Origin of the sequence: Streptomyces sp. NPDC021562 (assembly GCF_040640875.1) — a bacterium.
Lineage (GTDB): Bacteria > Actinomycetota > Actinomycetes > Streptomycetales > Streptomycetaceae > Streptomyces.
Map to the genome: position 1 here is coordinate 1 of NZ_JBFACN010000012.1, position 54,446 is coordinate 54,446.

At 68.8% G+C, this 54,446-nt stretch carries 60 protein-coding genes and 1 tRNA gene (1 of these 61 running past the window's edge); 8 read left to right on the forward strand and 53 right to left on the reverse strand.

Going from position 1 to position 54,446, the window contains the following annotated elements; genetic code table 11:
• Positions 1-239: 239 nt before the first annotated feature.
• The 28 genes from rpsK to rpsJ all read right to left on the reverse strand — a co-directional run bounded on the left by rpsK (position 240) and on the right by rpsJ (position 14,793).
• On the reverse strand, positions 240-644 hold the full coding sequence (gene rpsK / locus AB0G52_RS19635; protein ID WP_003956432.1) for a 30S ribosomal protein S11: 405 nt from the start codon (positions 642-644) through the stop codon (positions 240-242).
• A 70-nt stretch (positions 645-714) separates the two neighbouring features.
• Positions 715-1,095: a 30S ribosomal protein S13 gene (rpsM, locus tag AB0G52_RS19640; RefSeq protein WP_031167100.1), complete on the reverse strand. Its 381-nt coding sequence runs from the start codon at positions 1,093-1,095 to the stop codon at positions 715-717.
• A 188-nt stretch (positions 1,096-1,283) separates the two neighbouring features.
• Complete coding sequence (gene rpmJ, locus AB0G52_RS19645) at positions 1,284-1,397, reverse strand: 50S ribosomal protein L36 (protein WP_003998809.1); 114 nt, start codon at positions 1,395-1,397, stop codon at positions 1,284-1,286.
• Between the two features lie 58 nt (positions 1,398-1,455).
• Positions 1,456-1,677, reverse strand: a complete 222-nt coding sequence (gene infA, locus AB0G52_RS19650; RefSeq protein ID WP_003948620.1) for a translation initiation factor IF-1 — start codon at positions 1,675-1,677, stop codon at positions 1,456-1,458.
• 236 nt (positions 1,678-1,913) lie between these two features.
• On the reverse strand, positions 1,914-2,750 hold the full coding sequence (gene map / locus AB0G52_RS19655; RefSeq protein ID WP_132890192.1) for a type I methionyl aminopeptidase: 837 nt from the start codon (positions 2,748-2,750) through the stop codon (positions 1,914-1,916).
• A gap of 105 nt (positions 2,751-2,855) precedes the next feature.
• Positions 2,856-3,524 carry an adenylate kinase gene (locus AB0G52_RS19660; protein ID WP_132890193.1) on the reverse strand — a complete coding sequence of 223 codons (669 nt, stop codon included), beginning with the start codon at positions 3,522-3,524 and terminating at the stop codon, positions 2,856-2,858.
• Entirely contained in the window at positions 3,524-4,837 is a 1,314-nt protein-coding gene (secY, locus tag AB0G52_RS19665; RefSeq protein ID WP_132890194.1) for a preprotein translocase subunit SecY, read from the reverse strand. The genes AB0G52_RS19660 and secY overlap by 1 nt, the downstream gene beginning before the upstream one ends.
• Positions 4,838-5,025: 188 nt before the next feature.
• The gene (gene rplO / locus AB0G52_RS19670; RefSeq protein WP_132890195.1) at positions 5,026-5,481 is read right to left on the reverse strand and encodes a 50S ribosomal protein L15; all 456 of its coding nucleotides are present in this window, start codon (positions 5,479-5,481) and stop codon (positions 5,026-5,028) included.
• A gap of 2 nt (positions 5,482-5,483) precedes the next feature.
• On the reverse strand, positions 5,484-5,666 hold the full coding sequence (rpmD, locus tag AB0G52_RS19675) for a 50S ribosomal protein L30 (protein WP_003974250.1): 183 nt from the start codon (positions 5,664-5,666) through the stop codon (positions 5,484-5,486).
• A gap of 2 nt (positions 5,667-5,668) precedes the next feature.
• A complete protein-coding gene (rpsE, locus tag AB0G52_RS19680) occupies positions 5,669-6,274 on the reverse strand; it encodes a 30S ribosomal protein S5 (protein ID WP_030860989.1) in 606 nt (201 codons plus the stop codon).
• Positions 6,275-6,310: 36 nt separating this feature from the next.
• Entirely contained in the window at positions 6,311-6,694 is a 384-nt protein-coding gene (gene rplR, locus AB0G52_RS19685) for a 50S ribosomal protein L18 (protein ID WP_020941679.1), read from the reverse strand.
• A 3-nt stretch (positions 6,695-6,697) separates the two neighbouring features.
• Positions 6,698-7,237, reverse strand: a complete 540-nt coding sequence (rplF, locus tag AB0G52_RS19690) for a 50S ribosomal protein L6 (protein WP_046732374.1) — start codon at positions 7,235-7,237, stop codon at positions 6,698-6,700.
• A gap of 24 nt (positions 7,238-7,261) precedes the next feature.
• Positions 7,262-7,660, reverse strand: coding sequence for a 30S ribosomal protein S8 (gene rpsH, locus AB0G52_RS19695; RefSeq protein WP_030420829.1), 399 nt, complete (start codon positions 7,658-7,660; stop codon positions 7,262-7,264).
• A gap of 210 nt (positions 7,661-7,870) precedes the next feature.
• Positions 7,871-8,056: a type Z 30S ribosomal protein S14 gene (locus AB0G52_RS19700; protein ID WP_003948630.1), complete on the reverse strand. Its 186-nt coding sequence runs from the start codon at positions 8,054-8,056 to the stop codon at positions 7,871-7,873.
• Between the two features lie 5 nt (positions 8,057-8,061).
• Positions 8,062-8,619 carry a 50S ribosomal protein L5 gene (gene rplE / locus AB0G52_RS19705; RefSeq protein WP_132890196.1) on the reverse strand — a complete coding sequence of 186 codons (558 nt, stop codon included), beginning with the start codon at positions 8,617-8,619 and terminating at the stop codon, positions 8,062-8,064.
• Positions 8,619-8,942 (reverse strand): 50S ribosomal protein L24, encoded by a 324-nt coding sequence (rplX, locus tag AB0G52_RS19710; protein WP_003992365.1) that lies wholly within the window; start codon positions 8,940-8,942, stop codon positions 8,619-8,621. The genes rplE and rplX overlap by 1 nt, the downstream gene beginning before the upstream one ends.
• Positions 8,943-8,944: 2 nt before the next feature.
• Positions 8,945-9,313: a 50S ribosomal protein L14 gene (gene rplN, locus AB0G52_RS19715; RefSeq protein WP_003992364.1), complete on the reverse strand. Its 369-nt coding sequence runs from the start codon at positions 9,311-9,313 to the stop codon at positions 8,945-8,947.
• Positions 9,314-9,415: 102 nt separating this feature from the next.
• Positions 9,416-9,703, reverse strand: coding sequence for a 30S ribosomal protein S17 (rpsQ, locus tag AB0G52_RS19720; RefSeq protein ID WP_132890197.1), 288 nt, complete (start codon positions 9,701-9,703; stop codon positions 9,416-9,418).
• Positions 9,703-9,927 carry a 50S ribosomal protein L29 gene (gene rpmC, locus AB0G52_RS19725; RefSeq protein ID WP_030174543.1) on the reverse strand — a complete coding sequence of 75 codons (225 nt, stop codon included), beginning with the start codon at positions 9,925-9,927 and terminating at the stop codon, positions 9,703-9,705. The genes rpsQ and rpmC overlap by 1 nt, the downstream gene beginning before the upstream one ends.
• The gene (gene rplP / locus AB0G52_RS19730; protein ID WP_007494765.1) at positions 9,927-10,346 is read right to left on the reverse strand and encodes a 50S ribosomal protein L16; all 420 of its coding nucleotides are present in this window, start codon (positions 10,344-10,346) and stop codon (positions 9,927-9,929) included. The genes rpmC and rplP overlap by 1 nt, the downstream gene beginning before the upstream one ends.
• 5 nt (positions 10,347-10,351) lie before the next feature.
• Positions 10,352-11,179, reverse strand: coding sequence for a 30S ribosomal protein S3 (rpsC, locus tag AB0G52_RS19735; RefSeq protein WP_046732371.1), 828 nt, complete (start codon positions 11,177-11,179; stop codon positions 10,352-10,354).
• Entirely contained in the window at positions 11,179-11,526 is a 348-nt protein-coding gene (rplV, locus tag AB0G52_RS19740; RefSeq protein ID WP_003974262.1) for a 50S ribosomal protein L22, read from the reverse strand. Before rplV ends, rpsC begins: the two co-directional genes overlap by 1 nt.
• Before the next feature lie 44 nt (positions 11,527-11,570).
• Entirely contained in the window at positions 11,571-11,852 is a 282-nt protein-coding gene (gene rpsS / locus AB0G52_RS19745) for a 30S ribosomal protein S19 (protein WP_003948639.1), read from the reverse strand.
• A 12-nt stretch (positions 11,853-11,864) separates the two neighbouring features.
• Positions 11,865-12,701 (reverse strand): 50S ribosomal protein L2, encoded by an 837-nt coding sequence (gene rplB, locus AB0G52_RS19750; protein ID WP_041665436.1) that lies wholly within the window; start codon positions 12,699-12,701, stop codon positions 11,865-11,867.
• 38 nt (positions 12,702-12,739) lie between these two features.
• Positions 12,740-13,159: a 50S ribosomal protein L23 gene (gene rplW / locus AB0G52_RS19755; RefSeq protein ID WP_132890198.1), complete on the reverse strand. Its 420-nt coding sequence runs from the start codon at positions 13,157-13,159 to the stop codon at positions 12,740-12,742.
• Positions 13,159-13,815: a 50S ribosomal protein L4 gene (rplD, locus tag AB0G52_RS19760; protein WP_132890199.1), complete on the reverse strand. Its 657-nt coding sequence runs from the start codon at positions 13,813-13,815 to the stop codon at positions 13,159-13,161. Before rplD ends, rplW begins: the two co-directional genes overlap by 1 nt.
• Positions 13,816-13,823: 8 nt before the next feature.
• Positions 13,824-14,468 (reverse strand): 50S ribosomal protein L3, encoded by a 645-nt coding sequence (rplC, locus tag AB0G52_RS19765; protein ID WP_132890200.1) that lies wholly within the window; start codon positions 14,466-14,468, stop codon positions 13,824-13,826.
• Positions 14,469-14,484: 16 nt separating this feature from the next.
• Positions 14,485-14,793: a 30S ribosomal protein S10 gene (rpsJ, locus tag AB0G52_RS19770; RefSeq protein ID WP_003948644.1), complete on the reverse strand. Its 309-nt coding sequence runs from the start codon at positions 14,791-14,793 to the stop codon at positions 14,485-14,487.
• Positions 14,794-15,331: 538 nt separating this feature from the next.
• Between rpsJ and AB0G52_RS19775 the strand changes: the two genes are divergently transcribed.
• On the forward strand, positions 15,332-16,984 hold the full coding sequence (locus AB0G52_RS19775; protein WP_361337545.1) for an RNA ligase family protein: 1,653 nt from the start codon (positions 15,332-15,334) through the stop codon (positions 16,982-16,984).
• Between the two features lie 3 nt (positions 16,985-16,987).
• Positions 16,988-19,837, forward strand: coding sequence for a poly(A) polymerase (locus tag AB0G52_RS19780; protein WP_361337547.1), 2,850 nt, complete (start codon positions 16,988-16,990; stop codon positions 19,835-19,837).
• 51 nt (positions 19,838-19,888) lie between these two features.
• Here AB0G52_RS19780 and AB0G52_RS19785 read toward each other — a convergent pair whose 3' ends face one another.
• The 5 genes from AB0G52_RS19785 to AB0G52_RS19805 form a co-directional block, all read right to left on the reverse strand.
• On the reverse strand, positions 19,889-20,479 hold the full coding sequence (locus AB0G52_RS19785; protein WP_361337549.1) for a hypothetical protein: 591 nt from the start codon (positions 20,477-20,479) through the stop codon (positions 19,889-19,891).
• 61 nt (positions 20,480-20,540) lie between these two features.
• Positions 20,541-21,155 (reverse strand): hypothetical protein, encoded by a 615-nt coding sequence (locus AB0G52_RS19790; protein WP_361337551.1) that lies wholly within the window; start codon positions 21,153-21,155, stop codon positions 20,541-20,543.
• A gap of 50 nt (positions 21,156-21,205) precedes the next feature.
• Positions 21,206-21,415, reverse strand: coding sequence for a hypothetical protein (locus AB0G52_RS19795; protein WP_361337553.1), 210 nt, complete (start codon positions 21,413-21,415; stop codon positions 21,206-21,208).
• Positions 21,416-21,732: 317 nt separating this feature from the next.
• On the reverse strand, positions 21,733-22,044 hold the full coding sequence (locus AB0G52_RS19800) for a hypothetical protein (RefSeq protein ID WP_361337555.1): 312 nt from the start codon (positions 22,042-22,044) through the stop codon (positions 21,733-21,735).
• Positions 22,045-22,103: 59 nt separating this feature from the next.
• Positions 22,104-22,751, reverse strand: a complete 648-nt coding sequence (locus AB0G52_RS19805) for a hypothetical protein (RefSeq protein WP_132890206.1) — start codon at positions 22,749-22,751, stop codon at positions 22,104-22,106.
• Positions 22,752-22,829: 78 nt separating this feature from the next.
• Between AB0G52_RS19805 and AB0G52_RS19810 the strand changes: the two genes are divergently transcribed.
• The gene (locus AB0G52_RS19810) at positions 22,830-23,177 is read left to right on the forward strand and encodes a hypothetical protein (protein ID WP_361337558.1); all 348 of its coding nucleotides are present in this window, start codon (positions 22,830-22,832) and stop codon (positions 23,175-23,177) included.
• A gap of 145 nt (positions 23,178-23,322) precedes the next feature.
• Here the strand turns inward: AB0G52_RS19810 and AB0G52_RS19815 are convergent, their stop codons facing one another.
• Positions 23,323-23,550 carry a DUF397 domain-containing protein gene (locus tag AB0G52_RS19815; RefSeq protein ID WP_361337560.1) on the reverse strand — a complete coding sequence of 76 codons (228 nt, stop codon included), beginning with the start codon at positions 23,548-23,550 and terminating at the stop codon, positions 23,323-23,325.
• A complete protein-coding gene (locus AB0G52_RS19820; protein ID WP_361337562.1) occupies positions 23,547-24,422 on the reverse strand; it encodes a helix-turn-helix transcriptional regulator in 876 nt (291 codons plus the stop codon). Before AB0G52_RS19820 ends, AB0G52_RS19815 begins: the two co-directional genes overlap by 4 nt.
• 480 nt (positions 24,423-24,902) lie before the next feature.
• Between AB0G52_RS19820 and AB0G52_RS19825 the strand changes: the two genes are divergently transcribed.
• Both AB0G52_RS19825 and AB0G52_RS19830 read left to right on the forward strand, forming a co-directional pair.
• A complete protein-coding gene (locus tag AB0G52_RS19825; RefSeq protein WP_361337564.1) occupies positions 24,903-25,778 on the forward strand; it encodes a helix-turn-helix domain-containing protein in 876 nt (291 codons plus the stop codon).
• On the forward strand, positions 25,775-26,170 hold the full coding sequence (locus AB0G52_RS19830; protein ID WP_361337566.1) for a hypothetical protein: 396 nt from the start codon (positions 25,775-25,777) through the stop codon (positions 26,168-26,170). Before AB0G52_RS19825 ends, AB0G52_RS19830 begins: the two co-directional genes overlap by 4 nt.
• Before the next feature lie 17 nt (positions 26,171-26,187).
• Here AB0G52_RS19830 and AB0G52_RS19835 read toward each other — a convergent pair whose 3' ends face one another.
• Positions 26,188-26,700: a GNAT family protein gene (locus AB0G52_RS19835; RefSeq protein WP_361337568.1), complete on the reverse strand. Its 513-nt coding sequence runs from the start codon at positions 26,698-26,700 to the stop codon at positions 26,188-26,190.
• 289 nt (positions 26,701-26,989) lie between these two features.
• Here AB0G52_RS19835 and AB0G52_RS19840 point away from each other — a divergent pair, with 289 nt between their 5' ends.
• Complete coding sequence (locus AB0G52_RS19840; protein WP_361337800.1) at positions 26,990-28,213, forward strand: S41 family peptidase; 1,224 nt, start codon at positions 26,990-26,992, stop codon at positions 28,211-28,213.
• A gap of 25 nt (positions 28,214-28,238) precedes the next feature.
• Here the strand turns inward: AB0G52_RS19840 and AB0G52_RS19845 are convergent, their stop codons facing one another.
• The 15 genes from AB0G52_RS19845 to AB0G52_RS19915 all read right to left on the reverse strand — a co-directional run bounded on the left by AB0G52_RS19845 (position 28,239) and on the right by AB0G52_RS19915 (position 50,211).
• Entirely contained in the window at positions 28,239-31,259 is a 3,021-nt protein-coding gene (locus AB0G52_RS19845; RefSeq protein WP_361337570.1) for a glycosyl hydrolase 115 family protein, read from the reverse strand.
• 202 nt (positions 31,260-31,461) lie between these two features.
• Positions 31,462-32,655 carry an elongation factor Tu gene (gene tuf / locus AB0G52_RS19850; protein ID WP_132890215.1) on the reverse strand — a complete coding sequence of 398 codons (1,194 nt, stop codon included), beginning with the start codon at positions 32,653-32,655 and terminating at the stop codon, positions 31,462-31,464.
• 169 nt (positions 32,656-32,824) lie between these two features.
• Positions 32,825-34,951, reverse strand: a complete 2,127-nt coding sequence (fusA, locus tag AB0G52_RS19855) for an elongation factor G (RefSeq protein ID WP_132890216.1) — start codon at positions 34,949-34,951, stop codon at positions 32,825-32,827.
• A 39-nt stretch (positions 34,952-34,990) separates the two neighbouring features.
• Positions 34,991-35,461: a 30S ribosomal protein S7 gene (gene rpsG, locus AB0G52_RS19860; RefSeq protein ID WP_003992340.1), complete on the reverse strand. Its 471-nt coding sequence runs from the start codon at positions 35,459-35,461 to the stop codon at positions 34,991-34,993.
• Between the two features lie 2 nt (positions 35,462-35,463).
• A complete protein-coding gene (gene rpsL, locus AB0G52_RS19865) occupies positions 35,464-35,835 on the reverse strand; it encodes a 30S ribosomal protein S12 (protein WP_003948652.1) in 372 nt (123 codons plus the stop codon).
• A gap of 1,003 nt (positions 35,836-36,838) precedes the next feature.
• Positions 36,839-40,738 (reverse strand): DNA-directed RNA polymerase subunit beta', encoded by a 3,900-nt coding sequence (locus AB0G52_RS19870; RefSeq protein WP_132890217.1) that lies wholly within the window; start codon positions 40,736-40,738, stop codon positions 36,839-36,841.
• A gap of 96 nt (positions 40,739-40,834) precedes the next feature.
• Positions 40,835-44,320: a DNA-directed RNA polymerase subunit beta gene (gene rpoB, locus AB0G52_RS19875; protein ID WP_132890218.1), complete on the reverse strand. Its 3,486-nt coding sequence runs from the start codon at positions 44,318-44,320 to the stop codon at positions 40,835-40,837.
• Positions 44,321-44,873: 553 nt separating this feature from the next.
• Positions 44,874-45,257, reverse strand: a complete 384-nt coding sequence (gene rplL, locus AB0G52_RS19880; protein WP_361337802.1) for a 50S ribosomal protein L7/L12 — start codon at positions 45,255-45,257, stop codon at positions 44,874-44,876.
• Between the two features lie 137 nt (positions 45,258-45,394).
• Positions 45,395-45,925 (reverse strand): 50S ribosomal protein L10, encoded by a 531-nt coding sequence (gene rplJ, locus AB0G52_RS19885; RefSeq protein ID WP_132890220.1) that lies wholly within the window; start codon positions 45,923-45,925, stop codon positions 45,395-45,397.
• Between the two features lie 315 nt (positions 45,926-46,240).
• Entirely contained in the window at positions 46,241-47,113 is an 873-nt protein-coding gene (locus AB0G52_RS19890) for a hypothetical protein (RefSeq protein ID WP_361337574.1), read from the reverse strand.
• 258 nt (positions 47,114-47,371) lie between these two features.
• Positions 47,372-48,097, reverse strand: coding sequence for a 50S ribosomal protein L1 (gene rplA, locus AB0G52_RS19895; RefSeq protein ID WP_132890222.1), 726 nt, complete (start codon positions 48,095-48,097; stop codon positions 47,372-47,374).
• Between the two features lie 82 nt (positions 48,098-48,179).
• Positions 48,180-48,614 (reverse strand): 50S ribosomal protein L11, encoded by a 435-nt coding sequence (gene rplK, locus AB0G52_RS19900; protein ID WP_132857189.1) that lies wholly within the window; start codon positions 48,612-48,614, stop codon positions 48,180-48,182.
• Between the two features lie 187 nt (positions 48,615-48,801).
• Positions 48,802-49,665, reverse strand: coding sequence for a transcription termination/antitermination protein NusG (nusG, locus tag AB0G52_RS19905; protein ID WP_361337577.1), 864 nt, complete (start codon positions 49,663-49,665; stop codon positions 48,802-48,804).
• A gap of 80 nt (positions 49,666-49,745) precedes the next feature.
• Positions 49,746-50,030 (reverse strand): preprotein translocase subunit SecE, encoded by a 285-nt coding sequence (gene secE, locus AB0G52_RS19910; protein WP_132890224.1) that lies wholly within the window; start codon positions 50,028-50,030, stop codon positions 49,746-49,748.
• Between the two features lie 108 nt (positions 50,031-50,138).
• Positions 50,139-50,211: transfer RNA gene (locus AB0G52_RS19915), tRNA-Trp, on the reverse strand.
• Between the two features lie 261 nt (positions 50,212-50,472).
• Here AB0G52_RS19915 and AB0G52_RS19920 point away from each other — a divergent pair.
• Together AB0G52_RS19920 and AB0G52_RS19925 are read left to right on the forward strand one after the other, a co-directional pair.
• A complete protein-coding gene (locus tag AB0G52_RS19920; RefSeq protein WP_361337579.1) occupies positions 50,473-51,699 on the forward strand; it encodes a pyridoxal phosphate-dependent aminotransferase in 1,227 nt (408 codons plus the stop codon).
• A gap of 129 nt (positions 51,700-51,828) precedes the next feature.
• On the forward strand, positions 51,829-52,869 hold the full coding sequence (locus AB0G52_RS19925) for an adenosine deaminase (protein WP_361337581.1): 1,041 nt from the start codon (positions 51,829-51,831) through the stop codon (positions 52,867-52,869).
• On the opposite strand, the gene AB0G52_RS19930 is transcribed toward AB0G52_RS19925, so the two are convergent.
• The gene (locus AB0G52_RS19930) at positions 52,866-53,921 is read right to left on the reverse strand and encodes a UDP-N-acetylmuramate dehydrogenase (protein WP_132890227.1); all 1,056 of its coding nucleotides are present in this window, start codon (positions 53,919-53,921) and stop codon (positions 52,866-52,868) included. The two genes, AB0G52_RS19925 and AB0G52_RS19930, sit on opposite strands and share 4 nt — an antisense overlap.
• A gap of 101 nt (positions 53,922-54,022) precedes the next feature.
• Positions 54,023-54,446 carry the end of an MFS transporter gene (locus AB0G52_RS19935; RefSeq protein WP_361337583.1) on the reverse strand. The gene runs 1,049 nt beyond the window's last position, so the window shows 424 of its 1,473 coding nt (coding positions 1,050-1,473); its start codon lies off the right edge, out of view; its stop codon occupies positions 54,023-54,025.

The window sequence follows — 54,446 nt, forward strand, 5'->3', positions numbered from 1 at the left end:
GTAGCCGAAGCCCGGCTCCAGCGGCTCGATCACGAACCGGGAGCGGAACTCGTCGACGACCTCTTCGGTCAACGAGGGACGCTGAGCGATCAGCATGTGTGGATCAGATCCTTCTTTCGTGGACGCCCGCTATTTGACGCCCGACGGAACCGCGCCCGTGAAGGACGCGGGTATTGCAAGGGTACGGGCGGTACACCCCTTACGGAGCCGTACCGCCCGGCCAACCCTGCGAAGCGACGTCAGACGCGGCGGCGCTTCGGCGGACGGCAGCCGTTGTGCGGGGTCGGGGTGACGTCCTGGATGGAGCCGACCTCGAGGCCCGTGGCCTGCAGGGAGCGGATCGCGGTCTCACGACCGGAACCCGGGCCCTTCACGAACACGTCGACCTTGCGCATGCCGTGCTCCTGGGCGCGGCGGGCAGCCGACTCGGCGGCCATCTGCGCGGCGAACGGCGTGGACTTCCGGGAGCCCTTGAAGCCGACGTGGCCGGCGGAGGCCCAGGAGATCACGTTGCCGGACGGGTCCGTGATGGAGACGATCGTGTTGTTGAACGTGCTCTTGATGTGCGCGTGGCCGTGAGCGACGTTCTTCTTTTCCTTGCGGCGCACCTTCTTGGCAGCGCCCTGACGACCCTTGGGGGGCATCTACAAACTCCTACGGGGAGGTGGTCGGTCCTACAGCGAAGACCGCTGATGAAGCGTTGTCCGCTGAGGACTACTTCTTGCCCGGCTTCTTCTTGCCGGCGATGGCGCGACGCGGACCCTTGCGGGTGCGGGCGTTGGTGCTGGTGCGCTGACCGCGGACGGGCAGGCCGCGACGGTGACGCAGACCCTGGTAGCAGCCGATCTCGACCTTGCGGCGGATGTCGGCCTGGATCTCGCGACGGAGGTCACCCTCGGTCTTGATGTTGTTGTCGACGTACTCACGAATCGCGACGAGCTGCTCTTCGGTGAGGTCCCGGACACGGGTGTTCGGGTCGATGCCGGTCTCGGCCAGCGTCTGCTGGGAGAGTGTCCGGCCGATGCCGAACACGTAGGTGAGGGCGACCTCCACGCGCTTTTCGCGCGGGATGTCAACACCGGAAACGCGTGCCATTCAATGGCTCCTGGTGATCTTCGGAGGTCTTCCGCAGAACCGGCTCCCAGCCGCCGTACCAGGTACGAACTGGGTCCCCGGCCTCCGAACCGGGGGTGTCAGGCACCTTCGGCGCCTGGGTCCTGCGTATGAACAAATTCAGCTTGCGTCGCGCGAATCTCTGCGGGTGCAGAGGGATCGGTCGTGCGTCAGCCCTGGCGCTGCTTGTGGCGCGGGTTCTCGCAGATGACCATGACCCGACCGTGACGGCGGATCACCCTGCACTTGTCGCAGATCTTCTTGACGCTCGGCTTGACCTTCATGGTGAGGTTCTCCGGGTCAGTGCCACCACCCCGCAAGGATCCGGGGTGCGGGCAAGATCTACTTGTAGCGGTAGACGATCCGGCCACGCGTCAGGTCGTACGGAGACAGCTCCACCACGACCCGGTCGTCAGGGAGGATGCGGATGTAGTGCATGCGCATCTTGCCGCTGATGTGTGCCAGGACCTGGTGGCCGTTCTGGAGCTCGACCTTGAACATGGCGTTCGGAAGAGACTCGACGACAGTGCCCTCGATCTCGATGGCACCTTGCTTCTTGGCCACGCTTCGCCCTTCGAATCGACTACCTTGATCGACTCCCGCACTGTCCCTTACGGGCGCATGCGGACATGCGGGTGCACGAGAGCCGACGAGTCAGTCTACGTCAGCGCACCCGGAAAGACGAATCGAGAAAGCCTGCCCCACCCGGCAGATCATTAAGCACGCGCAAGTGAAGCGCCCCATAGGGGCGCGGGGAACTGCGCGACAGGCCCCCACCGGGCCGCAGTGTGGCGAAATGCTCAGCCCAGCGGATCCGGCGCAGCCGTGATCCCGTGCTCGGCCAGCTTGGCCTTACCGCCGTCGGGAGCCGTCAGCACCAGCGGCCCCTCCTCGGTCAGCGCGACACTGTGCTCCCAGTGCGACGACCACGTACCGTCCGTGGTGATCACGGTCCAGTCGTCCGAGAGGACCTCCGTCCGCGGCGTCCCCAGCGACACCATCGGCTCGATGGCCAGGCAGAACCCGGGGACCAGCTTCGGCCCCTTGCCCCGCCGCCGGTCCACGTAGTTCAGCAGGTGCGGGTCCATGTGCATCTCGGTGCCGATGCCGTGACCGCCGTAGTCCTCGATGATCCCGTACTTGCCGCCGCCCGGCTTCGGCTGCCGGCGGATGTACGTCTCGATCGCCCGCGACACATCCACCAGGCGGTTGCCCTGCTTCATCGCCGCGATGCCGGCCCACATCGACTCCTCGGTCACCCGGGAGAGCTCGATCAGCTCGGGAGCGTGCCCGGAGCCCACGAACGCGGTGTACGCGGCGTCGCCGTGCCAGCCGTCGACGATCGCGCCGCAGTCGATGGAGATGATGTCGCCGTCCTTCAGGACGACGTCCTCGGAGGGGATGCCGTGGACGACCACGTCGTTGACGGACGTGCAGATGGTGGCGGGGAAGCCCCCGTACCCGAGGAAGTTCGACTTGGCGCCGTGCTCGGCGAGGACCTTGCGGGCCACCTCGTCCAGGTCCCGCGTGCTGGCGCCGGGGACGGCCGCCTCGCGGGTGGCCGCGTGGATGGCGGCCACGACCAGGCCCGCCGCCCGCATCTTGGCGATCTGCTCGGGGCTCTTGATCTGCACCATGGGTGGCCTGCGCTTCCCGTCACTCACGTCAACGTCAACCGGATATGTACACAACAGTACGGCCGCGGCACCCGTGGGGGCACCGCGGCCGGGACCGCCGGGGAACTACTTCTTCTCGTCGTCCTCGTCACGCTTGAGCGCGTGCAGCGCCCGCGTGGTGACCTCGTCGACCGGGCCCAGCGAGGAGATGGTGCGGACCAGCCCCTGCGCCTTGTAGTAGTCGATGATGGGCTCGGTCTGCGTGTGGTAGACCTCCAGCCGCGTGCGGACGGTGTCCTCGGAGTCGTCGTCGCGCTGGTAGAGCTCGCCGCCGCAGACGTCGCAGACGCCCTCGACCTTGGGCGGGGTGTAGGTGACGTGGAAGACGTGGGACGAGTCGTTGCGGCAGATGCGGCGGCCCGCGATCCGCTTGACGACCTCGTCCTCCGAGACCTCCAGGTCCAGGACCGCGTCGAGCTTGATGCCCTCGTTCTTCAGGAGCTCGTCGAGCGCCTCGGCCTGCGACACGTTGCGGGGGAAACCGTCCAGCAGGAAGCCCTTCACGGCGTCCGGCTGCTCCATGCGGTCCTTGGCCATCGCGATGGTGACCTCGTCGGGGACGAGGTTGCCGGCGTCCATGTAGGACTTCGCGAGTTTCCCGAGCTCCGTCTGCTGGCTGATGTTGGCGCGGAACAGGTCGCCCGTGGAGATGTGCGGGATGTTCAGCTCCTTGGCAAGGCGAACGGCTTGCGTTCCCTTACCGGCGCCAGGCGGCCCGACGAGGACGATTCGCATCAGCGGAGGAACCCTTCGTAATTGCGCTGCTGGAGCTGGCTCTCGATCTGCTTCACCGTCTCGAGACCCACACCCACGATGATCAGGATGCTGGTGCCACCGAACGGGAAGTTCTGGCTTGCCCCAAAGCCAACCAACGCCATCGTCGGTACGAGAGCGATCAGTCCCAGATACAGCGAACCCGGCCAGGTGATCCGGTTGAGCACGTACGACAGGTACTCAGCGGTCGGTCGGCCAGCCCGGATGCCCGGGATGAAGCCACCATACTTCTTCATGTTGTCGGCTACTTCCTCGGGGTTGAAGGAGATAGCGACGTAGAAGAACGCGAAGAAAACGATGAGCAAGAAGTACAGGGTGATGTAGATCGGGTGGTCACCCTTGGTCAGGTTCGTGGAGATCCACTGCTTCCAGCCCGAGTTCCCGCCGGCGAACTGCGCCACCAGGGCGGGGATGTACAGCAGCGACGAGGCGAAGATCACCGGGATCACACCGGCCTGGTTCACCTTGAGCGGGATGTACGTCGACGTACCGCCGTAGGAGCGACGGCCGATCATGCGCTTCGCGTACTGGACGGGGATCCGGCGCTGCGCCTGCTCCACGAAGACCACCAGGGCGACCATGACCAGGCCGACCGCGATCACGGTGCCGAACTCGATCCAGCCGCCGGCCAGGGTGCCCTGCTTCTTGATGGCCCACAGCGCGGACGGGAAGGTGGCGGCGATCGAGATGAACATCAGGATCGACATGCCGTTGCCGATGCCGCGGTCGGTGATCAGCTCACCGAGCCACATGACGACGGCCGTACCGGCGGTCATGCAGATGACCATCGTGATGGTGGTGAAGATCGCCTGGTCCGGGACGATGCTGGAGGCGACCGTGCAGCCGTTGAAGAGGGCGCCGCTGCGGGCGGTGGCGACGAGGCCGGTGCCCTGCAGGATGGCGAGGGCCACCGTCAGGTAGCGGGTGTACTGGGTGATCTTCGCCGTACCGGCCTGGCCCTCCTTCTTCAGGGCCTCCAGGCGCGGGATGACCACCGTCAGCAGCTGAAGGATGATGCTGGCCGTGATGTACGGCATGATGCCGAGCGCGAAGATCGTGATCTGGAGCAGCGCGCCGCCGCTGAACATGTTGACGAGACCGAACAGGCCCTGGTTGCCGGAGGCCTCGTTCACACACGTCTGGACGGCTTTGTAGTTGACGCCGGGGATCGGGATGTGGGTGCCGACCCGGTAGACCACGATGATGGCCAGCGTGAAGAGCAGCTTCTTGCGCAGGTCGGGCGTCCTGAACGCCCGGGCGAACGCGGTGAGCACGGTGCCTCCTGCGACCCCCGCGCAACTGCGTCAAGGGTGACGGTCTTGAGGTTCGACGAATGGGAAAAAGAACAGTGCTGGCCACCTTACCGGCCGTACTGCCCCCCTAGGAACGACCAACCGGGGATACCCCATTGTGAGGTATCCCCGGTCGGGAGTTGCTTACGTCATCGAGACGTCCGAAGGACTCAGACGAGCTCGGTGACGGTGCCGCCGGCGGCGGTGATCTTCTCCTTGGCGGAGCCGGAGACGGCGTCGACCGTCACCTGCAGCGCCACGGAGACCTCACCCTGGCCGAGGACCTTGACGAGCGCGTTCTTGCGAACGGCACCCTTGGCCACCAGACCCTCGACGGTGACCTCGCCACCCTCGGGGTACAGCGTGGCCAGCTTGTCGAGGTTCACGACCTGGTACTCGGTCTTGAACGGGTTCTTGAAGCCCTTCAGCTTCGGGAGACGCATGTGGAGGGGCATCTGGCCACCCTCGAAGCGCTCCGGAACCTGGTAACGGGCCTTCGTACCCTTGGTACCACGACCGGCCGTCTTACCCTTCGACGCCTCACCACGACCGACACGGGTCTTGGCGGTCTTGGCGCCCGGGGCGGGACGGAGGTTGTGGATCTTGAGCGGGTTCTGCTCCGCCATGATCAGTCGACCTCCTCGACCGTCACGAGGTGGCGGACGGTGTGCACCATGCCGCGGAACTCGGGGCGGTCCTCCTTGACGACCTGCGTGTTGATGCCCTTGAGACCAAGGGAACGCAGGGTGTCACGGTGGTTCTGCTTGCTGCCGATGTAGGACTTGACCTGCGTGATCTTGAGCTGTGCCATGATCACACACCCGCCCCGGCACGCGCACGCAGCAGGGCCGCGGGGGCGACGTCCTCGAGGGGCAGACCACGGCGGGCCGCGATCTCCTCGGGACGCTGCAGACCCTTCAGGGCCGCCACGGTCGCGTGCACGATGTTGATCGCGTTGTCGGAGCCGAGCGACTTCGACAGCACGTCGTGGATACCGGCGCACTCGAGCACGGCGCGCACCGGACCACCGGCGATAACACCGGTACCGGGGGACGCGGGCTTGAGCAGGACGACGCCGGCAGCCTTCTCACCCTGGATCGGGTGCGGGATGGTGCCCTGGATACGGGGGACCTTGAAGAAGTGCTTCTTGGCCTCCTCAACGCCCTTGGCGATGGCGGCCGGCACCTCCTTGGCCTTGCCGTAACCGACACCCACGGTGCCGTCACCGTCGCCCACCACGACCAGCGCGGTGAAGCTGAAGCGACGACCACCCTTCACAACCTTGGCGACGCGGTTGATCGCGACAACGCGCTCAACGTACGCGGTCTTCTCGGCGGCAGCAGCGCCGCCGTCACGGCCCTTCCGGTCCCGCCGCTCGCCGCCACCGGCACCGCCACCGCGGCGCTGGGGTCCAGCCATTGGATTACCTCTCTCTTTCCGCTAGCTACAAGCGGCTCAGAACTTGAGCCCGGCCTCGCGGGCGGCGTCCGCCAGGGCGGCGATGCGCCCGGCGTACTGGTTACCACCACGGTCGAACACCACGGCCTCGACACCGGCGGCCTTGGCACGCTCGGCGACCAGGGCGCCGACCTGCTTGGCCTGCGCGGACTTGTCGCCCTCGCCACCGCGGACCGACGCGTCCAGGGTGGACGCGGAAGCCAGGGTGTGGCCCTTCAGGTCGTCGATCACCTGCGCCACGATGTGGCGGTTGGAGCGGGTCACGACCAGACGGGGACGCTCCGCCGTACCGGAGATGTTCTTGCGGATCCGGATGTGACGGCGCTTGATCGCGGCGCGCTTGTAGGCGTCGCCCTTGAGGATCTTCTGCCCGTATGCCATGGCTTACTTACCCGCCTTTCCGACCTTGCGGCGGATGACTTCGCCCTCGTACTTGACGCCCTTGGCCTTGTACGGGTCGGGCTTGCGCAGCTTGCGGATGTTGGCCGCGACCTCGCCGACCTTCTGCTTGTCGATGCCCTCGACCGAGAAACGGGTCGGAGCCTCGACCTTGAAGGTGATGCCCTCGGGGGCCTCGACCAGGATCGGGTGGCTGTAACCGAGCGCGAACTCGAGGTTCGAGCCCTTGGCGGTCACGCGGTAACCGACACCGCTGATCTCGAGCTTCTTCACGTAACCCTGGGTCACGCCGGTGATCATGTTCGCCACCAGCGTGCGGGACAGGCCGTGCAGGGCCTTGCTCTGACGCTCGTCGTTGGGGCGGGTCACCGCGAGAGTGCCGTCCTCGCCCTTGGCGATGTCGATCGGTGCCACGACGGTGTGGGTCAGCTCGCCCTTGGGGCCCTTGACCTTCACCGTGCGGCCGTCGATGGTGACGTCCACGCCGGCGGGAACCGCGATGGGGAGCTTGCCGATGCGCGACATAGCTGTTTCCTCCGTTCCCTTCTGCTACCAGACGTAGGCGAGGACTTCCCCACCCACGCCCTTCTTGCCGGCCTGCTTGTCGGTGAGGAGCCCGTGCGACGTGGAGATGATCGCCACGCCCAGGCCGCCGAGCACCTTCGGCAGGTTGGTGGACTTCGCGTACACCCGGAGACCGGGCTTGGAGATGCGCTTGATGCCCGCGATGGAGCGCTCACGGTTGGGACCGAACTTCAGGTCCAGGACGAGGTTCTTGCCGACCTCGGCGTCCTCGACCTTCCAGCCCGTGATGAAGCCCTCCTGCTGGAGGATCTCCGCGATGTGAGACTTGATCTTGGACGCCGGCATCGTCACGGAGTCGTGGTATGCCGAGTTCGCGTTCCGCAGACGCGTAAGCATGTCTGCGATCGGATCAGTCATGGTCATGAATTGGCCTTCGGCCTCTCTCGCCGGGGTTTCCTGGTGCGCCATCCCTCTCCCCGATCCGAGACGGGACGGGTGCGGCGCGGTGGACCTACGGCGTAGTAAGTCGTACGGGCGTCAGGCGCCCAACCCTCCAAGCCTAAGCCATGAAGGGGCGGGCACCTGACACGCCCATTGCTTACCGAGAGCCTCTGAAATCCCTAAAAGCGGGGATTACCAGGAGCTCTTGGTCACGCCCGGCAGCTCGCCACGGTGAGCCATCTCACGAAGGCACACGCGGCAGAGGCCGAACTTGCGGTACACGGAGTGCGGACGGCCGCAGCGCTGGCAGCGCGTGTAGCCACGCACACCGAACTTGGGCTTGCGAGCAGCCTTGGCAATCAGAGCCTTCTTCGCCATCTCGCTCACGCCTCCTTGAACGGGAAGCCGAGGTGACGAAGGAGCGCACGGCCCTCAGCGTCGTTGGTCGCCGTGGTGACCACGGTGATGTCCATGCCCCGGGTACGGTCGATCTTGTCCTGGTCGATCTCGTGGAACATGACCTGCTCCGTGAGACCGAAGGTGTAGTTGCCACGGCCGTCGAACTGCTTGGGGGACAGACCACGGAAGTCGCGGATGCGCGGGAGCGCGAGCGACAGGGTGCGGTCCAGGAACTCCCACATGCGGTCGCCACGGAGCGTGACGTGGGCACCGATCGGCTGGCCCTCACGCAGCTTGAACTGCGCGATGGACTTGCGGGCCTTGGTGACCTGCGGCTTCTGGCCGGTGATCGTGGTGAGGTCGCGGATGGCGCCCTCGATCAGCTTGGAGTCACGGGCGGCGTCGCCGACACCCATGTTGACCACGATCTTGACGAGGCCGGGGATCTGCATGACGTTCTCGTACTTGAACTCGTCACGCATCTTGCCCGCGATCTCGTCGCGGTACTTCTGCTTCAGACGCGGAGTGGTGGTGGTAGCCATCAGATGTCCTCACCCGTCCGCTTGGCAACGCGGATCTTGTTGCCTTCGTCGTCGAAGCGGTAACCGACACGCGTGACGACCTTGTTGCCGTCCTTCTCCACGACCAGCTGGACGTTGGAGACGTGGATCGGCGCCTCGGTGGTGACGATGCCGCCGGCCTGGGAACCGCGAGCGGTCGGACCGGCCTTGGTGTGCTTCTTGACCCGGTTGACACCCTCGACCAGGACGCGGTCCTCGCGGGGGAAGGCCGCGATGACCTTGCCCTGCTTGCCCTTGTCCTTACCGGTGATGACCTGGACCAGGTCGCCCTTCTTGATCTTCATGCTTACAGCACCTCCGGCGCGAGCGAGATGATCTTCATGAACTTCTTCTCGCGCAGCTCACGCCCGACCGGGCCGAAGATGCGGGTGCCGCGAGGGTCGCCGTCGTTCTTCAGAATGACGGCGGCGTTCTCGTCGAAGCGGATGTACGAGCCGTCCGGACGGCGGCGCTCCTTGACGGTGCGAACGATGACCGCCTTGATGACGTCACCCTTCTTCACGTTGCCGCCGGGGATCGCGTCCTTGACCGTGGCGACGATGACGTCACCGATGCCCGCGTAGCGGCGACCGGAGCCACCGAGCACACGGATGCAAAGGATCTCCTTCGCACCAGTGTTGTCGGCGACGCGCAGTCGCGACTCCTGCTGGATCACGTCTATCTCCTGTGTGTCTGCCGGTTCCCGGGGCGGGCGGGCGAGTGCTCACCCGCCCCGAGCCTGGCGGAACTGTCCTGCGAGGAATGCCCCGCAGGAGACTTACTTGGCCTTCTCGAGGATCTCGACGACGCGCCAGCGCTTCGTCGCGGACAGCGGCCGGGTCTCCATGAGGAGGACGCGGTCGCCGACGCCCGCGGCGTTCTGCTCGTCGTGCGCCTTGAGCTTGTTGGTACGGCGGATGACCTTGCCGTACAGCGCGTGCTTGACGCGGTCCTCGACGGCGACGACGACGGTCTTGTCCATCTTGTCGCTGACGACGAGACCCTCACGGGTCTTGCGGAAGCTGCTGCGCGCCTCGGTGTTCTCGTTCACGTTGCTCTCGCTCATCAGGCGCTCTCCACCGTTTCGATGCCCAGCTCACGCTCGCGCATCAGGGTGTAGATCCGCGCGATGTCCTTGCGGACCGCCTTCAGACGGCCATGGTTCTCAAGCTGTCCGGTCGCCGCCTGGAAGCGGAGGTTGAACAGCTCTTCCTTGGCCTCGCGGAGCTTGCCGAGAAGCTCCTCGTTGCCCAGCTCGCGCAGCTCGGACGCCTTGGTACCGGCCGACATCACGCTTCACCTGCCTCGCGCTTGACGATCCGGCACTTCATCGGCAGCTTGTGGGCTGCGCGAGTGAGGGCCTCACGCGCAATCTTCTCGTTGGGGTACGACAGCTCGAACATCACGCGTCCGGGCTTGACGTTGGCGATCCACCACTCCGGAGAACCCTTACCGGAACCCATGCGGGTCTCGGCGGGCTTCTTGGTGAGCGGACGGTCCGGGTAGATGTTGATCCAGACCTTGCCACCACGCTTGATGTGACGCGTCATGGCGATACGAGCGGCCTCGATCTGACGGTTCGTCACGTACGCCGGGGTGAGCGCCTGGATGCCGTACTCGCCGAACGCAACCGTCGTGCCACCCTTGGCAGCGCCGCTGCGTCCGGGGTGGTGCTGCTTGCGGTGCTTGACCCTACGGGGGATCAGCATGTCGGTCAGGCCTCCGTTCCGGTGCTCTCAGCCGGAGCGGCGGCGGGGGCCTCGGCCTTGGGGGCCTCGGCGCCGGCAGCCTGCTGCGGCTTGCGACCGCGCCGCTCGCCACCGCGGCCACCACGGGCCGGGCGGTCGGCAGCGCCGCCACCACGGGCCGGGCGGTTGCCGGCACGGGCTGCGGCGTTCTCGGCGCGGACCTCGGCGATGTTCTTGACGTCGCCCTTGTAGATCCAGACCTTCACACCGATGCGGCCGAAGGTCGTCTTGGCCTCGAAGAAGCCGTAGTCCACGTTCGCACGGAGCGTGTGCAGGGGCACGCGGCCCTCGCGGTAGAACTCCGAGCGGGACATCTCGGCGCCGCCGAGGCGGCCACCGCACTGGATCTTGATGCCCTTGGCGCCCGCCTTCATCGCCGACTGCATGCTCTTGCGCATGGCACGGCGGAAGGAGACGCGGGAGGAGAGCTGCTCGGCGACGGCCTGGGCCACCAGCTGAGCGTCGGTCTCCGGGTTCTTGACCTCGAGGATGTTCAGCTGGACCTGCTTGCCGGTCAGCTTCTCCAGGTCACCGCGGATGCGGTCGGCCTCGGCGCCGCGGCGGCCGATGACGATGCCCGGACGCGCCGTGTGGATGTCCACGCGGACACGGTCACGGGTGCGCTCGATCTCCACCTTCGAGATGCCGGCGCGCTCCATGCCGGACGTCATCATCCGACGGATGGCGACGTCTTCCTTGACGTAGTCCTTGTACAGCTTGTCGGCGTACCAGCGGGACTTGAAGTCCGTGGTGACACCGAGCCGGAACCCATGCGGGTTAACCTTCTGGCCCATTACCGGGTTCCTTCCTTGCTGCTGACGACCACGGTGATGTGGCTGGTCCGCTTGCGGATCCGGTAGGCACGGCCCTGGGCACGCGGACGGAACCGCTTCAGGGTCGGGCCCTCGTCGACGTACGCCTCGGAGATGAAGAGGCTGTCGGCGTCGGTGTGGTCGTAGTTGTGCGCGGCGTTGGCGATGGCGCTGTCGAGCACCTTGCCGACCGGCACGGAGGCTGCCTGCGGAGCGAATCGCAGAACAGCCTGAGCCTCCGTGGCATCCATGCCACGGATAAGGTCCACCACGCGGCGGGCCTTCATGGGCGTAACGCGGATGTACCGCGCCTGGGCCCTGGCTTCCATGGTTGTCCCTCTCAGTTACTTACGTGTCTGAATGCGATCCGCTACTAGCGGCGCTTCGACTTCCGGTCGTCCTTGACGTGGCCGCGGAAGGTGCGGGTCGGCGAGAACTCGCCGAGCTTGTGGCCGACCATCGACTCGGTGACGAACACCGGGATGTGGGTCTTGCCGTTGTGCACCGCGATCGTGTGGCCGAGCATGGCCGGGACGATCATCGAGCGACGGGACCAGGTCTTGATGACGTTCTTGGTGCCGGCTTCGTTCTGGACATCCACCTTCTTGATCAGGTGGTCGTCGACGAAGGGCCCCTTCTTCAAGCTACGCGGCATCTCAACCCGTCCTTAGCGCTTCTTGTTCGTCTTGCGGCGGCGGACGATGTACTTGTTCGACGCCTTCTTGGGCGAACGAGTACGGCCTTCCTTCTTGCCCCACGGGGACACAGGGTGGCGACCACCGGAGGTCCGGCCCTCACCACCACCGTGCGGGTGGTCGACCGGGTTCATCACGACACCGCGGACGGTCGGGCGGACGCCCAGCCACCGCTTGCGGCCGGCCTTGCCCCAGTTGATGTTGGACTGCTCGGCGTTGCCGACCTCACCGACGGTGGCGCGGCAGCGCGCGTCCACCATGCGGATCTCGCCGGACGGCATACGGAGGGTCGCCATGGCGCCCTCACGGGCGAGCAGCTGCACCGAGGCACCCGCGGAACGGGCGAACTTGGCGCCACCACCGGGACGGAGCTCGATCGCGTGGATCGTGGTACCGACCGGGATGTTGCGGAGGGCCAGGTTGTTGCCCGGCTTGATGTCGGCCCCGGGGCCGTTCTCCACGGTGTCGCCCTGCTGCAGGTTGCGCGGGGCGAGGATGTAGCGCTTCTCGCCGTCCGCGTAGTGCAGCAGCGCGATGCGCGCGGTGCGGTTGGGGTCGTACTCGATGTGCGCGACCTTCGCCGGCACGCCGTCCTTGTCGTGACGACGGAAGTCGATCACTCGGTAGGCGCGCTTGTGTCCGCCACCCTGGTGGCGAACGGTCACACGACCGGCGTTGTTACGGCCGCCCTTGCTGTGCAGGGGGCGGACCAGCGACTTCTCCGGCGTGGACCGCGTGACCTCGACGAAGTCGGCGACGCTGGCGCCACGACGGCCCGGCGTAGTCGGCTTGTACTTGCGGATTCCCATTTCTCAGTCCTCGTCCGATATCGGACGATCCGACCCGCTTACGCGGTCGGACCGCCGAAGATGTCGATACGGTCGCCCTCGGCAAGGGTCACGATCGCGCGCTTGCTGCCGGCACGCTGACCGAAACCGGTCTTCGTGCGCTTGCGCTTGCCCTGGCGGTTGAGCGTGTTGACCCCGGTGACCGTGACCGAGAAGACCGCCTGGACGGCCTGCTTGATCTGGGTCTTGTTGGCGTTCGGGGCGACGATGAACGTGTACTTGTTCTCGTCGAGGAGCGCGTAGCTCTTCTCCGAGACGACCGGCTTCAGCAGGACGTCACGGGGGTCCGTGTACGACTTGCTCAGCGGCGTCTCGACGGTGTTCTTGCCCTCGGCCTCGTGGCGGCGGGCCTTCGCGACGCGCGCGGCCTTGGCGGCCTTGGCGGCCTTCGAGGCGATGCTGGGGTGACGGATGGCCATCAGACCTCGGTCCCTTCGGTGTCGTTGGCCTTCGGGCCGGCGACGAAGGACTCGAGAGCGGCCTGGGTGAAGACCACGTCGTCCGAGACGATCACGTCGTACGTGTTCAGCTGGCCCGGCTCCAGGATGTGGACCTGGGGCAGGTTGCGGGCGGAGAGCCAGGCGGCCTCGTCGGCGCGGTCGACGACCAGGAGCAGGTTCTTGCGCTCCGAGATCTTGCCGAACAGCGCGCGAGCGGCCTTGGTGCTGGGGGTCTCGCCCTCGATCACGCCGGTGACGACGTGAATGCGGTTGTGACGCGCCCGGTCGGTGAGGGCGTGACGCAGAGCGGCAGCCTTCATCTTCTTGGGGGTGCGCTGCGAGTAGTCACGCGGCACGGGGCCGTGCACGACGCCACCACCGGCGAACTGCGGCGCGCGGGTCGAGCCCTGACGGGCGCGGCCGGTGCCCTTCTGGCGGTACGGCTTCTTGCCACCACCACGGACTTCGCCACGGGTCTTGGTCTTGTGCGTGCCCTGACGGGCAGCCGCGTTCTGCGCGACGACGACCTGGTGGATCAGCGGGATGCTGACCTTCTCCACGCCGAAGATCTCCGCGGGGAGCTCGACGCTACCGGTCTTCTCGCCGGCAGGCGAAAGGATGTCAACAGTGCTCATCGGTTACCTCAGGCCCCCTTGGCCGCGGTGCGGACCAGGACGAGGCCGCCGTTCGGACCGGGAACCGCGCCCTTGATGAGCAGCAGACCCTTCTCCGCGTCAACGGCGTGGACGGTCAGGTTCTGGGTGGTGACACGCTCGTTGCCCATGCGACCCGCCATGCGGAGGCCCTTGAACACGCGGCCCGGGGTGGCGCAGCCACCGATGGAACCGGGCGAGCGGTGCTTGCGCTGGGTGCCGTGACCGGCGCCGAGGCCCTTGAAGTTGTGACGCTTCATGACACCGGCGAAGCCCTTGCCCTTGCTCTTGCCGGTGACGTCGACCTTCACGCCGGCCTCGAAGACCTCGGCGGTGACTTCCTGACCGAGGGTGTACTCGGTGGCGTCGGCCGTCCGGATCTCGACGAGGTGGCGACGGGGGGTGACGTCGGCCTTCGCGAAGTGGCCCTTGAGGGGCTTGTTCACCTTGCGCGGGTCGATCTCGCCGAAGGCGAGCTGGACGGACTCGTAGCCGTCGACGTCGTTCGTGCGGACCTGGGTGACGACGTTCGGGCCGGCCTTGACGACGGTGACCGGAACAACACGGTTGTTCTCGTCCCACACCTGCGTCATGCCGAGCTTCTCGCCCAGGATGCCCTTGATCTGCTTAGCCATTCTCAGATCACCGGCCTCAGAGCTTGATCTCGATGTCGACACCGGCCGGGAGGTCGAGTCGCATCAGGGAGTCAACGGTCTTGGGGGTCGGGTCGAGGATGTCGATCAGGCGCTTGTGGGTGCGCATCTCGAAGTGCTCGCGCGAGTCCTTGTACTTGTGCGGCGACTTGATGACGCAGTACACGTTCTTCTCAGTGGGCAGCGGCACCGGGCCCGCGACCGACGCACCAGTGCGGGTCACCGTCTCGACGATCTTCTTCGCCGAGGAGTCGATGACCTCGTGGTCGTAGGCCTTGAGCCGGATGCGGATCTTCTGTCCCGCCATGGCTACTCAGTAGTCCTGTCTCTTCTTACGCTCCGGAACCCGGTGGTTCCGCCTTCTCCTCCGACCCACGCGGTCGGGCGTGTCGCGCTCCCGCTGACACAGATGCCCCTTGTTCGAACATCCCTGCGGGAATGCACACGGCCCTTCCGGAACCGCAGACCGGGGGCGGAAGGCCCACCGGGTGCCTGGCCGGTGCCGCACCGCACTTCCCGAAAGATTCCCGTACGTCCGTCCCAGCGCTGCCGTGGTGGCAGTTAGGACGACGAGTACTGTGGGACTCGCTTCCGGTCCTCCCGGCGGGAGGCGCGCAGCATCAACACTCGACCGAGCAACTCCGACAGTCTGCCATACGGGGCGGGGGGCTGGCCAATCGGGCCGGGGAGCATACCCCCGGAGTGACGAAGGTCAAACCAGGACCCTCCGCAGTGGCGATCCCGAGACCCCGGCCGGTCCCGGCCGCGGCGTAATCCGCTCGCCCCGCGCCACTGCGCACTCCTACGCTGAGCAGGCACAACGGCTGTCACGGGGGACGTTCACCATGCGTACGCACTATCCACGGACCCGGCATCTGCCCTGGTCGCCCGGCGCGACCGCCGACGACCTCCGGGTCACCGACCTGTCCGGTCTGCGCGGCCGCGAGGTCGTCGTGACGGAGAAGCTCGACGGCGAGAACACCACACTTTACGCGGACGGCCTGCACGCCCGTTCGCTGGATTCGGCCCCGCACCCCTCCCGGACCTGGGTCAAGGCGCTCCAGGCCCGCATCGGCCACGCGATCCCGGACGGGTGGCGGGTGTGCGGGGAGAACATGTTCGCCCGGCACTCGATCGCGTACGACGAACTGGAGAGCTGTTTCTACGGCTTCTCGGTGTGGGACGGGCAGGGCCGCTGCCTGGACTGGGACCGGACGGTGGTCTTCCTGCGCGGGCTCGGCGTCCCCGTTCCCCGGGTGCTGTGGCGGGGCGTGTTCGACGAGCGGGCGCTGCGCGCCCTGCGGCTGGACCCCGAGCGGCAGGAGGGGTACGTCGTCCGGGTCGCGGACGGGTTCGACGCGCCGGAGTTCGGGGAGCGCGTGGCCAAGTGGGTGCGCGCGGGACACGTGCGGACGGACACGCACTGGATGCACGCGGCCGTCGTGGAGAACCGGCTAGGGGCGGGGGCGGCCCTGTGGGCGGTCCGGTCCGGAGCTGCCGTCGACGTGCGGGCGCTGGAGAACGCCGTGGGGCTGCCCGGCGAGGGCGACGCACGGGCCGTCGACCGCTTCGATCCGGCGGGGCGGTTGGGGGACGACCGACTGGCCGGCGTCCTGGCCGCGCTGCTGCACGGCGCGCGGCGGGGGCGGCTGGCGGCGCGGCTCGCCCCGCTGACGGGCCTGCCGCTCGCGCGCCGGGTCGCCGACCTCGTGGGGCTGCACCCGGCGCTGCACCGGCCGTATCCGGACGAGGACCGGCGGACCGGCCTGGTGCGCCTTTCGTACGCCGCCGACCTGGGCCTGCTGCACGCGGTCGCCCGGGCCACGGCGGGCACGCGGGAGGCGCGCGAGCAGGTGGAGTGGTCGGCGCTGCACGCCGAGGACGTACGGAGCCTCGGCCTGCGGGAGACGTTCGCCGGGCTGCCGGCCGACACGGCCGCCCGGTGCCGGGCCGAGGCCCGGGAGGCGTACGCGCTGGGGCGGATCGGCAGTGCCGACGAGGCCGTCGCCGCGACCTGGCGATGGCGGTCCGGCGTGTTCCCGAGGCTGATCCAGACGGTCGGTCCGGCCGGCAGCGGCAAGAGCACCTTCGCGCGGGGACTGGCGGGCGTGGACGCCTACGTCTCCCTGGACGACCTGCGCGAGGCGCGTGGCTCACGCGCCGACCAGCGGGCCAACGGCGAGGTGCTCCGCGACGGGCTCGACCGGCTGGACCGGGCCCTGGCCGGCGGCGGGACCGTGGTGTGGGACGCCACGTCCCTCACCCAGCAGCAGCGCTCGCTGGTGCACGGCATCGCCCACCGCCGGGACGCCCTGATCACCCATGCCGTGGTCCTGGTCGACGAGGACGAACTGGTACGGCGCAACACCCGCCGCGAGCACCCGGTGCCGCCCGACGTGCTCACCGGCCAGCTGCGGCGCTTCGTCCCGCCGTATCCCGGCGACGCCCACCGCACCTGGTACATCGGGGCGGCCGGGACCGTGGAAGAAGAGGTCTGACGCGTGCGTACGAGCGAGGAGATCTACCACCGGGTGCGCTGGGACGCGCGTTTCGACCCGGCCCGCTTCGTCCTCGGCGTCCGCCGGCGCGACGCCGCGCCGAAGCGTGTCCCGCTGCCCGCGTTCGTGCCCGGGGGTGAGATCCCCTGGCACCGGGTGCTGTTCATCGAGGCCGACGGCGAGGTGGTGTGGGACCGGGCCACGGGGGTGGACCGGATCGACGCGACGGAGGCGGGGCGGGTCCGGGAGGCCCGGCTGCTGCGGGCACCGTTCTTCACGGCCCGCACGCCGTACGCGTGGGACGGCGCGGACTGGGGGCCCGCCTCCTCCCGGCGCGAGGACCGGTCCGGCGGTACCCGGGCGTCGGGGGGTCCCCGGGTACTGACCTGGAACACGCTCTGGGACCGGTACGACGCCGACCGCATCGACACCGCCCGGCGCAGGCCTCTGCTGCTGCGGGCGCTGCGCGACGCGGACGTGGACGTGATCGCGTTGCAGGAGGTGGAGGCGGAACTCCTCGCCCTGCTGCTGGCCGAGGAATGGGTACGGGCGGACTGGACCCTGGGCACGGACCCGAGGGGGCGGGACGTCGACGCGTGCGGGCTGCTGCTCCTGAGCCGGCTGCCCGTCATCGAGGCGGCGCACCACGAACTGGGCCCGCACAAGGCGGTGACCGCCCTCGTGGTGGCGGCGGCCGGACGGCCCGTGGTCGTCGCGGCGACCCATCTGAGCAGCGACCATTCGGAGAACGGCGCCGACCGGCGCACGGCGGAACTCACCCGCGTCGCCGAGGGCCTGGCGGGCGTGGAAGCCGATCTGCTGCTGATGGGCGACTTCAACGACGGCGGCTCCGCACCGCAGCTGACCCTGGGCCTGCGGGACGCGTGGAGCGAGGTGCACGGCGCCGACGACACGACCCCGACCTTCGACCCGGGCCGCAATCCGCTGGCCGCGGTCTCGTCGCTGACGGGCCGGGCCTCGCGGCTGGACCGGGTACTGCTGCGCGGGGCGGCGCTGCGGGTTCGGCACGCCGACCTGTGCGGTGACGTGCCCTCGGCGGAGGGGACGTACATCTCCGACCACTACGGTGTCCTGGCCGAGCTGGCGGTGGGCGCTCCGGAGGCGGAGGCGGAGGACTTCCTCACCGAAGGACCGACGCCCCGTACGGCGCTGGCGTGGCTCCCGCCCGAGGAGCTGTGGGCCCCGCTGCAGGAGATCCGCCGGGACCACGACCCGCAGGTCCGACGCTGGCCCCCGCATGTGAACCTGCTCTTCGGATTCGTACCGGAACACGCCTTCGAGCGGGCGGTGGCGGTGCTGGCGACGGCCGACACCGCGCCCTTCGACGCCCGGCTGGAGGGGGTGCACTGGTTCGGCCACCGGGACGACGCGACCGTCTGGCTCGACCCCGCGGCCGCGGGCGAGAAGCCCTGGGCCGACCTGCACCGCACGCTCCTGCGCCATTTCCCCCGCTGCGGCGGCCGCCGCCCCGGGTTCACCCCGCACCTCAGCCTGGGCCGCACCACCGACCCGAACGCCCTGGCCGCCGCCTGCGCGGCCCGGCTCGCCCCGATGCCGGTCAGAGTCGGCGAGCTGGCCCTGCTGTCGCGACGCGGGGACGAGCCGATGCGGGTGCGGGCCACGGTGACGCTGGGAACGGGCGAGGTGCGGTGGGCGGAGGAGGCCGCGCGGGTCGACGAGGCCGGTGCCGGTGCCGGTGCCGGTGCCGGTGCCGGTGCCGGTGCCGGTGCCGAGGACAGGGTGGCGCGGGTGGCCGAGGAGACCACCCACCGCATCGGGGAGGCGTTCCCCGACGGCGTGGTCCATGTCGTCGGCTCCCGGCGGATGGGCTGCGCGCTGCCCGGCGCGGACCTGGACCTGGTCGCGGTGCTGCCGGGCACGGTCGAACTCTCCGCCGTACAGGCGCGGTTGGCCGCCGTCCTCCCCGAGGCGGCGGATGTGCGCGAGGTGGTCGGGGCCCGCGTCCCCGGTCTGCGGCTGCGGACCGGCGGCCTGGACGTCGACCTGGTCGTGGTCACCACGGGTGCGACGGCCCCCGCCGAGGCGGTCTCACGCCGGACCGAGCTGGGCGAGGACGCCGCGATCGCGCTCAGCGCGGTGAGCGACGCGGAGGCGGTGCTGGCGTCGGCGGGCGGGCACGGGGTTGCCTTCACCCGGCTGGCCAGGCAGGTCAAGGAGTGGGCGAAGGCCCGGGGCCTGGACTCGGCACCGTTCGGCGGGCTGCCGGGCCTCGCCTGGTCCGTCCTGGCCGCCCGCACCACGGCCGAGGCCGGCGACCTCGCACCGGGCGCTCTCCTACGGCACTTCTTCGCGACGTGGGCGGCCTGGGACTGGCGGGAGCCGGTGGGCGGGACAGCCGATCGCCTCCTGCCCCTTCTGCCCCTGACCATCACGACGCCCTCCGCCCCTGTCCGCCCCTGCACCGACCAGGTCACGGCGGGCATGCGCGACCTGGTGACCCAGGAGCTGTTCCGCGCCTGGGAGTTGCTGGACGCGACCACGGACCCCTACCCCAGGGCCGAGCTCCTCACCCCTCCCCCGCTCCACCGCCGCCACGCGGCCTGGGCGGTCCTGACGGTGGGGCCGGACGCGGACGAGGGCCGGGTGCGCGGCAGGATGCGCGCGCTCGTCACCGACCTCTCGACGTCGGCTCCCGACTGCCACGCCTGGCCCCGCCCCTTCACCACGACCCCGCTCCGCTACGCCATCGGCCTGGGCACCACCCCACCCACCGCCGACCACCTCACGTCCCTCGCGGAACGCCGACTGCGCGGCCTGCCCGGGGTCACGCTGACGCGGGCCGAGGGGGGCGGGGTACCGACCTTGCGCTGAGGCCCTGCGTCGGACAAGGCGCGCACGGTCCCCCTGGCAGCGCCCTACTCGTCAGAATCCCCAGGGGTCGGGATGGGGCTTGGCCGCGGGATCCTCCGACCAGGTGAGACGGGCCTCGATCTGGTCCCCCGCGAGGTCGAGCAACCGCTCGACGGCCCAACCGTTCCACTGGACGGCACGAGGAAACTGCGGCAGGCGGAACGCAGGCAGCCGGGTCGGCAGTGCCTCGGGACGGTACACGGGCTTCTTGATCTCGCCGTTCCGCTTCGGCTTGGACGACCTGCGGGGGTCGAGACAGTCGACCACCTGATCGACGAGGTACAGGACGTAGTCGTCGCCCTTGCCGTTGCGGATCTCGACGGGTACCAGGCTCCCGGCCGACAGCAGTTCGTCCCCGAACTCCTCGGCCAGACGGCGGCTGAGCACGGGCGCTCCGGGACTGCCGCTCGGGAACTCGCTCTTCGGCGCGGAGTCGTCCATCCATTCGGCACGCAGCGCGGTCGGCCGGTCCGCTTCGTCCCCGCTCCGCTGCCACCGCATGAGCCTGCTCTGGTCGGCACCGTCCAGACGCAGCGTCTCGTAGTCGCTCAGGCTCGGCAGGAGCCGGTAGACCGCCGGGCCCCGCCGGGACGTGCCAGACATCGCGTCACCCATCCATACAGGTCAGAGGACCGGCCGATCGGGAGCGCCGCGCGTGCCGGGATCACAAGCCCCACGGATCGGGGTGCGGAGCCGCCGAGGGATCCGGTGACCACAGCAGGCGGGTCTCCAGACCGTCTCCGAGGATCTCGCCCAGCAGATCACGCATCCAGCCGGTCCAGCACACCGCGACGGGAAACTGCGGAACCCGGAACGCCGGCAACTCGGCAGGCACCGCCTCTGAACGGAAGACCATCTTCCTCATCTCCCCGGTGGCTTTCTTCGGCCGGTCCGACCTGCGAGTGTCCACGCAGTCCACGAGAGGCTCCACCACGTACAGGGCGTACTCGTCCTGTACGGGACCCGGCGTACGGACGGGGACCAGCCGCCCGGCCTGCTCCAGCCGCTCCTGCCCGACCCGGTCGACAAGGCGTCGGCTCAGGATCGGGGCACCCGGATAGTCGGAGGCGAACTCGACCCTGGGCGCCTTGGGGTCACCGGTCCACTCGGCCTCGAACACGTCCGGCAGAGCGACCTGCGGTCCCTGGAACTGCCGGCGCTTGAGATCGATCAGCGAATCTCCCAGGCGCAACGTCCGCAGGTGCCCCGTGCCGGCCAGGAGGCGGTACACAGCGGAGGGGGCCGAGGGGGGCGATACGGAGGTCGGGTCAGAGGTCATGGAGTCATGCCCGGAAGCCAGCCCTGCAGACGCCGTCGGCCTCGGGCGCGTCACGCCCAGTCGTCATCCTCGTCGTCGGCATCGGGGGTGTCCTCGCGAAGTACGACGACGAGTTGGACAGGCGCGTCGGTGTCACTGTGCTTGACCCCGGCCAGAACGACCTTGTCCGCGACGAGCCACGCCCGGTGATCGATGAAGTCCTCGCCACCTGTCAGGCAGCTGCGAGACGACCGTGGGGAGTTCCGCCACTGCCGCTTCATAGATCTCTTCGATGTAGGTGTCCGGGTCCACCCGTTCGTCCTCGACGTCGCGGTGCCAGAGAGTGAACTGCACCTCCACAGGTGCGTTCCCCTGCACCCATGCGCTGGCGCCTTCGCGCCGCCAGGTGGTGGCCCAGGCCTTCGCGGGGTTCCGGCGCTCTCCCGTCCACCCGGCGGCGGTGAGGACTCCCTCCACAGCTTGGCCGCTGAGTTCGTCGAGATCGGACAGCCGACCCAATTCGACACTTACGTCAACCATTTACCGGCCACCGGGCCGAGCCACACTGTCCCTGCGGTTCAGGGCAGGGTGACGTGGGTCAGACACCCGTACCCCGGCCCCTCGTCACCCACCCCGTCATCCGGCTGACCGTAGCAGCCAGCGCTGCCGCGTCCGACAGCCGCAGATGCTCGTCGGAGACCGCGCCGCTGGGCACGTCTCCCAGGGCCAGCTGAGCCTCGCCTGTGTCCCACACGGTCAACTGGGCGAGGCAATCGGGGCCGTCGACGTTCAGAACGGCGGCCTGCGGAGAACGGCCCTGCGCCGGGCCCTGCCACTCGACCGAATAACGCGCCGGGTCCAGTTCGGCACGCAGTCGTTCGTACCACCCGCCCAATTCGTCAACCGGCACCACTGGCCCACTCCTCCTTGCTCATGACCTTCTCGATATTGCGCACCTCACCGGCCCGCTCAGTCCGCGAACCGGAACGTCGACGTGATCGCGTCGAAGATGTCGAAGAAGGAGTCTGCGAGGTCGAGGACCTGGCTGCTGCCGGCCACCAGGGCGACCTTGCCCTCCTGGCCGGGGACCGGGATGAACGTCTGCATCAGGACCGCGCGGATCGTGCGGCCCAGGCTGTCCTCGGGGACCGGGATGTCCTCGATGCCGTACGTCCGGGCGGCCGGACCGACTCCCGGGATGTCGACGGTCGTCACCTTGCGCCAGGAGTCGCCCTCCCGGTGGGCCTCCTTGGGGGCGAGCTGGGCGGCGATGGCGGCGGGGTCGTTGGAGAGCGGCGCGCCCTCCCGGGTCCGGCCGCCGACCAGCGACACCGTTACCGAGCCCGTGATCGGGGTGTCCCCGCCGAAGCTCTCCGCCATGCAGCCGCAGTACATCGCGCCCGACTTCCACGCGTCGGCCGCGGACTTGCGCAGGAAGCCGACGTACGTGTCCCGGTACTGCGCCAGCTCCGGGTGCTGGGCGACGCGCTCGTTCACCATCCGCCGGATCGAGTCGTCCCGCGACTCCGGCCGCACGTCGAACTCCCACCACGACTCCGGCACCTTGATCCGGAAACCGCCGCGCTCGATGGTGAGCGTCTCCATATAGCGCGCCATGCTGTACGCCGCCCCCGTCCGATGATCTGATATACGGTGCGGCCCAGACTACGAGATGCGCGAACGGGGGACGGTCACGTGGGCAACGGCAAGAGCGACCTCGCGATACCGCTGAGCGAGCTGGAGGATTACGGCCGCAAGCTGCGCTCCATCAAGGAGCGTCTCAACCACACCAAGAAGATGTTCGAGTCCTACCAGGACGACGTCGGCAGCAGCACGGTCTACAACGCCCTCGACGACTTCGAGTCCAACTGGCACGACGGCCGCGAGGACATCACCAAGCAGATCGACTCCCTCGCCGACATGTCCGACACCGTGGTCCGCGAGTTCAAGAAGCTGGACGACGACCTCGCGAAGAAGGCGAAGGACGCGGTAAGGCCGGAGGGTCAGCAGCAACAGGGTGGTGGCGGGAACAACGCGGAGTAGACCGCGTCCTCCGCGCACAGGCTCACGCCACCCTGGACACCGCCCCGCTCATCACTGACGTGCAGCGCGCCCTGCTGAAGAGCGCACTCGACCGCGAGGGCCGCCCGGAAGGGTCGCCGACCTCGCGGAGCGGCGCAGGCGTACCTCACTCCCCGGCGGCGGCCGCGTGGGAGAGGAAGGCCGTCCAGGTGGCGGGCGGGAAGGTGAGGTGGGGGCCGCGGGACGGGGTCGCGGTGTTCTTCGAGTCGCGGATGTGGACGGTGGCGGGACCGAGGGCGACTTCGACGCAGGAGTCGCCTTCACTGCTGCTGCTGTAGCTGCTCTTGAACCACGTCAGACCGGAGGCGTCCTCGGCCGTGGTCTTGCGGATCATGTCTCCCCCAGCAGTTGTTCGATGAAGGCCGTCGACTCACGTGGCGTGAGCGCCTGCGCCCGGATGATGCCGTACCGCAGCTCAAGGATACGGAGTTGCTTCGCGTCGAACACCGGTCGGCCGCCGGCCACTGCTACCGAACGGCCCACCGCCGAGCCGTCCTCGGACTTCAACACCTCGATTCCGCCGGCCAGCCCCGCGTGCTCCTCACGGTCCATCGGCATCACCTGAAGCTCGACGTTCCGCAACTGCGCCACCTCCAGGAGGTGTTCCAGCTGCTGACGGAGCACGGTCCGCCCGCCGAGCGGACGCCGGAGCGTCCACTCCTCCAGAACGAAGCTGAGTTCGGGCGCCGGGTCCCGCTCGAAGACGGCTTTGCGGGCCACGCGCGCGGCGATGAACCGCTCCACCTCGTCCCCGGTGTACGCCGGGCGACGCATCAGCAGCAGCCCGCGCGCGTATTCGGGTGTCTGCAACAACCCGTGGATGTTGAGCGGGTCGTAGAGCTGGAGCTCCACCGCCCTCGCCTCCAACTGGGCCAGATCACGCACCTTCTTGGGGTACCGGACCCGCCGTACGTCCTCCTTCATCGCCGAGAGCAGCCCCTCCGCCCCCAGCACCTCGTCCGCCCTGTCCAGATACTCCGGCCGCGGAATCCGCTTCCCACCCTCGATTTTGTAGACCATGTCCTCGCCGTACCCGACCGCCACCCCGAACTCGGCGGCCCGCATCCCCACTGCCTCCCGCCGCAGCTTCAGCTGCCGCCCGACGGTCGCGATGACCGCGACACCCCACTCGTCGTCGGGATCCACCTCCCAACCCGGCTCGTCCGCCTCGCTCCTGAGTCGCACCACAGCGCCGTCCACGCTCATCCCGGACCCCTCCGTCGTACGACCGTGCCTCGACGGCGCCCTACCCGTGCGGCCGCGTCCGACAGCCCGCCCGACACCGGACAAGCAGCGGACAGTGACCGTACGCAGCGACTCCGTCACTGATCACGGTAGGCGCAGGCGACCACACCGAGTGACGCGAACAGAGATTCGCCACCCCCTGAACCGACCGTCACGCGGTCCGCCGCGAGGCGGTGACGCCCGCCTCAAAGTAGTTAAAAAACCCAGGGAAATCCCCCTACCCAACCCCACCCGCCTCCCCGCCGCCGCCCGTCACCCTCCGGAGTGAACATGGCCAACTGGGCTGGATTCGGTGCCGGTTGCCCGGCATATGCTCGCCGCGACGACACCGGGTGACCGTGCGAGCACGCAGACGGCCACCCCCGCACATACGACGGCCCCCGGCCGGGAGTAGCGATCCCGATCGAGGGCCTGACCACCTAGGAAGACTGCAACTTCCCGATGGATGCAGAGCACACTAGCGCGCCCTCGCGCGCCCGGTCAGCCGTTCCGGGGTCGAACCCCTCGTACGGGGTGACCCACGTGAACGTCCGGCTCACCACCCGGTACACGGTGGTCGACAACCGCCTTCTCCAGCACCGCGAACTCTCCCTCACCGCGATCGGACTCGCGGGGCACATCCAGTCGCTGCCGACCGGCGCCCGCGTGGACATCAAGTCCCTGACCGCGCGTTTCCCGGAGGGAGAGGTGCGGATCGCGGCGGCGCTGCGCGAACTGGAGGCCCACGGCTACCTGTCCCGGACGCGTGAGCGGCTACCGAACGGCCGGGTGGTCTCGCGGACGGTGTCGTACAACCGGCCGACGGGGGCGGAGGAGGTACGCGAGATTACGCCGCCACCGCCACTGACACCGGCACCGGCACCGGCACCGCGCCCAGAGCGGGCACACCTCCCGGCAGCACCGCCGCCGCGCCCGCCGAAGCCGCCTCTGCCGGAACCCACGCGCAGCGCCCCCGACCCGCAGCGCCCAGCCGCCACCCTCCTCGCCCGCCTCCACCACGACGACCCCCGCCTCCTCCTCCCCGAACGCGAGGTACGACGGCTCGCCCCGGCGGTCGACGCCTGGCTGGAACGCGGCGCCACGCCCGAAGCCGTACGCCGCGCCCTCACGTCCGGCCTCCCGACCGAGCCGCTCCTGCACCCGGCGGGCTTCTTGGCCCACCGCCTCACCGAGCACCTGCCTCCGCCACCGCCGCCCGCCCCGCCGCGCCCGCTCCCCTTCCAGGACTGCGACGGCTGCGACCGCCCGTTCCGCGCGGCGGAGCCCGGCCACTGCCGTGACTGCCGTCCCCACCAGCCGCTGCAGGAAGCGGCATGACCCCCAGGTCCGCACGACGACGACGAGAGACCCCGACTCCCCTCACGGCACTGGCAGCCGCCCCGAAGGGCCTGCAGGCCGACGACGAAGACACCGCGAGCATCTACATCGAGCTGACCGAACAAGGCCTGGGCAAGACGCCGGCCGCGGACCTCTGGAGGCACCTCATGGCCGTCGACCTCTCCATCTTCCAGTCCCAGACGGCTCAGGCCCTGCGCGCCGAGGGCCTCGCCGAAGCCCTCCTCGTCGTCCTCGGCGGCCGTGGCGTCGACGTCGGCGACGAAGCCCGTGACCGCATCACCTCCTGCGACGACCACGACACCCTCACCACCTGGCTGACCCGCGCCGCCACGGCCACCACCACGGCCGAGCTCTTCGAGCAGCCCGCATAAGTGCTCGCGCGGAGCGCTCAGCGCACCAGTTCGGTGGCCAGGAGGTCCATCAGGAGGCCGTCGTGCCAGGTGCCGTCCGGGCCGCGCTCGTACTGCCGCATGATGCCGACCGGCCTGAAGCCGACCTTGGTGTAGCAGCGGATCGCCGCGATGTTGTCGGCCGCCGGGTCGATGATCAGGCGGTGGTGGCCGTGGACGTCGACGAGATGCCGGGCCAGTGTCCGTACGGCGTCGGTGCCCAGCCCCCTGCCGTGCACCGTGGGATCGAGGAAGAGGTCGATGCCGGCGTGCCGGTAGTCCGGCTCTTCCTCGGCGTACCACTGGATCATGCCGATGATCCGCCGTCCGTGGTCGACGGTCAGGCACCGGGTGTCAGGGTCTTCGAGGTCTGCTGCGACGTCTGCCTCGAGATCGTCCCCGCCCCGCCATCGTGCGCGCACTTCCGGTGTGGCCCGAATGGCGGCCAGGGGAGGGATGTCCTCGCGCACGCTGGGGCGGAGGGCCACGGAGGCGCCACGCAGCACGGTCATCCGGAGAATCTACGCGACCGGCCTCGGAGCGGCTCGCTCCGTACGGCCCCGGAGTCCCCCGTCTGCCGGATGGCCGGGAGCCCCGACGTCCGGCAACGTGAGGGCACAAGCGTCAGTCGCGTGTGGGTGGAAGGACGCCATCGTGCGAAACGTCGTCGGGACCGCAGCTCTCCTCCTGGCCCTCGCCCTCGCCGCCACGGCACCGGGAGCGCCCGGCACCGGCACGGGCCTGGACGGCGTGTGGCGCACCGACGGCTACGGGACCCTCGTCACCGTGGGCGCACGGGGCATGCAGGAGTACCAGACGACCGCCGTCAGCTGCCTCAAGGGGGACTTCTCGAAGGCGAGGGCGGAACAGGGGACGTACGACTCCGACGGTGACGTCCTCACCCTGCGGCTCGCCTCCGACACCCGGCACGCCCTGCTCGGCGACGACAGCGCGGTCGGGCACCGGCGGCTCACGCGGATCAGCGCGCTGCCGGCCGCCTGCACCCGCCCGTCCTCGACCGACCCCCGCGCCTCCTTCGACGTCTTCTGGCAGTCCTTCGAGGAGAACTACCCCTTCTTCGCGGCCAAGGGCATCGACTGGCACGCGGTACGGGACCACTACCGGCCGCTCGTGCACGAGAACACCCCCCGTTCCGAGCTCTTCGGCATCTTCAGCCGCATGATCGAACCCCTGCACGACGCGCACGTCCTCGTCCAGGACGGCGACCGCACCTACGGTGTGGTGCGGCCGGGCACCACCGCGCCGGGCCGGGAACTCGACTCCAGGGTCAAGAAGTTCGTCGTCGCCCGCGACCTGAAGGGGGCCACCGGCCGGCAGGACTTCGCGGACGGCCTCATCACCTACGCGGACCTCGACGGCGGCCTGGGCTACCTCCGGATCGCCGACTTCGACGGGTACGACCCGGACGACGACTCGTACGCCGCCGACCTCACCGAACTCGACCGGATGCTGAACACCGTCCTCACCCCCGCCCGCACGCGTTCCCTGCGCGGTCTGATCATCGATCTGCGCGTCAACGGCGGCGGCTCGGACGCCCTCGGCATCCACATCGCCGAACGGCTGACCGACACCCCGTACGTCGCCTACTCCAAGCGCGTCCGCAACGACCCCGCCGACCCGTCCCGTCACACCCCGCCCGAGCCGGTGCGCGTCACCCCGGCCCGCGGCCCCCGCTACACCGGCCCGGTCGCCCTCCTCACCGGCGGCTCGACGATCAGCGCCGGTGAGACCTTCACCCAGGCCCTGATCGACCGTCCGGGCCGCACGGTCCGCATCGGACAGCCGACCCAGGGCGTCTTCTCGGACATCCTGGTCCGCTACCTCCCCGACGGCATGGCGGCCTGGCTCCCGAACGAGGAGTTCCTGACCCGCACCGGCCGCACCTTCGACGGCGCCGGCATCCCGCCGGACATCACCGAACCGGTGTTCACCGACGAGGAGTTCGCGAAGAACCGGGACTCGGCGTTCGACCGGGCGGTGGCACTGTTGCGGCCCGCCCGCTGACCTGCGCCACGCCACCGACGGGACCCTAGAGCCGCCGGCTCTCCAGCGGCCCCAGGTAGGTCGGGGTCAGGCCGCCCGTGTCGATCAGCAGTCGCTGCACCACCACCGTGGGGTCCACCGACCAGAACTTCAGGCGGTGGGTCCCGGCCGTCAGGGTGTGCCGGGTCGCCGTCCGGTTCACGTTGTCGGACGTGTTCCGCGCCCACACCGTGTTCAGCAGGCCGTCGTCCGCGCCCGCGGTGATGTCGACCGACTGGGGTTCGTCGTCGTCGAAGGACAGCGCGTAGCGCAGCCCCGGGGAGCCGAGCGACGGGTTGCGCGGGGACAGGTACGCCCACACCGTCACCTCCCCCGCCGACACCAGGCTCACCTCGTACTCCAGCCGGGGCCAGGAGGCCGCGGAGCCGCCCCAGCCGCCCGTCACCGGCCACGCCGTCATCCCGGCCCCGGTCCGCCCGATGCCCGGCAGCCGGCGCCACCACCCCACCGCACGGTCGTGGTGCTCCGCGTCGATCGCCACATAGCCGCCCGCCTCGACGAACCCCCGCAGCCCCCGTGACCCGTGCGATCCCCGCGCCGGTGGCTGCTCCGCCACGCACCGCACCGTCACCGACTCCCCCGCCCCGCTCACCGTGAGCGTCCCTGAGGACCGCCCGTCCGGCGCCCGGGACCAGTCCACCCGTACCTCCACCCGCACCTGCTGCTCCACCCGGCCCCGCGGCCGGTCCACCACCAGCCACGGGACCGAACTCTCCACCCGGTAGTCGAAGGGCGTACGGCCCCGGTTGAACACCTCGACGTACTGCTGCGGCCGGGTCTGGTACGGGCTGAACGGCGGCAGCTCCCCGGCCCCCGCGTCCGGTGAGCCGTCCACGCAGACGCCCAGCCCGGCGGCCTGCGGCACCTCGATCCGCCGTACCGCGGGGAAGAGCACGTCCGGCAGTGCCACGTTGTCCTTCTCCGGCTGCTGCCAGGGCGCGTTGGGGCCGTACCGGGCCACGTCGCCGTAGTCGATGTGCGGCTGGGTCTGGAAGCCGCGCCATTTGCCGCCCGCCACCTCGGAGTTGAAGCGGTCGGCCAGGGCGAAGTCCCGGAGCAGGGCCTGCTCCGCGTCCGCCGCGCGGTCGTTCGTCGCCGCCCGGCCCTGCCGGGCGTAGCGCAGGTTGGTGAACTCGGCCTCCCGCAGCGCGTACAGGTTCGCGGTCGCCGCCACCTCGTACCCGACCAGTTCGAACCACGCGTCCCGGCTCGCCTCCGGCAGCCGGCGGGCGATCCTCGCCGCCCGTCCGTCCAGCTCGCGCCACTCCTCGGTGACCCGCTCCAGCTCGCGGTGGCCGAAGGAGAAGGGCGTCTGCTGGTCGTCGTACACCACCTCGCCGGTGTCGGAGAGGGTGATCCGGCGGTTCAGCAGCTCGGGTTTGCGGCGCGCCTGCAACTGGCCGTACCGGGCGAGGACTTCGGCCGCGTCGTCGGCCACCGCGGCGCCGAAGTTCTGCCGCGCGTACCGCCGCTCCCACTCCCCCAGCCGGTCGACGTCCCAGCGCGACGGGTCCCAGGCGTAGGTGAGGAAGAACTCCGTCGGGAGTTCGTTGCCCTTCAGGTCGCCCACGTTGGCCACCCACAGGCCGTGGTTGCCGTAGGCGTGCGCCTGGTGGAGCTGGTCCCAGACGTTGCGGAGGTTCGCCGTGTCCACCCACTTGTAGTTGCGGCCCGCGCCCACGTAGTCGAAGTGGTAGTAGAGGCCGTATCCGCCGCCGCGCGGCTCCTGGGGCGAGGGGTGCTTGCGGATGTTGCCCCAGTTGTCGTCCGTCAGGACGACCGTGACGTCGTCCGGGGCGCGCAGGCCGCGGTCCCAGTAGCGCTGGACCTCCTTGTACAGGGTCCACACCTGGGGGGTCTCGGCGGCCGGCCGGCCCGTCACCTCCTCGATGATCCGGCGTTGCGCGGTGATGATCTCCTGCATCAGCTCGATGCCGTCGCCGTCGGGCAGGCCGGTGTCGCCGTTGCCGCGCATGCCGAGCGTGACCACACCCTCGAACCCCTCGTCGACCATGCGCTGGATGCCGGCCCGCCAGTAGGCCCGGATCGCCTCGGGGTTGCGGAGGTACGACCACTCGCCCGTGCCCCCGTAGGGGTCGGCGCCGGCCGTCGCGTGCCGGTTCCACTCCTCGATGCCACGCATCATGGGCGCCTCGTGAGACGTGCCCATGACAACGCCGTAGTCGGCGGCCCGCCGGTGGTTCTCCGGGTCGTCCTCGGCGAAGGCCCGCCCCCACACCGCCGGCCAGAGGTAGTTGCCCTTCAGCCGGAGCAGCACCTCGAACACCCGGGCGTAGAAGTCCGCGGTGAAGCCACCGGGGTAGCCGGGGGCCTTACCGGGTCCGAAGTAGGCGGGCGCCCAGGTGCCGAGGGCCGGGTTCTCGTCGTTGATGAAGAAGCCGCGGTACTTCACGGCGGGGGTCCCCTGGGTGAACCTGCCCGGCAGGACCCATGCCCCGGCCCGCCGTACCGGCGGCACGTCGTCCCACCAGTACCAGGGGGAGACCCCGAGCCCGTACGAGACGTCGTACGCCCCGAAGATCGTGCCGCGCGGGTCGCTGCCCGCGATGACGAAGGCCTTCTCCACCCCGGGCATCGGATGCTCGACCACCGTCTGGAGCGAGGTTTCCCAACGCCCCCTGACCCCCGTCACGTCCAGCTTCCCGGCGGCCACGAGGCCGTCGATCAGCGGGCTGCGGCCGATCGTGCCGACGAGGACGGCGCGGCGGGCGATCGTGGCGCCCGACCGGGTCCCCGTCACCCGTTCGAGGTCGGCACGGAGGTCGCCCGCGACCCGTACGACCCCTGGGTGATCGTCCGGGCTCACCACGACCGGGACGCCCACCAGAGAGAACGCCCCACCGGTGAAGGAGATGTACGCGCCGGGGTCGGTCACCCGCGGCGCACGCTCACCTCCGGCCCACGCGACGCCCGACGACAGCGCGGGCACGGTGGCCAGCCCGGCCCCCAGCCCCGCCCCCAGGACGGTCCTCCGACGCACGGACATGCCTCACCCCTCCACCCGAATTTGGTCAGCGGCATGACAAATGGTGGAGGGAGTGGCTCCCGGGAGCCAGGGGTCGTACCCGCCGAATACTTTCGAGCCCGCCCTACCGCCTCGGACACGCCCGGACACGCCGAATGGCCCGTACGACCGAAGTCGTACGGGCCATTCAGAGACCTACCAGGTCAGCCCTTACGGGCCGAGATCACTTGTTGATCTTGGTGACCTGGCCGGCGCCGACCGTGCGGCCACCCTCACGGATGGCGAACTTCAGGCCCTCTTCCATGGCGATGGGCTGGATGAGCTCGACCTTCATCTCAGTGTTGTCGCCCGGCATGACCATCTCGGTGCCCTCGGGGAGGGTCACGACGCCGGTCACGTCCGTGGTACGGAAGTAGAACTGCGGACGGTAGTTGTTGAAGAACGGCGTGTGGCGGCCACCCTCGTCCTTGGAGAGGATGTAGGCCTGCGCCTCGAACTCGGTGTGCGGGGTGACCGAGCCCGGCTTGATGATGACCTGGCCGCGCTCGACGTCCTCGCGCTTGATGCCGCGGAGCAGCAGACCGACGTTCTCACCGGCCTGGCCCTCGTCGAGCAGCTTGCGGAACATCTCGATACCGGTGACCGTGGTGGTGGTCTTCTCGGTCTTGATGCCGATGATGTCGACGGTCTCGTTGACCTTGAGGATACCGCGCTCGATACGACCGGTGACGACGGTGCCACGACCGGTGATCGTGAAGACGTCCTCGATCGGCATCAGGAACGGCTTGTCGACGTCACGCTCGGGCTCCGGGATGGAGGTGTCGACAGCGTTCATGAGGTCCAGGACGGACTGGGTCCACTGGGCGTCACCCTCGAGCGCCTTGAGCGCCGAGACCTTGACGACCGGGACGTCGTCGCCCGGGAACTCGTACTCGGAGAGGAGCTCACGGACCTCGAGCTCGACGAGCTCCAGGATCTCCTCGTCGTCCACCATGTCGGCCTTGTTCAGGGCGACGACGATGTACGGCACGCCGACCTGGCGGGCCAGGAGCACGTGCTCCTTGGTCTGCGGCATCGGGCCGTCGGTGGCGGCCACGACCAGGATCGCGCCGTCCATCTGGGCGGCACCGGTGATCATGTTCTTGATGTAGTCCGCGTGACCCGGGCAGTCGACGTGGGCGTAGTGGCGCGCCTCGGTCTGGTACTCGACGTGCGCGATGGAGATGGTGATACCGCGCTGACGCTCCTCGGGCGCCTTGTCGATGTTGTCGAACGGGGTGGCCTCGTTCAGGTCCGGGTACGCGTCGTGCAGCACCTTGGTAATGGCGGCCGTGAGGGTCGTCTTACCGTGGTCGATGTGACCGATGGTGCCGATGTTGACGTGCGGCTTAGTCCGCTCGAACTTCGCCTTCGCCACTGGGGTCCTCCTGTGGAGTGGTTCTGTACGCCTTGGTTCAATCGGCGCCAGGTGATCTTTGCTGTTGGGTCCCGGGCCCCGGGCCGATCCGCCACGAATGCGGAGGAACGACCCGTGAGGCTCCGGGGTCAAGCCTAAAGCGTGGTGCGCACTGCGGTGAACGCGGTGCTTACTCGCCCTTGGCCTTCGCGATGATCTCCTCGGCGACGTTCCGCGGAACCTCGGCGTAGGAGTCGAACTGCATGGAGTAGCTGGCCCGGCCGGACGTCTTGCTGCGCAGGTCGCCGACGTAACCGAACATCTCCGAGAGGGGCACGAGGCCCTTCACGACGCGGGCACCGGCCCGCTCCTCCATGGCCTGGATCTGGCCACGGCGGGAGTTGATGTCGCCGATGACCTCACCCATGTAGTCCTCGGGCGTGGTGACCTCGACGGCCATCATCGGCTCAAGGAGAACGGGCTTGGCCTTGCGCGCGGCCTCCTTGAAGGCCTGCGAACCGGCGATCTTGAAGGCGAGCTCGGAGGAGTCCACCTCGTGGTAGGCACCGTCGTGCAGGATCACGCGGACACCGGTCATCTCGTAACCGGCGAGGATGCCGAACTGCATGGCCTCCTGCGCACCGGCGTCGACCGAAGGGATGTACTCCTTCGGGATACGACCACCGGTCACCTTGTTCACGAACTCGTACGACGTGTCGCCACCCTCGAGCGGCTCGATGCCGATCTGCACCTTCGCGAACTGACCGGTACCACCGGTCTGCTTCTTGTGGGTGTAGTCGACGCGCTCGACGGCCTGACGGATCGTCTCGCGGTACGCGACCTGCGGCTTGCCGACGTTGGCCTCGACCTTGAACTCACGGCGCATACGGTCGACCAGCACCTCGAGGTGCAGCTCGCCCATACCACCGATGATGGTCTGGCCGGTCTCCTCGTCCGAGTGGACCTGGAAGGAGGGGTCCTCCTCCGCGAGACGCTGGATGGCGACACCCAGCTTCTCCTGGTCACCCTTGGACTTGGGCTCGATGGCGACCTGGATGACCGGCGCCGGGAAGTCCATGGACTCCAGGATCACCGGCTGCTTGTCGTCGCACAGCGTCTCACCGGTCGTGGTCTGCTTCAGACCCATGACGGCGATGATGTCGCCGGCGCCCACCGACTCGATCTCCTCACGCTTGTTCGCGTGCATGCGGTAGATCTTGCCGATGCGCTCCTTCTTGCCCTTGACGGAGTTCAGCACGGCGGTGCCGGACTCCAGGCGGCCCGAGTAGACCCGGACGAAGGTGAGCTTGCCGAGGTGCGGGTCGCTCATGATCTTGAACGCCAGCGCGGACAGCGGCTCGTCGTCGGACGGCTTGCGCTTGACCACGACCTCCGGGTCCTTCACGTCGTGGCCCTCGATGGCCTCGACGTCCAGGGGGGAGGGGAGGTAGCGCACGACCGCGTCGAGCAGGGGCTGGACGCCCTTGTTCTTGAACGCGGTACCGCAGAACACCGGGGTGACCGTGGTGTCCTTGGACTTGCCGGACGCGATGGTGATGCGACGGATCGCGGCGTACAGCTGCTCCTCGGTGGGCTCCTCGCCCTCCAAGTACAGCTCCATGATCTCTTCGTCGTTCTCGGCGACCGTCTCGATGAGCTTGCCGCGGTACTCCTCGGCAGCCTCGGTGTGGGTGGCCGGGATGTCGACGACGTCGTACATCTCGCCCTTGGTGGCCTCGGCGGACCACACGAGCGCCTTCATGCGGACGAGGTCCACGACGCCCTGGAAGTCGGCCTCGGCACCGATCGGGAGCTGCATGATGATCGGCTGCGCGCCCAGGCGGTCGCTGATCATGTCGACGCAGCGGTGGAACTCGGCACCGGTCCGGTCGAGCTTGTTGACGAAGCAGATACGCGGGACGCCGTAGCGGTCCGCCTGACGCCACACCGTCTCGGACTGGGGCTCCACGCCGGCGACGCCGTCGAACACCGTCACGGCACCGTCGAGCACGCGCAGCGAACGCTCCACCTCGACGGTGAAGTCGACGTGGCCCGGGGTGTCGATGATGTTGATGGTGTGGTCGACGTCTTCCAGCGGCCAGTGGCAGGTGGTGGCAGCAGAGGTGATCGTGATGCCACGCTCCTGCTCCTGCTCCATCCAGTCCATGGTGGCGGCGCCGTCGTGGACCTCACCGATCTTGTACGACACACCGGTGTAGAACAGGATCCGCTCGGTGGTGGTCGTCTTGCCCGCGTCGATGTGGGCCATGATCCCGATGTTGCGGACCTTGGCCAGGTCAAGTGAAGTGGTAGCCATAAGGCTTCGGTCTTCTCTCGGTCTCGATGTGGGTAGCGACTACCAGCGGTAGTGCGCGAAGGCCTTGTTGGACTCGGCCATCTTGTGCGTGTCCTCGCGCTTCTTGACGGCCGCACCGAGGCCGTTCGAAGCGTCGAGAAGCTCGTTGAGCAGGCGCTCGGTCATGGTCTTCTCGCGACGGGCGCGGGAGTAGCCGACGAGCCAGCGCAGCGCGAGGGTGTTGGCGCGACCGGGCTTGACCTCGATCGGCACCTGGTACGTCGCACCACCGACACGGCGGGACTTGACCTCGAGGGTCGGCTTGATGTTCTCCAGCGCGCGCTTCAGCGTGATGATCGGGTCGTTGCCCGTCTTCTCACGCAGACCCTCCATGGCGCCGTAGACGATGCGCTCGGCGGTGGAACGCTTGCCGTTCAGCAGCACCTTGTTGATCAGGGAGGTCACCAGGGGGGAGCCGTAAACCGGGTCGATGATGACCGGGCGCTTCGGGGCGGGGCCCTTACGAGGCATTCTTACTTCTCCTTCTTGGCGCCGTAGCGGCTGCGGGCCTGCTTGCGGTTCTTGACACCCTGGGTGTCGAGCGAGCCACGGATGATCTTGTAGCGAACACCCGGCAGGTCCTTCACACGGCCGCCGCGCACGAGCACGATGGAGTGCTCCTGCAGGTTGTGTCCCTCACCCGGAATGTAAGCGGTGACCTCGATCCCGCTGGTCAGACGCACACGCGCGACCTTACGCAGGGCCGAGTTCGGCTTCTTCGGGGTGGTCGTGAACACACGCGTGCAGACGCCCCGGCGCTGAGGGGAACCCTCGAGTGCGGGCGTCTTGTTCTTCTCGACCTTGTCCTGCCGGCCCTTGCGGACCAGCTGCTGGATCGTAGGCACTACTTCTCCGGTTTCTGTGTGCCGAATGGTGAAGCTAACCTGGAACGTCGCCGACCCACGCGGTCGGGTGTGTCGGATTCCGCGAACTCCTGCCGGAAAGCAGAAGGGGGCGCGGATCACGGTGGCCACTTCGTCACTCAGGTGCGGTGTGAAGGCACGCACGAGGATCAGGGCACACCCCAGGCACAAGGTCTGAGCGTACCTAGCGCAATCACTCCGGTCAAAACAAAAGAAGCGGGACCGGGTCCGGGCTCTGTGAGCTGCGCTTTCACGAGAGACCTCCGCTATACCACGAAGCCGACCAACACGCGAACCCACGCGCCAGGGGCAGCTCGAGCGAGCGCTGGGCCGGACCGCCGGCCGGCCGCGACGGCCCGACTGGCCGCGCAGTCCGACCGGTGCCCCATTCCCGGGCGGGCGCCCCCTCGGGCCGTCCGGGGGACGCCGCCACACGAGCAGGTGCCCACCCGGGCCGCCAACCTTGCCGTGACAGTCCGACCGGTGCCCCATTCCCGGGCGGGCGCCCCCTCGGGCCGTCCGGGGGACGCCGCCAGACAAGCGGGGTACCGACCGGGCCGCCGGCCGGCCAGCCGTGGTGGTTCGGCCGGTGGGCCCGTCCCCGGATCGGTGGCCCCGTCACGGGACGGTGGCCACCCCCTTGGTTCCTGGAGTGCCCCCTACGGCTCTGCCTGGACTGGAGCGGCGCCTCGACGCCCGTCGGCTGCTCCCCCCGCTCCTGCCGCTCTGTCCGCCCGCTGCGGCCTACGGTGCCCCAACGGCACGGCAGACGGGCTACGCCCCCACCTCGGCCGCTGAGGGCCGCCGGAGCCCTCGTGTGCCGTCCTCCGCCTCCTCCAGCGCCCGCGGGCCACCCCCGCCGGAACAGGGCTTCTGGCGCCCGGCAGGGGCACCACAGCTCACTGACGGCAGCCCCTCTGGTCCGGACGCCGGGCACGCCGAAGGGCGGCCACCCTCGCGGGTGGCCGCCCTTCGGGACCGACTGCTACTGGTTGTACGGACCGTAGTCGTAGTCCTCCAGCGGAACGGCCTGGCCGGAGCCCGTGCCGAACGGCGAGTAGTCGATGTCGTCGTAGCCGACGGCCGAGTACATCGCGGCCTTCGCCTCCTCGGTCGGCTCCACCCGGATGTTGCGGTAGCGGGACAGACCCGTACCGGCCGGGATGAGCTTACCGATGATGACGTTCTCCTTGAGGCCGATGAGCGAGTCGGACTTGGCGTTGATCGCCGCGTCGGTGAGGACTCGCGTCGTCTCCTGGAAGGACGCCGCCGACAGCCAGGACTCCGTGGCCAGCGAGGCCTTGGTGATACCCATGAGCTGCGGACGACCGGAGGCCGGGTGACCGCCCTCCTGGACCACACGACGGTTCTCCTGCTCGAACTTCGAGCGCTCGACCAGCTCGCCGGGCAGCAGCTCGGCGTCGCCGGACTCGATGATCGTCACGCGGCGCAGCATCTGCCGGATGATGATCTCGATGTGCTTGTCGTGGATCGACACACCCTGCGAGTTGTAGACCTTCTGGACCTCGCCGACCAGGTGGACCTGGACGGCACGCTGGCCCAGGATGCGCAGCACGTCGTGCGGGTTGGTGGCACCCACGGTGAGCTTCTGGCCCACCTCGACGTGCTCGCCCTCGCTCACCAGGAGTCGGGCACGCTTCGAGATCGGGTACGCCGTCTCGTCGCTGCCGTCGTCCGGCGTGATGACGATCTTCTTGGTCTTCTCGGTCTCCTCGATCCGCACCCGGCCCTGGGCCTCGGAGATCGGGGCGACACCCTTCGGGGTACGGGCCTCGAAGAGCTCGACGACACGCGGCAGACCCTGGGTGATGTCGTCACCGGCCACACCACCGGTGTGGAAGGTACGCATCGTCAGCTGGGTACCGGGCTCACCGATGGACTGGGCGGCGATGATGCCGACCGCCTCACCGATGTCGACCAGCTTGCCGGTGGCCAGCGAGCGGCCGTAGCACATGGCGCAGGTGCCGACGGCGGACTCACAGGTCAGGACCGAGCGGGTCTTGACCTCCGAGACGCCACGGGCGACCAGCTCGTCGATGAGGACGTCACCGAGGTCGGTGTTGGCCGGGGCCAGCACCACGCCGTCGACGACGATGTCCTCGGCCAGCGCACGGGCGTACACGCTGGTCTCGACGTTCTCCGCCTTGCGCAGCACGCCGTCCGCGCCGACCTCCGCGATGTGCAGCTTGAGGCCGCGCTCGGTGCCGCAGTCCTCCTCGCGGATGATGACGTCCTGCGAGACGTCCACCAGACGACGGGTCAGGTAACCCGAGTCGGCGGTACGCAGGGCGGTGTCGGCGAGACCCTTACGCGCACCGTGCGTCGAGATGAAGTACTCGAGCACGGACAGGCCCTCACGGAACGAGGCCTTGATCGGACGCGGGATGGTCTCGTTCTTCGCGTTCGACACCAGACCACGCATACCGGCGATCTGCCGCATCTGCATCATGTTTCCTCGGGCACCCGAGTCAACCATCATGAAGATGGGGTTCGTCTTGGGGAAGTTCTCGTTCATCGCCTCGGCGACCTCGTTGGTCGCCTTGGTCCAGATCGCGATGAGCTCCTGAGTGCGCTCTTCCTTGGTGATCAGACCGCGCTCGTACTGCTTCTGGACCTTCTCGTCCTGCGCCTCGTAGCCGGCGACGATCGCCTTCTTCGCCTCGGGGACGACGACGTCGGAGATGGCCACGGTGACACCGGAGCGGGTGCCCCAGTAGAAGCCGGCCGCCTTCAGGTTGTCGAGCGTCGCCGCCACGATGACCTTGGGGTAGCGCTCGGCCAGGTCGTTGACGATCTCGCCGAGCTGCTTCTTGCCCACCGAGTAGTCGACGAACGGGTAGTCCTCGGGCAGCAGCTCGTTGAAGAGCGCGCGGCCCAAGGTGGTGCGCAGCCGGAAGGAGTCACCGATCTGGTACTCCGGCTCGCCCTCCTCGACGGGCGGCGGGGTCCAGCCGCGCGGCGGGATGGTGCCCACCGGGAAGCGGATGTCGATCGGCGACTGCAGCGCCAGCTCGCCCGCGTCGAACGCCATGGTCGCCTCGGCCGTGGAGCCGAACGCGCGGCCCTCGCCCTTGGTGTCGCGCAGCTCGCCGTCGGTGGTGAGGAAGAACAGGCCGAGGACCATGTCCTGGGTCGGCATCGTCACCGGACGGCCGTCGGCGGGCTTGAGGATGTTGTTCGAGGACAGCATCAGGATGCGGGCCTCGGCCTGCGCCTCCGCGGACAGCGGCAGGTGCACGGCCATCTGGTCACCGTCGAAGTCCGCGTTGAACGCGGTGCAGACGAGCGGGTGGATCTGGATGGCCTTGCCCTCGACCAGCTGCGGCTCGAAGGCCTGGATGCCGAGGCGGTGCAGGGTGGGCGCACGGTTCAGCAGCACCGGGTGCTCGGCGATGACCTCTTCGAGGACGTCGTACACGACGGTGCGGCCGCGCTCCACCATGCGCTTGGCGGACTTGATGTTCTGCGCGTGGTTCAGGTCGACCAGGCGCTTCATCACGAACGGCTTGAAGAGCTCCAGCGCCATGGCCTTGGGCAGACCGCACTGGTGCAGCTTCAGCTGCGGGCCGACGACGATGACGGAACGCGCCGAGTAGTCGACTCGCTTGCCGAGCAGGTTCTGACGGAAACGACCCTGCTTGCCCTTGAGCATGTCGCTCAGGGACTTCAGCGGGCGGTTGCCGGGACCGGTGACCGGGCGACCACGACGACCGTTGTCGAAGAGGGCGTCGACGGCCTCCTGGAGCATGCGCTTCTCGTTGTTCACGATGATCTCGGGGGCACCGAGGTCGAGAAGGCGCTTCAGGCGGTTGTTGCGGTTGATGACACGGCGGTACAGGTCGTTCAGGTCGGAGGTCGCGAAGCGGCCACCGTCCAGCTGCACCATCGGGCGGAGGTCCGGCGGGATGACCGGCACGCAGTCCAGCACCATGCCCTTGGGGCTGTTGCTGGTCTGCAGGAACGCGGAGACGACCTTCAGGCGCTTGAGCGCACGGGTCTTCTTCTGGCCCTTGCCGGTACGGATGATCTCGCGGAGCTTCTCGGCCTCCTCGTCGAGGTCGAAGGACTCCAGGCGCTTCTGCAGCGCCGCGGCACCCATCGAGCCGTCGAAGTACGTGCCGAAGCGGTCACGCAGCTCGCGGTAGAGGAGCTCGTCGCCCTCCAGGTCCTGGACCTTGAGGTTCTTGAAGCGGGTCCAGACCTCGTCGAGGCGGTCGATCTCGCGCTGCGAACGGTCGCGCAGCTGCTTCATCTCACGCTCGGCACCCTCGCGCACCTTGCGGCGCACGTCGGCCTTGGCACCCTCGGCCTCCAGCTCGGCCAGGTCGCTTTCCAGCTTCTTGGCGCGGGCCTCCAGGTCGGCGTCCCGGCGGTTCTCGATCTGCTGGCGCTCGACGGAGACGTGCGCCTCCAGGGAGGGCAGGTCGCGGGTGCGGCGCTCCTCGTCGACGTACGTGATCATGTACGCCGCGAAGTAGATGACCTTCTCGAGGTCCTTCGGCGCCAGGTCCAGCAGGTAGCCCAGGCGGCTCGGGACACCCTTGAAGTACCAGATGTGCGTGACGGGCGCGGCGAGCTCGATGTGGCCCATCCGCTCACGGCGCACCTTGGCGCGGGTCACCTCGACGCCGCAGCGCTCACAGATGATGCCCTTGAAGCGGACGCGCTTGTACTTGCCGCAGTAGCACTCCCAGTCCCGGGTGGGGCCGAAGATCTTCTCGCAGAAGAGCCCGTCCTTTTCCGGCTTGAGGGTGCGGTAGTTGATGGTCTCGGGCTTCTTGACCTCGCCGTGGCTCCACTGACGGATGTCGTCAGCGGTGGCCAGGCCGATCCGGAGCTCGTCGAAGAAGTTGACGTCGAGCACTATGCGTCAATCCCTCTCAGGGTTGTGAGTCTTTGGTCTGAAACGGGGGCCTGGGGGTCGGCGGGCCCTGAGCGATCAGGGCCCGCCGGACTCCCGTCAGACCTCTTCGACGCTGCTCGGCTCGCGCCGGGACAGGTCGATGCCGAGCTCCTCCGCCGCGCGGAAGACGTCCTCGTCGGTGTCACGCATCTCGATGGACATACCGTCGCTGGACAGCACCTCCACGTTCAGGCAGAGCGACTGCATCTCCTTGATGAGGACCTTGAAGGACTCGGGGATGCCGGGCTCGGGGATGTTCTCGCCCTTGACGATGGCCTCGTAGACCTTCACGCGGCCGGTGACGTCGTCGGACTTGATGGTCAGCAGCTCCTGGAGGGCGTACGCGGCGCCGTAGGCCTCGAGGGCCCACACCTCCATCTCGCCGAACCGCTGGCCACCGAACTGGGCCTTACCACCCAGCGGCTGCTGGGTGATCATCGAGTACGGGCCGGTCGACCGGGCGTGCAGCTTGTCGTCGACCAGGTGGTGCAGCTTCAGGATGTACATGTAGCCGACCGAGATCGGGTCCGGGAACGGCTCACCGCTGCGGCCGTCGAACAGCCGCGCCTTGCCGGACGGGAGGACCAGGCGGTCACCGTCGCGGTTCGGGATGGTGTGCTGCAGCAGACCCGCCAGCTCGTCCTCGCGGGCACCGTCGAAGACCGGGGTGGCGACGTTGGTGCGCGGGGCGACCTGGTCGGCACCGATGGCCTGGAGACGCTGGGCCCACTCGTCGGCGAGACCGGAGACGTCCCAGCCGCGGCTGGCGAGCCAGCCGAGGTGGATCTCCAGGACCTGTCCCGGGTTCATTCGGGACGGGACGCCGAGCGGGTTGAGGATGATGTCGACCGGAGTTCCGTCCTCGAGGAACGGCATGTCCTCGATGGGGAGGATCTTCGAGATGACACCCTTGTTGCCGTGGCGGCCGGCGAGCTTGTCACCGTCGGTGATCTTGCGCTTCTGCGCGACGTAGACGCGGACCAGCTGGTTCACGCCCGGCGGCAGCTCGTCGCCCTCCTCGCGGTCGAAGACGCGCACGCCGATGACCTTGCCGGTCTCGCCGTGCGGCACCTTCAGCGAGGTGTCACGGACCTCACGGGCCTTCTCACCGAAGATCGCGCGCAGCAGGCGCTCCTCGGGGGTCAGCTCGGTCTCGCCCTTCGGGGTGACCTTGCCGACGAGGATGTCGCCGGCGATGACCTCGGCGCCGATGCGGATGATGCCGCGCTCGTCGAGGTCGGCGAGGACCTCCTCGGAGACGTTCGGGATGTCCCGGGTGATCTCCTCGGGGCCGAGCTTGGTGTCACGGGCGTCGACCTCGTGCTCCTCGATGTGGATCGAGGAGAGGACGTCGTCCTGCACGAGGCGCTGCGACAGGATGATCGCGTCCTCGTAGTTGTGACCCTCCCACGGCATGAACGCCACGAGCAGGTTCTTGCCGAGGGCCATCTCGCCGTTCTGGGTGGCCGGACCGTCGGCCAGCACCTGGCCGGTGATGATGCGGTCGCCCTCGTTGACGATGACCTTCTGGTTGACCGAGGTGCCCTGGTTGGACCGGGAGAACTTGGCCAGGCGGTACGTGATGTACGTGCCGTCGTCGTTGGCGGTGGTGATGTAGTCCGCGGAGACCTCCTGGACCACACCGTCCTTCTCGGCCTTGACCACGTCACCGGCGTCGACGGCGGAGCGGTACTCCATGCCGGTGCCGACGAGCGGGGCCTCGCTCTTGATCAGCGGCACGGCCTGGCGCATCATGTTCGCGCCCATGAGGGCGCGGTTGGCGTCGTCGTGCTCCAGGAAGGGGATCATGGCGGTCGCGACCGACACCATCTGGCGCGGCGAGACGTCCATGTAGTCCACGTCGTCACCGGCGACGTAGTCGACCTCACCGCCACGGCGGCGGACGAGGACGCGGCCCTCGGCGAAGCGCAGGTCGTCGGTCAGGCCGGCGTTGGCCTGCGCGATGACGAAGCGGTCCTCCTCGTCGGCGGTCAGGTAGTCCACCTCGTCGGTGACCTGGCCGTCGACGACCTTGCGGTACGGGGTCTCGACGAAACCGAACGCGTTGACCCGGCCGTAGGAGGCGAGCGAGCCGATCAGGCCGATGTTCGGGCCTTCGGGGGTCTCGATCGGGCACATGCGGCCGTAGTGCGACGGGTGCACGTCACGGACCTCGAAGCCGGCCCGCTCACGGGAGAGACCACCCGGGCCGAGAGCCGACAGACGCCGCTTGTGGGTGAGACCCGACAGCGGGTTGTTCTGGTCCATGAACTGGGACAGCTGGCTGGTGCCGAAGAACTCCTTGATGGAGGCGACGACCGGCCGGATGTTGATCAGGGTCTGGGGCGTGATCGCCTCGACGTCCTGGGTGGTCATGCGCTCACGGACGACGCGCTCCATACGGGCCAGGCCGGTGCGGACCTGGTTCTGGATGAGCTCGCCGACGCTGCGCAGACGACGGTTGCCGAAGTGGTCGATGTCGTCGGTCTCGACGACGATCGTCTGACCGTTGTCCGCGGTCGTCTCGGTCTCACCGGCGTGCAGCTTCACCAGGTACTTGATCGTCGAGATGACGTCCTCGACGGTCAGGACGCCCGCGTCGAGCGGAGCCTCCGCACCCAGCTTCTTGTTGACCTTGTAGCGGCCGACCTTGGCGAGGTCGTAGCGCTTGGGGTTGAAGTACAGGTTCTCCAGGAGCGTCTGCGCGGCCTCACGCGTGGGGGGCTCGCCCGGACGCAGCTTGCGGTAGATGTCGAGCAGCGCGTCGTCCTGGCCCTGGGTGTGGTCCTTCTCCAGGGTGGCGCGCATGGACTCGTACTCGCCGAACTCCTCGAGGATCTGCTCGGTGGTCCAGCCGAGAGCCTTGAGCAGCACGGTGACCGACTGCTTGCGCTTGCGGTCGATGCGGACACCGACCATGTCGCGCTTGTCGATCTCCATCTCCAGCCAGGCACCCCGGGACGGGATGATCTTGGCGGAGAAGATGTCCTTGTCGGACGTCTTGTCGATGGAGGAGTCGAAGTAGACACCGGGCGAACGGACCAGCTGCGACACCACGACACGCTCGGTGCCGTTGATGACGAAGGTGCCCTTGTTCGTCATGAGCGGGAAGTCGCCCATGAAGACCGTCTGGGACTTGATCTCACCGGTCTCGTTGTTGGTGAACTCGGCCGTGACGAAGAGCGGGGCGGCGTACGTGAAGTCGCGCTCCTTGCACTCGTCGATGCTGTTCTTCGGCGGCTCGAAGCGGTGGTCGCGGAACGTCAGCGACATCGACCCGGAGAAGTCCTCGATCGGGGAGATCTCCTCGAAGATCTCCTCCAGACCGGACTTGGTGGGGACGTCCTGACCGGACTCCAGAGCCTCCTCGACCCGACTCTGCCAGGCGGTGTTGCCGAGCAGCCAGTCGAAGCTCTCGGTCTGCAGCGCGAGCAGGTTGGGAACCTCGAGAGGCTCCTTGATCTTTGCAAAGGAGATGCGCAGCGGGGCGGTGCTGGCGCCGTTGTTCATATTCGCGTTCGAGGCAGTGCGCGAGGCGGCCAAGAGGGGGTCCTTCCGAGGGCTCGGACTCACTACGCGCTCCCCGGTCCCTTCCTGGACGCAGAGACACAAACCCCAGTTCAGAGGGGATCGGTCGTCGGCGTTCGGGTGAGGGTAGACCCCTGGTGACGGGCAGGGGACAGCTAACAGGCAGCGCAAAGGGTCAGTGTAGCCACTTGGCACACTGATGTCCAGTCTCCATTTTCTGAGACCCTCTTCATCGTCAACGCCTGCGTCATCCCTGCCCTCAACGCACGTTGATACTGCCCTCTTCGTCGCCGATCCATGCCTCGGATTCGGACCGTTCTGGCGACGCGTCCTGAGAATTGCGCGCTGCGTGCGGTTCGTCAAGGCCCCGCTGCGCAAACCCGGCGCGCCGGAGACACGACGAAGATCACCATACCCCCCGCCGTGGCGGGTGCAAGGCAACCGCGGTCGGCCTCCCGGGAACGCCGAAGAGCGACCACCCAGATGGATGATCGCTCTTCGCGGTCTGTGCGTTACAGCCCCCGAGGGGGTGTTTCAGCACACAGAGGTCTCCACGACCTCGGAGGTGTTACTTGACCTCGACGGAGGCGCCGGCGGCCTTGAGGGACTCGGCGGCCTTGTCCGCGGCCTCCTTGGCGACCTTCTCGAGGACGGGCTTCGGGGCGCCGTCCACGAGGTCCTTGGCCTCCTTCAGGCCGAGCGAGGTCAGCTCACGCACGACCTTGATGACCTGGATCTTCTTGTCGCCGGCGCCGGTGAGGATGACGTCGAACTCGTCCTGCTCCTCAGCGGTCTCGACCGGGGCGCCGGGGGCGGCGGGGCCCGCGACGGCAACCGCGGCGGCGGCGGTGACGTCGAACTTCTCCTCGAACGCCTTCACGAACTCGGAGAGCTGGATGAGGGTCATGCCCTCGAACTCGGCGAGCAGTTCGTCCTGGGTGAGAGCCACGATGGCTTTCCTTCCACTAATTTCGGCTGGTGCCGGATGTACATGTCTGGCGGGCGTACGTTCGGCCCGCTACGACCGCTGCTCCGGGCGAGCCGCCGTGCGGCGGCCTGCTTCAGGCGGCGGTCATGATGCGAGCCGAGTTACTCGGCACCGCCCTGCTCGTCCTGCTTGGCGCGAAGCGCGTCCACGGTGCGGACGAGCTTCGACGGGAGCGCCTGGAAGACCTGAGCAGCCTGCGTCTGCTTGCCCTTCAGGGCGCCCGCCAGCTTGGCGAGCAGAACCTCGCGGGACTCGAGGTCCGCAAGCTTCTTGATCTCGTCGGCGGACAGCGCCTTGCCGTCAAGGACACCGCCCTTGATGACGAGGTTCGGGTTGTCCTTGGCGAAGTCACGAAGACCCTTCGCCGACTCCACCGGGTCACCGGTGACGAAGGCGACCGCCGTCGGACCGTTGAACAGGTCGTCGAGCGTCGTGATCCCGGCCTCGTTGGCCGCAATCTTGGTCAGCGTGTTCTTCACCACGGCGTACTGGGCGTTCTCACCGAGCGAGCGGCGCAGGTTCTTGAGCTGCGCCACGGTGAGACCCCGGTACTCGGTCAGCACGGCGGCGTTCGAGCTGCGGAACTGCTCCGTCAGCTCGGCTACCGCGGCAGCCTTGTCGGGCCTTGCCATAGAGCGTCGGCCTCCTTCCGGGTGATGAGGACCGCTCAGAAGGGGCTGGGAAAACGAAACGCCCCGGCGCAGGCGCACGGGGCTCAGCTCGACCGGGCACACACACGCGAGCGCGTGTTCCGGGAGCGTTTCCACAGTCACCTGCGCGGGTCGTCCGCGGTTCAGCGGATCCTTCGGCCACCGCACGCTCTGACGAGCACGCGGCAACGACCAGCGGTCTTTGGCTTCTTTAGGAGCGTACGGGATCGGTGCAGTGTCAAGCAAATCGCCTCCTTGCCACCGCGCTCCGTACGACCGCGCTCGGTACGACCGCGGTCAGGAGGTGGGCCCGCCGACTCCCTGCTTCTTCAGCAGGGTCCCGAAGTCCTCGGTGTCGGCGGCCGGGGGCTGCTCCGCGCTGACCTTCACTCCGTAGTCGCCGTAGTAGGCGGTCTGGTTCATCGCGCCGCTCGCCGTGTCGGCCTTCTCGGTCTTCTTGACCAGGAGGCCCTTGGCGTCGATCCAGAGGTCGACGGTCTCGGCGGTGACGCCGGCCCGGGTGAGCTGTCCGCGCAGGCCGCTGTCGGCGACCAGGTCGGAGACGCGCACCGTGCCCGAGTAGTGGGTGGTGGCGGTGCCGGCGACCTTCTCCTCACCGACCCGGTGCGCGTCGGCGGAGGCGAGCAGCAGCCGTACCGGCCGGTTGGGCGTGGTGTTGCGCATGACGTCCGTCAGCATCGCGCCGGAGCCGCCGCCCAGGGTGGCGAGATAGTCGTACGTGTACTTGATCCAGTGTCTGCCGCCGAGCTGCCGGGCGAACCGCTCGCCGACCTTGGCGTAGTAGGCGTCCCGGAGGTAGCGGGTCTCCAGGGAGCCGGAGTCGAGGCCGCGCATCAGGTCGGCCGTGCTGCCGCCGGTGTAGGTGATGGTGAGGGTGCCGGTGGTTCCGTCGCTCCAGCCGAGGGCGCCCTCGGCCCTGGTGGACATCAGGGTGCCCAGGGCGGTGGTGGAGCGGACCCGGGCGGAACCGGCCCGGCGTGTGGCGCGTTCGGCGGCGCGCAGGGCGGCGGTCGGGCGGGCCTGGGCGGCGGCTGTGCTCCTGGCGCCCTTCGCGGGCGTGTCCGACGGGGAGGTGCAGGCGGCCGACCCGGCCAGCACGGTCGCCACCATGATCGCCAGGGCCGCCCGGCGCCCACCCCTGCTGGTCATCCCGCCCCACCCCCTGTACGAGTCCCGCACCCCCGACGCTAACCCAGCCCGCCGACACCGCGCCGAAAGTAACCGAAGCACCCTGCCGGGGACGGGGCACGGCACAACCCGCCCAGGAGCCGGCACGGCATACCCCTCGGGCGCCGGGATCGGGCCCGGCGGGGGAAAAGCAGGACGGGCCCCGCGATCCTTTCGGATTGCGGGGCCCGTCCTGTGGGCTGTGCGTCCCTGACGCGGCTGCCGGACCGAGCGCGGGGCTCAGACGGCGGCCGGGTCCTCCTCGACGAGGAGGTTGCGGGTGCGGTTCGGGTCGACCGGGATGCCGGGGCCCATGGTGGTGCTGACCGCGGCCTTCTTGATGTAGCGACCCTTGGCGGCGGACGGCTTCAGACGGAGGATCTCCTCCAGCGCGGCGCCGTAGTTCTCCACCAGCTTGTCGTCCTCGAAGGACGTCTTGCCGATGATGAAGTGCAGGTTCGAGTGCTTGTCGACGCGGAACTCGATCTTGCCGCCCTTGATGTCGGTCACCGCCTTGGCGGTGTCCGGGGTGACGGTGCCGGTCTTCGGGTTCGGCATCAGACCACGCGGGCCGAGGACGCGGCCGAGACGGCCGACCTTGCCCATGAGGTCCGGGGTGGCGACGACGGCGTCGAAGTCCAGACGCCCCTTCGCCACCTCGTCGATCAGCTCGTCGGCGCCGACGATGTCGGCGCCCGCGGCACGCGCGGCCTCGGCACGGTCACCGGTCGCGAAGACCAGGACCCGGGCGGTCTTGCCGGTGCCGTGCGGGAGGTTCACGGTGCCACGGACCATCTGGTCGGCCTTGCGCGGGTCGACACCCAGGCGGAAGGCGACCTCGACGGTGCCGTCGAACTTGGTCGTGGAGGTCTCCTTGGCGAGACGGACGGCCTCGAGCGGGGCGTACAGCTTCGCCCGGTCGATCTTCTCGTCCGCAGCGCGAAGGGCCTTGCTGCGCTTGCTCACAACTGCTCCTGTTTGTTCTTGGAAGGAGTCGTGGTGTACGGGCCGAGCAGGCCCTACCACGGTGGTTCTACGAAGGTGGGGATCAGCCCTCGACCGTGATGCCCATGGAGCGGGCGGTGCCGGCGATGATCTTCGACGCGGCGTCCAGGTCGTTGGCGTTCAGGTCGGGAAGCTTGGTCTGCGCGATCTCGCGGACCTGCTCCTGGGTGATCTTGGCGACCTTGGTCTTGTGGGGCTCGCCGGAGCCCTTCTCGACACCAGCGGCCTTGAGGATCATCTTCGCGGCCGGCGGGGTCTTGGTGACGAAGGTGAACGAACGGTCCTCGTAGACCGTGATCTCCACCGGGATGACCCAGCCACGCTGCGACTCGGTCGCGGCGTTGTAGGCCTTGCAGAACTCCATGATGTTGACGCCGTGCTGGCCGAGCGCAGGACCGACCGGCGGGGCCGGGTTCGCCGCACCGGCGTTGATCTGGAGCTTGATGAGCCCCGTGACCTTCTTCTTCTTGGGAGGCATAGCTCTCCGGGTCCTTTCATTTCGGGTCCTGCCCGCATCCGGGGACCACCCGGTTGCAGGCATACCGCACAACGATAACGGGTATAGATGCGCGGCCAAAAACCGAGCAGGTCAGGCACGTGCCTGACCTGCTCGGAAGCTTTACGCCCCACTCGCGAGCGTGACGTCCAGAAGGGGCTGCGCGGAGCTAGTTCTTCTGGATCTGGTCGAACGACAGCTCCACCGGCGTCTCGCGCCCGAAGATCTCCACCAGGCCCTTGACCTTCTTGGAGTCGGGGTTGATCTCGTTGATGGTGGCCTGGAGGGTGGCGAACGGGCCGTCCGTGACGGTGACCGAGTCGCCCACCTCGAAGTCCAGCACCTGGACCTCGACCTTGCGCTGCGGGGCCGGCTTGCCCTCGGCCTCGGCGGCCTCGCGGGCCGCCTTCTCCTCGGCCTCGGGAGCGAGCATCTTGACGATCTCGTCCAGGGTCAGCGGGTACGGGTCGTAGGCGTTGCCGACGAAGCCGGTGACACCCGGGGTGTTGCGGACGACACCCCAGGACTCGTTGGTCAGGTCCATGCGGACGAGGACGTAACCGGGCAGCTTGTTCTGCTTGATCGTCTTGCGGTCGCCGTTCTTGATCTGGACGACCTCCTCCTGCGGCACCTCGGCCTGGAAGATGTAGTCCTCGACGTTCAGCGAGACGGCGCGCTGCTCCAGGTTGGTCTTCACGCGGTTCTCGTAGCCGGCGTAGGTGTGGATGACGTACCACTCGCCGGGGAGCGTGCGCAGCTCCTCGCGCAGGGCGGCGACGGGGTCGACCGGCTCGGCCGGCTCTTCCTCGGCCTCTTCGAGCTCGTCGGCGGCCTCTTCGGTGTCGCCGTCCGTCTCGTCGGCCTCGTCCGCTTCCTCGTCCTCGACGTGGACCGCGGCCTCCTCGGCCGGCTCCCCCAGTGCGGCCTCGGCAGCCTCGAACTCGTCCTGCTCGTCCGCGCCCTCGACGATGTCCAGCTCGTCGTCGACGGTCTCGGCGGGCTCGACGGCGTCGTTCAGGTTCGGGTCAGACACGATGGCTGCTTCTTCCTGGATACATAGGGGTGGAACATGCGAAAACGGGCGCCGCTACCACGGCGCCCTTCGCTCTGTGCTCAGCCGAAGACGTACTTGGCAGCGTGGTTGAGTCCATAGTCAATCACGGTCACCAGAGCGATCATGATGGCGACGAAGAAGATCACCACGGTGGTGTACGACGTCAACTGGTTGCGAGTCGGCCAGACGACCTTGCGGAGCTCCGCGATGATCTGGCGGTAGAAGGTGGCGAGACGCTTCAGCGGGCCCTTCTTGGCACGCTTGCCGCCCTTGCGGGCCTTCTTCTTGGACTCGGGCACCTCATCGGCATCAGGAGTGTCGATGGAGCCCACGGCGTCCGTCATTCGTCCTCACCTGATCCCGGGTCGTGGCCGTGCCGCGCCCGGTTCCAGAGCCGCACGGCGGTGCAATGCTTGTACGTACATGCGCACACATCCTGGCGGTGTGTGTAGCAGGGCCGGAGGGACTTGAACCCCCAACCGCCGGTTTTGGAGACCGGTGCTCTACCAATTGAGCTACGACCCTTTGGTGTCCCCCAACGTACCGCATCCGGACGGGTGCTCGGTGTGTGCACCGTCTCGGCCGCGGCTGCTGAAGGCCAACGAGGTGAGAGTGTACGTGCTCCGTGGCGCCGCGTCGAACAGAAAGCGCCAGTCCGGGGCAGTCGTACCGAAGATCGTCCTGGCCGGGGGCCGGATCCGCACGCTTGTTCATGGTTCGGCCCGAAGCTGTTCAGTCTGTGAAACCGGCGTGCCGGGCAGGTTTCCGGTCTGAAACGATGGGTCCATGAGCGCTGCAACCCCTCCCACCGAGCGCCGGGTCTCCGCCCGAGTCGGCGCGATCTCCGAGTCCGCCACCCTCGCCGTGGACGCCAAGGCCAAGGCCCTGAAGGCCGCCGGGCGCCCGGTGATCGGCTTCGGCGCCGGTGAGCCCGACTTCCCGACCCCGGACTACATCGTCGACGCCGCGATCGAGGCCTGCAAGAACCCGAAGTACCACCGGTACACCCCGGCCGGCGGTCTGCCCGAGCTGAAGGCCGCCATCGCCGCGAAGACGCTGCGCGACTCCGGCTACGAGGTCGACGCCTCCCAGGTCCTGGTCACCAACGGCGGCAAGCAGGCCATCTACGAGGCCTTCGCCGCGATCCTCGACCCGGGCGACGAGGTCATCGTGCCCGCCCCGTACTGGACGACGTACCCGGAGTCCATCCGTCTGGCCGGCGGTGTCCCGGTCGAGGTCGTCGCCGACGAGACCACCGGCTACCGGGTCTCCGTCGAGCAGCTGGAGGCGGCGCGCACCGAGAAGACGAAGGTCGTGCTGTTCGTCTCCCCGTCGAACCCGACCGGCGCGGTCTACACCGAGGCCGAGACCGAGGCGATCGGCCGCTGGGCCGTCGAGCACGGCCTGTGGGTCCTCACCGACGAGATCTACGAGCACCTGGTCTACGGCGACGCGAAGTTCACCTCGCTGCCGGCGATCCTGCCCGAGCTGCGCGACAAGTGCATCGTCGTCAACGGTGTCGCCAAGACGTACGCGATGACCGGCTGGCGGGTCGGCTGGGTCATCGGCCCCAAGGATGTCGTCAAGGCGGCCACGAACCTCCAGTCGCACGCCACCTCGAACGTGTCCAACGTGGCGCAGGTCGCCGCCCTGGCCGCCGTCTCCGGCGACCTGGACGCGGTCGCGAAGATGCGCGAGGCCTTCGACCGGCGCCGCAGGACGATCGTCCGCATGCTCAACGAGATCGACGGCGTCCTGTGCCCGGAGCCCGAGGGCGCCTTCTACGTGTACCCGTCGGTCAAGGCGCTGCTCGGCAAGGAGATCCGCGGCCGACGTCCGGCCTCCTCGGTGGAGCTGGCCGAGCTGATCCTGGAGGAGGCCGAGGTCGCGGTCGTCCCCGGCGAGGCCTTCGGCACGCCCGGCTACCTGCGGCTGTCGTACGCGCTCGGTGACGAGGACCTCGCCGAGGGCGTGAGCCGGATGCAGAAGCTGCTGGCCGAGGCCAGGGACTGACGTTCTTTCGCGCTGCACGCGCGTGCGGGCCGTCTCCCATGGGGGAGGCGGCCCGTTCTCGTGTGCGAGCAAGGCCACTAAAGGGCAATCGGCTACCGGTACGGCGGGTACGTACGGCAGGATCCTGGAATGGAGCACGTACGTGATGTCTCTGAGCTGCCCAAGGCTCACCTGCATCTGCACTTCACCGGTTCGATGCGGCCGGGCACCGTCCTGGAACTGGCCGACAAGTACGGCGTACGCCTCCCAGAGGCGCTCACCGACGCTCTGACCAGCGGCGAGCCACCGAGGCTGCGGGCCACCGACGAACGCGGCTGGTTCCGCTTCCAGCGGCTGTACGACGCCGCGCGCTCCTGCCTCAGAGAGCCCGACGACATCCGCCGACTCGTGCGGGAGGCCGCCGAGGAGGACCTGAGGGACGGCTCGGGCTGGCTGGAGATCCAGGTGGACCCGACGTCGTACGCCCCGCGTCTGGGCGGACTCATCCCGGCCCTGGAGATCATCCTGGACGCGGTGGAGACGACGTCCCGGGAGACCGGGCTCGGCATGCGCGTCCTGGTCGCCGCGAACCGTATGAAACACCCCCTGGACGCGCGCACGCTCGCCCGCCTCGCGGTGCGGTACGCGGACCGCGGCGTGGTCGGCTTCGGTCTCTCGAACGACGAGCGGCGGGGCATGGCACGGGACTTCGACCGGGCGTTCCACATCGCACGCGAGGGCGGCCTGCTGGCGGCCCCGCACGGCGGCGAGCTGACGGGCCCCGCGTCGGTCCGGGACTGCCTGGACGACCTGCACGCCTCCCGGATCGGGCACGGGGTGCGGGCGGCGGAGGACCCGCGGCTGCTCAAGCGCCTGGCGGACCGGCAGATCACCTGCGAGGTGTGCCCGGCCTCCAACGTGGCCCTGGGCGTCTACGAGAAGCCCGAGGACGTCCCGCTGCGGACCCTCTTCGAGGCAGATGTCCCGATGGCCCTGGGCGCCGACGACCCGCTGCTGTTCGGCTCCCGGCTGGCGGCCCAGTACGACATCGCGCGCGTGCACCACGGTTTCACGGACGCGGAGCTGGCGGAGCTGGCCCGCCAGTCGGTGCGGGGCTCGGCCGCGCCCGAGGCCACGAAGGCGGAGCTGCTGACGGGCATCGACGCCTGGCTGACCGCTCCGCTGCCCTAGAGGCTGACGCCGACCGTCACCGGCTCGTTGACGAGGGTCACGCCGAAGGCCTGGTGAACGCCCGCGACGACCTCCCGCGCCAGCTCCAGCAGGTCCTCGGTCGTCGCGCCGCCGCGGTTGGTCAGCGCCAGCGTGTGCTTGGTGGAGATCCGGGCCGCCCCGCTGCCGTATCCCTTGCCGAACCCCGCCTTGTCGATCAGCCACGCCGCCGAGGTCTTGATGCGTCCTTCGCCCGCCGGGTAGGCCGGCGGCTCGACCCCGTCGCCCAGCCGCTCGCGCACGCGCGCGTGGAAGTCGGCGAACTGCGCGTCCGTGAGGATCGGGTTGGTGAAGAAGGACCCGGCGGACCAGGTGTCGTGGTCCTCGGGGTCCAGCACCATGCCCTTCCCCGCACGCAGCTTCAGCACGGTCTCCTGGGCCTCGGCCAGCGGCACCCGGTCCCCCGGCTCCACGCCGAGCGCCCGCGCGGCCTCGGCGTACCGCACGGGCGCCGAGAGTCCGTCCGCGTCCTCCAGCACGAAACGGACGCGGAGCACGACGTACCGCTCGGGGTCGTCCTTGAACCGGCTGTGCCGGTAGGAGAACGCGCATTCCTCGTTGGTGAGGGTCACGGTCTCACCGGCCCGGCGGTCGTACGCGATGACCTCGGTGATGGTCGAGGACACCTCCTGCCCGTACGCTCCCACGTTCTGGATCGGTGTGGCGCCCGCCGAGCCCGGGATCCCGGCGAGGCACTCGACGCCGGCCAGTCCGGCCTCGACGGTGCGGGCGACCGCGTCCGTCCACACCTCGCCGGCCGCCAGCTCCACCGTCGTACCGCGCAGTTCGAAGCCGGTGGTGGCGATGCGCAGGGCCGTGCCCTCGAAGCCCTTGTCGCCGATGACCAGGTTCGATCCGCCGCCGATGACGAGCAGCGGGGTCCCGGTGTCGTCGGCGGCGCGGACGGCGGCGATCACCTCGGCGTCGGTGACCGCGGTGACCAGCCGGGTGGCGGGGCCGCCGAGCCGGAAGGTGGTGAGAGGGGCGAGGGGGGCGTCGTGGAGTTCCTGCACGGGCCCAAGACTACGAGACGCCGCTGACAGCCTCCCTTCCCGATCCGCACGCGCGCGTGGGGCCCCCGTCCGCCGGAACGGGGGCCCCACGCGCGCGTGCGTCAGCTGCCGACGGCCACCGGCTCCGACGCGGACTCCGTCTCCGCGACGGTCCGCGGGGCCCGGCGCCGGCCCGGGATCAGCAGCGCGGCGACTCCGGCGAGGGCGACCGCCGTCGAGCCGGTCACCAGGGCGGGCCGCAGGCCGTCCACGAAGTCCTGAGCTCCGGCGTAGCCGCCCTGTGCGGAGAAGATCGACGACATGACCGCGACACCGAGCGCGCCGCCGACCTCGCGGAGCGCGTTGTTGGCGCCGGAGGCGATGCCCTGTTCCTGCGGGCGCACGGCGGACATCACCAGGTTGGCGGCCGGGGCGAAGTAGAGGCCCATGCCGATCCCGCTGATGACGAGGCCGGGCAGCTGGGTGCCGTAGGAGGCGTGCGCGGTGACCACGGAGGCCAGGTAGCCGAGGCCTGCGGCCTGCAGG

Excerpts from the sequence above, each read along its gene's own strand:
- rpsK (WP_003956432.1), bottom strand. The coding sequence starts at position 644 with ATGCCCCCCAAGGGTCGTCAGGGCGCTGCCAAGAAGGTGCGCCGCAAG.
- rpsM (WP_031167100.1), bottom strand. The coding sequence starts at position 1,095 with ATGGCACGCGTTTCCGGTGTTGACATCCCGCGCGAAAAGCGCGTGGAG.
- rpmJ (WP_003998809.1), bottom strand. The coding sequence starts at position 1,397 with ATGAAGGTCAAGCCGAGCGTCAAGAAGATCTGCGACAAGTGCAGGGTG.
- map (WP_132890192.1), bottom strand. The coding sequence starts at position 2,750 with ATGGTGCAGATCAAGAGCCCCGAGCAGATCGCCAAGATGCGGGCGGCG.
- AB0G52_RS19660 (WP_132890193.1), bottom strand. The coding sequence starts at position 3,524 with ATGCGAATCGTCCTCGTCGGGCCGCCTGGCGCCGGTAAGGGAACGCAA.
- rplO (WP_132890195.1), bottom strand. The coding sequence starts at position 5,481 with ATGGCGGAGCAGAACCCGCTCAAGATCCACAACCTCCGTCCCGCCCCG.
- rpmD (WP_003974250.1), bottom strand. The coding sequence starts at position 5,666 with ATGGCACAGCTCAAGATCACGCAGGTCAAGTCCTACATCGGCAGCAAG.
- rpsE (WP_030860989.1), bottom strand. The coding sequence starts at position 6,274 with ATGGCTGGACCCCAGCGCCGCGGTGGCGGTGCCGGTGGCGGCGAGCGG.
- rplR (WP_020941679.1), bottom strand. The coding sequence starts at position 6,694 with ATGGCATACGGGCAGAAGATCCTCAAGGGCGACGCCTACAAGCGCGCC.
- rplF (WP_046732374.1), bottom strand. The coding sequence starts at position 7,237 with ATGTCGCGCATCGGCAAGCTCCCCATCGCGGTTCCCGCCGGCGTGGAC.
- rpsH (WP_030420829.1), bottom strand. The coding sequence starts at position 7,660 with ATGACCATGACTGATCCGATCGCAGACATGCTTACGCGTCTGCGGAAC.
- AB0G52_RS19700 (WP_003948630.1), bottom strand. The coding sequence starts at position 8,056 with ATGGCGAAGAAGGCTCTGATTGCCAAGGCTGCTCGCAAGCCCAAGTTC.
- rplE (WP_132890196.1), bottom strand. The coding sequence starts at position 8,619 with ATGGCTACCACCACCACTCCGCGTCTGAAGCAGAAGTACCGCGACGAG.
- rplX (WP_003992365.1), bottom strand. The coding sequence starts at position 8,942 with ATGAAGATCAAGAAGGGCGACCTGGTCCAGGTCATCACCGGTAAGGAC.
- rpsQ (WP_132890197.1), bottom strand. The coding sequence starts at position 9,703 with ATGAGCGAGAGCAACGTGAACGAGAACACCGAGGCGCGCAGCAGCTTC.
- rpmC (WP_030174543.1), bottom strand. The coding sequence starts at position 9,927 with ATGTCGGCCGGTACCAAGGCGTCCGAGCTGCGCGAGCTGGGCAACGAG.
- rplP (WP_007494765.1), bottom strand. The coding sequence starts at position 10,346 with ATGCTGATCCCCCGTAGGGTCAAGCACCGCAAGCAGCACCACCCCGGA.
- rpsC (WP_046732371.1), bottom strand. The coding sequence starts at position 11,179 with ATGGGCCAGAAGGTTAACCCGCATGGGTTCCGGCTCGGTGTCACCACG.
- rplV (WP_003974262.1), bottom strand. The coding sequence starts at position 11,526 with ATGGAAGCCAGGGCCCAGGCGCGGTACATCCGCGTTACGCCCATGAAG.
- rpsS (WP_003948639.1), bottom strand. The coding sequence starts at position 11,852 with ATGCCGCGTAGCTTGAAGAAGGGGCCCTTCGTCGACGACCACCTGATC.
- rplB (WP_041665436.1), bottom strand. The coding sequence starts at position 12,701 with ATGGGAATCCGCAAGTACAAGCCGACTACGCCGGGCCGTCGTGGCGCC.
- rplW (WP_132890198.1), bottom strand. The coding sequence starts at position 13,159 with ATGGCCATCCGTCACCCCAGCATCGCCTCGAAGGCCGCCAAGGCCGCC.
- rplD (WP_132890199.1), bottom strand. The coding sequence starts at position 13,815 with ATGAGCACTGTTGACATCCTTTCGCCTGCCGGCGAGAAGACCGGTAGC.
- rplC (WP_132890200.1), bottom strand. The coding sequence starts at position 14,468 with ATGGCTAAGCAGATCAAGGGCATCCTGGGCGAGAAGCTCGGCATGACG.
- rpsJ (WP_003948644.1), bottom strand. The coding sequence starts at position 14,793 with ATGGCGGGACAGAAGATCCGCATCCGGCTCAAGGCCTACGACCACGAG.
- AB0G52_RS19775 (WP_361337545.1), top strand. The coding sequence starts at position 15,332 with ATGCGTACGCACTATCCACGGACCCGGCATCTGCCCTGGTCGCCCGGC.
- AB0G52_RS19785 (WP_361337549.1), bottom strand. The coding sequence starts at position 20,479 with ATGTCTGGCACGTCCCGGCGGGGCCCGGCGGTCTACCGGCTCCTGCCG.
- AB0G52_RS19790 (WP_361337551.1), bottom strand. The coding sequence starts at position 21,155 with ATGACCTCTGACCCGACCTCCGTATCGCCCCCCTCGGCCCCCTCCGCT.
- AB0G52_RS19795 (WP_361337553.1), bottom strand. The coding sequence starts at position 21,415 with ATGAAGCGGCAGTGGCGGAACTCCCCACGGTCGTCTCGCAGCTGCCTG.
- AB0G52_RS19805 (WP_132890206.1), bottom strand. The coding sequence starts at position 22,751 with ATGGCGCGCTATATGGAGACGCTCACCATCGAGCGCGGCGGTTTCCGG.
- AB0G52_RS19815 (WP_361337560.1), bottom strand. The coding sequence starts at position 23,550 with ATGATCCGCAAGACCACGGCCGAGGACGCCTCCGGTCTGACGTGGTTC.
- AB0G52_RS19820 (WP_361337562.1), bottom strand. The coding sequence starts at position 24,422 with ATGAGCGTGGACGGCGCTGTGGTGCGACTCAGGAGCGAGGCGGACGAG.
- AB0G52_RS19825 (WP_361337564.1), top strand. The coding sequence starts at position 24,903 with ATGGATGCAGAGCACACTAGCGCGCCCTCGCGCGCCCGGTCAGCCGTT.
- AB0G52_RS19830 (WP_361337566.1), top strand. The coding sequence starts at position 25,775 with ATGACCCCCAGGTCCGCACGACGACGACGAGAGACCCCGACTCCCCTC.
- AB0G52_RS19835 (WP_361337568.1), bottom strand. The coding sequence starts at position 26,700 with ATGACCGTGCTGCGTGGCGCCTCCGTGGCCCTCCGCCCCAGCGTGCGC.
- AB0G52_RS19840 (WP_361337800.1), top strand. The coding sequence starts at position 26,990 with ATGCAGGAGTACCAGACGACCGCCGTCAGCTGCCTCAAGGGGGACTTC.
- AB0G52_RS19845 (WP_361337570.1), bottom strand. The coding sequence starts at position 31,259 with ATGTCCGTGCGTCGGAGGACCGTCCTGGGGGCGGGGCTGGGGGCCGGG.
- fusA (WP_132890216.1), bottom strand. The coding sequence starts at position 34,951 with ATGGCTACCACTTCACTTGACCTGGCCAAGGTCCGCAACATCGGGATC.
- rpsG (WP_003992340.1), bottom strand. The coding sequence starts at position 35,461 with ATGCCTCGTAAGGGCCCCGCCCCGAAGCGCCCGGTCATCATCGACCCG.
- rplJ (WP_132890220.1), bottom strand. The coding sequence starts at position 45,925 with ATGGCAAGGCCCGACAAGGCTGCCGCGGTAGCCGAGCTGACGGAGCAG.
- AB0G52_RS19890 (WP_361337574.1), bottom strand. The coding sequence starts at position 47,113 with ATGACCAGCAGGGGTGGGCGCCGGGCGGCCCTGGCGATCATGGTGGCG.
- rplK (WP_132857189.1), bottom strand. The coding sequence starts at position 48,614 with ATGCCTCCCAAGAAGAAGAAGGTCACGGGGCTCATCAAGCTCCAGATC.
- secE (WP_132890224.1), bottom strand. The coding sequence starts at position 50,030 with ATGACGGACGCCGTGGGCTCCATCGACACTCCTGATGCCGATGAGGTG.
- AB0G52_RS19920 (WP_361337579.1), top strand. The coding sequence starts at position 50,473 with ATGAGCGCTGCAACCCCTCCCACCGAGCGCCGGGTCTCCGCCCGAGTC.
- AB0G52_RS19925 (WP_361337581.1), top strand. The coding sequence starts at position 51,829 with ATGGAGCACGTACGTGATGTCTCTGAGCTGCCCAAGGCTCACCTGCAT.